Origin of the sequence: Flavobacterium sp. PS2 (assembly GCF_046250155.1) — a bacterium.
Lineage (GTDB): Bacteria > Bacteroidota > Bacteroidia > Flavobacteriales > Flavobacteriaceae > Flavobacterium.
Genome location: NZ_CP176426.1, coordinates 5,075,093 through 5,132,763, shown reverse-complemented (window position 1 = coordinate 5,132,763; position 57,671 = coordinate 5,075,093). Strand labels below are relative to the sequence as shown.

The 57,671-nt window shown below is 32.7% G+C and carries 42 protein-coding genes (2 of these 42 running past the window's edge); 16 read left to right on the top strand and 26 right to left on the bottom strand.

Going from position 1 to position 57,671, the window contains the following annotated elements:
• The 7 genes from ACJ6WR_RS22125 to ACJ6WR_RS22095 all read right to left on the bottom strand — a co-directional run.
• Positions 1-466, bottom strand: the 5' end (the start) of a protein-coding gene (locus tag ACJ6WR_RS22125) for a glycosyltransferase family 4 protein (protein ID WP_409416521.1). 641 nt of this gene lie to the left of the window's left edge; 466 of the gene's 1,107 nt are visible here — the first part of the coding sequence; it begins with the start codon at positions 464-466; the stop codon falls past the left edge of the window.
• Positions 463-1,656: an O-antigen ligase gene (locus ACJ6WR_RS22120; RefSeq protein WP_039114663.1), complete on the bottom strand. Its 1,194-nt coding sequence runs from the start codon at positions 1,654-1,656 to the stop codon at positions 463-465. Before ACJ6WR_RS22120 ends, ACJ6WR_RS22125 begins: the two co-directional genes overlap by 4 nt.
• On the bottom strand, positions 1,653-3,128 hold the full coding sequence (locus ACJ6WR_RS22115; RefSeq protein ID WP_409416520.1) for an oligosaccharide flippase family protein: 1,476 nt from the start codon (positions 3,126-3,128) through the stop codon (positions 1,653-1,655). The genes ACJ6WR_RS22120 and ACJ6WR_RS22115 overlap by 4 nt, the downstream gene beginning before the upstream one ends.
• 6 nt (positions 3,129-3,134) lie before the next feature.
• Positions 3,135-3,758, bottom strand: a complete 624-nt coding sequence (locus ACJ6WR_RS22110; RefSeq protein ID WP_052259491.1) for a DapH/DapD/GlmU-related protein — start codon at positions 3,756-3,758, stop codon at positions 3,135-3,137.
• Positions 3,759-3,761: 3 nt separating this feature from the next.
• Positions 3,762-4,976: a UDP-N-acetyl-D-mannosamine dehydrogenase gene (gene wecC / locus ACJ6WR_RS22105; protein ID WP_409416519.1), complete on the bottom strand. Its 1,215-nt coding sequence runs from the start codon at positions 4,974-4,976 to the stop codon at positions 3,762-3,764.
• 37 nt (positions 4,977-5,013) lie between these two features.
• Positions 5,014-6,141: a non-hydrolyzing UDP-N-acetylglucosamine 2-epimerase gene (gene wecB, locus ACJ6WR_RS22100; protein ID WP_409416518.1), complete on the bottom strand. Its 1,128-nt coding sequence runs from the start codon at positions 6,139-6,141 to the stop codon at positions 5,014-5,016.
• Between the two features lie 73 nt (positions 6,142-6,214).
• Positions 6,215-7,291: an MraY family glycosyltransferase gene (locus ACJ6WR_RS22095; RefSeq protein WP_409416517.1), complete on the bottom strand. Its 1,077-nt coding sequence runs from the start codon at positions 7,289-7,291 to the stop codon at positions 6,215-6,217.
• 750 nt (positions 7,292-8,041) lie between these two features.
• Between ACJ6WR_RS22095 and ACJ6WR_RS22090 the strand changes: the two genes are divergently transcribed.
• Together ACJ6WR_RS22090 and ACJ6WR_RS22085 are read left to right on the top strand one after the other, a co-directional pair.
• On the top strand, positions 8,042-8,341 hold the full coding sequence (locus ACJ6WR_RS22090; RefSeq protein WP_052250077.1) for a helix-turn-helix domain-containing protein: 300 nt from the start codon (positions 8,042-8,044) through the stop codon (positions 8,339-8,341).
• 432 nt (positions 8,342-8,773) lie between these two features.
• Complete coding sequence (locus ACJ6WR_RS22085) at positions 8,774-12,631, top strand: M43 family zinc metalloprotease (RefSeq protein WP_409416516.1); 3,858 nt, start codon at positions 8,774-8,776, stop codon at positions 12,629-12,631.
• A 171-nt stretch (positions 12,632-12,802) separates the two neighbouring features.
• Here ACJ6WR_RS22085 and ACJ6WR_RS22080 read toward each other — a convergent pair whose 3' ends face one another.
• Together ACJ6WR_RS22080 and ACJ6WR_RS22075 are read right to left on the bottom strand one after the other, a co-directional pair.
• Positions 12,803-14,200 carry an MATE family efflux transporter gene (locus ACJ6WR_RS22080; protein ID WP_409416515.1) on the bottom strand — a complete coding sequence of 466 codons (1,398 nt, stop codon included), beginning with the start codon at positions 14,198-14,200 and terminating at the stop codon, positions 12,803-12,805.
• A 222-nt stretch (positions 14,201-14,422) separates the two neighbouring features.
• Positions 14,423-15,031: a nitroreductase gene (locus tag ACJ6WR_RS22075; protein ID WP_039114671.1), complete on the bottom strand. Its 609-nt coding sequence runs from the start codon at positions 15,029-15,031 to the stop codon at positions 14,423-14,425.
• A gap of 434 nt (positions 15,032-15,465) precedes the next feature.
• Between ACJ6WR_RS22075 and ACJ6WR_RS22070 the strand changes: the two genes are divergently transcribed.
• From ACJ6WR_RS22070 to ACJ6WR_RS22055, 4 genes are read left to right on the top strand one after another with little or no spacing between them, the layout of a single operon-like run.
• Positions 15,466-17,307, top strand: a complete 1,842-nt coding sequence (locus ACJ6WR_RS22070) for an IucA/IucC family protein (RefSeq protein WP_409416514.1) — start codon at positions 15,466-15,468, stop codon at positions 17,305-17,307.
• 31 nt (positions 17,308-17,338) lie between these two features.
• Positions 17,339-19,147 carry an IucA/IucC family protein gene (locus ACJ6WR_RS22065; RefSeq protein ID WP_409416513.1) on the top strand — a complete coding sequence of 603 codons (1,809 nt, stop codon included), beginning with the start codon at positions 17,339-17,341 and terminating at the stop codon, positions 19,145-19,147.
• A 14-nt stretch (positions 19,148-19,161) separates the two neighbouring features.
• Positions 19,162-21,555, top strand: coding sequence for a TonB-dependent siderophore receptor (locus ACJ6WR_RS22060; RefSeq protein WP_409416512.1), 2,394 nt, complete (start codon positions 19,162-19,164; stop codon positions 21,553-21,555).
• Between the two features lie 4 nt (positions 21,556-21,559).
• Complete coding sequence (locus ACJ6WR_RS22055; protein ID WP_409416511.1) at positions 21,560-22,714, top strand: DUF1624 domain-containing protein; 1,155 nt, start codon at positions 21,560-21,562, stop codon at positions 22,712-22,714.
• Between the two features lie 357 nt (positions 22,715-23,071).
• On the opposite strand, the gene ACJ6WR_RS22050 is transcribed toward ACJ6WR_RS22055, so the two are convergent.
• The 5 genes from ACJ6WR_RS22050 to ACJ6WR_RS22030 all read right to left on the bottom strand — a co-directional run bounded on the left by ACJ6WR_RS22050 (position 23,072) and on the right by ACJ6WR_RS22030 (position 30,804).
• Entirely contained in the window at positions 23,072-23,671 is a 600-nt protein-coding gene (locus ACJ6WR_RS22050; protein ID WP_409416510.1) for a GNAT family N-acetyltransferase, read from the bottom strand.
• A 153-nt stretch (positions 23,672-23,824) separates the two neighbouring features.
• Positions 23,825-25,156: a lysine N(6)-hydroxylase/L-ornithine N(5)-oxygenase family protein gene (locus ACJ6WR_RS22045; RefSeq protein ID WP_409416509.1), complete on the bottom strand. Its 1,332-nt coding sequence runs from the start codon at positions 25,154-25,156 to the stop codon at positions 23,825-23,827.
• A gap of 8 nt (positions 25,157-25,164) precedes the next feature.
• Positions 25,165-26,583: a pyridoxal phosphate-dependent decarboxylase family protein gene (locus ACJ6WR_RS22040; protein WP_409416508.1), complete on the bottom strand. Its 1,419-nt coding sequence runs from the start codon at positions 26,581-26,583 to the stop codon at positions 25,165-25,167.
• Between the two features lie 288 nt (positions 26,584-26,871).
• Complete coding sequence (locus tag ACJ6WR_RS22035; RefSeq protein WP_039114676.1) at positions 26,872-27,498, bottom strand: response regulator transcription factor; 627 nt, start codon at positions 27,496-27,498, stop codon at positions 26,872-26,874.
• A 909-nt stretch (positions 27,499-28,407) separates the two neighbouring features.
• Positions 28,408-30,804 (bottom strand): TonB-dependent receptor, encoded by a 2,397-nt coding sequence (locus ACJ6WR_RS22030; RefSeq protein ID WP_409416507.1) that lies wholly within the window; start codon positions 30,802-30,804, stop codon positions 28,408-28,410.
• 359 nt (positions 30,805-31,163) lie between these two features.
• Here ACJ6WR_RS22030 and ACJ6WR_RS22025 point away from each other — a divergent pair, with 359 nt between their 5' ends.
• A complete protein-coding gene (locus ACJ6WR_RS22025; protein WP_086894794.1) occupies positions 31,164-31,586 on the top strand; it encodes a hypothetical protein in 423 nt (140 codons plus the stop codon).
• A gap of 4 nt (positions 31,587-31,590) precedes the next feature.
• On the opposite strand, the gene ACJ6WR_RS22020 is transcribed toward ACJ6WR_RS22025, so the two are convergent.
• The 3 genes from ACJ6WR_RS22020 to ACJ6WR_RS22010 all read right to left on the bottom strand — a co-directional run bounded on the left by ACJ6WR_RS22020 (position 31,591) and on the right by ACJ6WR_RS22010 (position 33,827).
• Positions 31,591-31,944 (bottom strand): DUF1622 domain-containing protein, encoded by a 354-nt coding sequence (locus ACJ6WR_RS22020; protein ID WP_039118854.1) that lies wholly within the window; start codon positions 31,942-31,944, stop codon positions 31,591-31,593.
• Between the two features lie 76 nt (positions 31,945-32,020).
• On the bottom strand, positions 32,021-32,551 hold the full coding sequence (locus tag ACJ6WR_RS22015; protein WP_039114684.1) for a hypothetical protein: 531 nt from the start codon (positions 32,549-32,551) through the stop codon (positions 32,021-32,023).
• 415 nt (positions 32,552-32,966) lie between these two features.
• On the bottom strand, positions 32,967-33,827 hold the full coding sequence (locus ACJ6WR_RS22010; protein ID WP_039114686.1) for a helix-turn-helix domain-containing protein: 861 nt from the start codon (positions 33,825-33,827) through the stop codon (positions 32,967-32,969).
• Positions 33,828-33,936: 109 nt separating this feature from the next.
• On the opposite strand from ACJ6WR_RS22010, the gene ACJ6WR_RS22005 reads away from it, so the two are divergent.
• Positions 33,937-34,962 (top strand): LLM class flavin-dependent oxidoreductase, encoded by a 1,026-nt coding sequence (locus ACJ6WR_RS22005; RefSeq protein ID WP_039114739.1) that lies wholly within the window; start codon positions 33,937-33,939, stop codon positions 34,960-34,962.
• Between the two features lie 286 nt (positions 34,963-35,248).
• Here ACJ6WR_RS22005 and ACJ6WR_RS22000 read toward each other — a convergent pair whose 3' ends face one another.
• The 3 genes from ACJ6WR_RS22000 to ACJ6WR_RS21990 form a co-directional block, all read right to left on the bottom strand.
• Positions 35,249-36,379 carry an efflux RND transporter periplasmic adaptor subunit gene (locus ACJ6WR_RS22000; protein WP_039114688.1) on the bottom strand — a complete coding sequence of 377 codons (1,131 nt, stop codon included), beginning with the start codon at positions 36,377-36,379 and terminating at the stop codon, positions 35,249-35,251.
• Positions 36,380-36,383: 4 nt separating this feature from the next.
• A complete protein-coding gene (locus ACJ6WR_RS21995) occupies positions 36,384-40,763 on the bottom strand; it encodes a CusA/CzcA family heavy metal efflux RND transporter (RefSeq protein WP_409416506.1) in 4,380 nt (1,459 codons plus the stop codon).
• Positions 40,764-40,848: 85 nt separating this feature from the next.
• A complete protein-coding gene (locus tag ACJ6WR_RS21990) occupies positions 40,849-41,226 on the bottom strand; it encodes a hypothetical protein (protein ID WP_052259501.1) in 378 nt (125 codons plus the stop codon).
• A 420-nt stretch (positions 41,227-41,646) separates the two neighbouring features.
• On the opposite strand from ACJ6WR_RS21990, the gene ACJ6WR_RS21985 reads away from it, so the two are divergent.
• The 5 genes from ACJ6WR_RS21985 (at position 41,647) to ACJ6WR_RS21965 (ending at position 46,166) form a co-directional block, all read left to right on the top strand.
• Positions 41,647-42,102 carry a hypothetical protein gene (locus ACJ6WR_RS21985; protein WP_039114692.1) on the top strand — a complete coding sequence of 152 codons (456 nt, stop codon included), beginning with the start codon at positions 41,647-41,649 and terminating at the stop codon, positions 42,100-42,102.
• Positions 42,092-43,978 carry a GMC family oxidoreductase gene (locus tag ACJ6WR_RS21980; protein WP_086894788.1) on the top strand — a complete coding sequence of 629 codons (1,887 nt, stop codon included), beginning with the start codon at positions 42,092-42,094 and terminating at the stop codon, positions 43,976-43,978. Before ACJ6WR_RS21985 ends, ACJ6WR_RS21980 begins: the two co-directional genes overlap by 11 nt.
• A 7-nt stretch (positions 43,979-43,985) precedes the next feature.
• Positions 43,986-45,215, top strand: coding sequence for a ferritin-like domain-containing protein (locus ACJ6WR_RS21975; protein WP_409416505.1), 1,230 nt, complete (start codon positions 43,986-43,988; stop codon positions 45,213-45,215).
• Between the two features lie 51 nt (positions 45,216-45,266).
• A complete protein-coding gene (locus ACJ6WR_RS21970; RefSeq protein WP_409416504.1) occupies positions 45,267-45,623 on the top strand; it encodes a putative quinol monooxygenase in 357 nt (118 codons plus the stop codon).
• A gap of 366 nt (positions 45,624-45,989) precedes the next feature.
• A complete protein-coding gene (locus ACJ6WR_RS21965; RefSeq protein ID WP_035625350.1) occupies positions 45,990-46,166 on the top strand; it encodes a histone H1 in 177 nt (58 codons plus the stop codon).
• A gap of 90 nt (positions 46,167-46,256) precedes the next feature.
• On the opposite strand, the gene ACJ6WR_RS21960 is transcribed toward ACJ6WR_RS21965, so the two are convergent.
• The 6 genes from ACJ6WR_RS21960 to ACJ6WR_RS21935 all read right to left on the bottom strand — a co-directional run bounded on the left by ACJ6WR_RS21960 (position 46,257) and on the right by ACJ6WR_RS21935 (position 52,487).
• On the bottom strand, positions 46,257-47,240 hold the full coding sequence (locus ACJ6WR_RS21960; protein ID WP_409416503.1) for an LLM class oxidoreductase: 984 nt from the start codon (positions 47,238-47,240) through the stop codon (positions 46,257-46,259).
• Positions 47,241-47,416: 176 nt separating this feature from the next.
• Entirely contained in the window at positions 47,417-47,752 is a 336-nt protein-coding gene (locus tag ACJ6WR_RS21955) for a transcriptional regulator (protein WP_323490354.1), read from the bottom strand.
• A 214-nt stretch (positions 47,753-47,966) separates the two neighbouring features.
• The gene (locus ACJ6WR_RS21950) at positions 47,967-48,338 is read right to left on the bottom strand and encodes a YegP family protein (RefSeq protein ID WP_409416502.1); all 372 of its coding nucleotides are present in this window, start codon (positions 48,336-48,338) and stop codon (positions 47,967-47,969) included.
• Positions 48,339-48,374: 36 nt separating this feature from the next.
• The gene (locus ACJ6WR_RS21945) at positions 48,375-49,598 is read right to left on the bottom strand and encodes a sensor histidine kinase (RefSeq protein ID WP_409416501.1); all 1,224 of its coding nucleotides are present in this window, start codon (positions 49,596-49,598) and stop codon (positions 48,375-48,377) included.
• Positions 49,599-50,125: 527 nt separating this feature from the next.
• The gene (locus ACJ6WR_RS21940; protein WP_039114701.1) at positions 50,126-50,773 is read right to left on the bottom strand and encodes a response regulator transcription factor; all 648 of its coding nucleotides are present in this window, start codon (positions 50,771-50,773) and stop codon (positions 50,126-50,128) included.
• A gap of 73 nt (positions 50,774-50,846) precedes the next feature.
• Positions 50,847-52,487 (bottom strand): HAMP domain-containing sensor histidine kinase, encoded by a 1,641-nt coding sequence (locus tag ACJ6WR_RS21935; RefSeq protein ID WP_131474497.1) that lies wholly within the window; start codon positions 52,485-52,487, stop codon positions 50,847-50,849.
• An 815-nt stretch (positions 52,488-53,302) separates the two neighbouring features.
• On the opposite strand from ACJ6WR_RS21935, the gene ACJ6WR_RS21930 reads away from it, so the two are divergent.
• The 3 genes from ACJ6WR_RS21930 to ACJ6WR_RS21920 all read left to right on the top strand — a co-directional run.
• Positions 53,303-53,860 carry a GNAT family N-acetyltransferase gene (locus ACJ6WR_RS21930; protein ID WP_039114705.1) on the top strand — a complete coding sequence of 186 codons (558 nt, stop codon included), beginning with the start codon at positions 53,303-53,305 and terminating at the stop codon, positions 53,858-53,860.
• 146 nt (positions 53,861-54,006) lie between these two features.
• Positions 54,007-55,569, top strand: a complete 1,563-nt coding sequence (locus ACJ6WR_RS21925; protein ID WP_039120460.1) for a sensor histidine kinase — start codon at positions 54,007-54,009, stop codon at positions 55,567-55,569.
• 104 nt (positions 55,570-55,673) lie between these two features.
• On the top strand, positions 55,674-57,671 hold the 5' portion of the coding sequence (locus ACJ6WR_RS21920) for a zinc-dependent metalloprotease (protein ID WP_409416500.1). Its footprint extends 600 nt past the window's final position; the window shows 1,998 of its 2,598 coding nt (coding positions 1-1,998); it begins with the start codon at positions 55,674-55,676; its stop codon lies beyond the right edge, outside the window.

Sequence of the window (57,671 nt, the reverse complement as noted above, 5' to 3'; positions counted from 1 at the left end):
ATGACTTTTTAGATTCCCCCGATATTGTAATTGCATTAATTAATTTTTTACTATAAAAAAAACGAATAACATTTCTAAGTGAATAACCTTTAAGGGATATGCATTCTTTGGCTGCATGGCTGTGTATCGTGTGAAAATATTTTGCTTTTTTATAAAAAATTGATGGTAAAAAAGTATATACAATATTTAAATGAGAATGAACAACATCTGGTTTGATTTCATTAATTTTCTTATAAAGAGGTAATAAAACCATTAAATCAAGAACCTTTTTATCAGTTCCTTTCAAATTAATATATTGAATGTTATTATTCAATTGATTTCTATAAAAAGTAGTATGTGATATTGAATCTGACACAATTTGAATTAGAAAAATATCATGTTTTTTTGACAGTTCATTACAAATATCAATAGTAATTCTTTGTGCACCTCCAGAACTTAATGTTGGTATGATTTGTACTATTTTCATATAAACTTATTTTGAGATTTTCTTAAGGTTAAAAGTGATATTATTCCAAAGAGATAAGCTATAGCGAAAGAGTTATATAGAAAAAGTACAAAACCACAAAAAATAATACTAAACAAAATACACATTAAAAACTTTGATTGTAAGTCTTTATTCAATCTGATTTTTGTGTATATTTTGCTAAACATTGATTTTAAAAGAAGAAAATAAAAGGTAAACCCTATTATTCCAAGTTCTGCTAAATTGATCATATACTCAACATGACATACATAAGAATTAGTTTTTCGATAATTCAATAGTCCAATTCCGAAATATGGATTGTCAAGAAAAATGCTCCATCCTTTGATGTAATAAATACCACGATCTCCGAATTTCTCAAAAATAGTTCCTTTAACAATTTTTGCTTCACTCATTCCTGAAAGGTCTTCAGTAGTATTCATTAGCCGTTCACCCAAGGTTGTGTTTTCAGCAATATATTGGAATAAACTATAACAAACAATACCAAGAACAATCATTTTGAATATAAAAGTAAAATCCATTTTTTCTTGTTTTATAGTCCAATATCCAAGTCCTAAAATTAGAAATGCGCCAAAAGCCATCCTTGATCCTGATAATACTATATAAACTGTTGGTATTATTAAAAGAGATATTACTTTAAATAAAGACATTCTATTATTTAATGCATATAATAAAATAGTTGCTACTAATGCTAAAATGATTATTACTATTTCATTCATATTCATCATATTATTATGAAATCTTCCATTTACAAAGTTGGAAGTAAACATAAAAATAGAGCTTGATGCATATAGAGTTATTATCATGACTTTCAAAAAAACATTTACTCTCCTAACTGGGATCAATGTAACTACATATATAATTACAAATGGAATAACTAACCTAGACATTATAAATATCTCAGTATCTATTTTATTAAAATTAGGATTATATAAAAAATAAGAGTTAATAATTTTATAAATGAGAGCTAAAAATGCAATTATTAGGATGGAATTTTCTTTTAATACGTTGTATGCGAACTTATCATTGAATAAATTTAATAACAAAATTGATATAGTTAAAAATACATTTACTCTCCCAGCTCCATCAAAACCACTAAAAATACTTGTTTGTGTAGCTTGCCAAATAAAAATTATAACAATAAAACCAATATTAAGTTTATAAAGCTTTATCATTTAATAATCCTTTTGAGTTTATTTATAAATAACATTTTTTTTTCAAGAAACTCGTCATGTTCAATTATAAACACATCATATTTTATTTGAAATAAAAAAACCAGAATGAGATAAATAATTCCTAGTAATGCAGTAATAATTACGGTAGTCCCAAAATAAATTTTTAATAACAGAAAAGGAACATAAACAAGTATTGATATTGAAAAAATTAAAAATATTTTTTTCCAATCAAAATGATTAAATATTGTGGTATTCAGCACTTTCATTTCGCTACGAATAATTAAAGCAATTGGAATAATTAATCCAATAACTGAACCTGTTACAGCACCTCCTATTGAAAAATTACAAACTAGAATGTAAGTAACAGGCATTGTTACTATTGAACTTATAAAGTAAATCCTAAGTGTTGATTTAGTATTGTTAGTAGCTCTAAGTATCAATCCAGCTCCTAATGCAGTAAGAACTACACAAATTAAATAAATTCTAAAATATGGAGTTGCAGGTAAATATTTTTTTGAAAAAAGCAAACTAATTATACTATCTGCATATAAACAAACAATCAAAACCAATGGAAGAGTATAGGATAATGTTTTTACAATTAAATTTCTATAATTTTCTACTATTTCTGCAATGTTGTTCTCTTTATAAAGATGAGTAATTTTTATAGTGTAAACTTGAGCAAGAGAATCAAATACTTCATTAATTCCAGGTACACCGTAATAAGCAATTATATAGATTGCATATTGTGTACTAGTTAAAACGCTAAGTGATACAATTTTATCAAACCGCAAACTAAATAATTTTAACATTACAGCTAATCCAAAAGGAAAACTATAGACAATTTGCTCTTTTATCAAACTATAGTCAAATTCTATCTGAATTCTCTTAATTTTAATTATTATATAATAGCATAAAAAAGAAAAAGTAATAAAACTAGCCAAAATTACACCTTTTAATACGGAGTCAATATTGTTGTTGTAAAGTGTGAAACTTATGATACAAATAGTCTTCAATATAACCAAAAAAAAAGGATACATTAGACTCATTTTTTTGTCATTATGAAGTATATATAAGGGCTGTATCATTTCGACAGGTATGGAGAAAAGTAAAGCTAATACCAAATAAATAAAGTATTTACTTAACCCACTTTTCTCTAGGATATTTTCATTTATAATCGGAATTTTGAGAATAAATACTATTACCACTGCCATTAATAATAAAATTATTAGTGACTGTAGAATTAGTTTTTTTTGATCTTTACCTTCTTTAATATTGAAAAAATAATACAAACTTGTATGAATCCCCATTGTACTAATACCAACTAAAAATAATAAAACGGTATAAAATTGTCCATATGTACCATAATCTTGCATATTAAGAAATCTTGTTAATATCATTGGCATCAGCATTGTAGCTATTAAGGCTAAACCTTTGCCTGTTATTAGAGAAATTATTTGACTTCTTGATTTCATATGAATTTAGATTTCTTCTTTTAGAAATTTTCTTGGTAATTTATCAATATCAATTTTTACGATTTTCGCAGGATTTCCAGCAACTATTGCATTTTCAGGAACATCTTTTGTTACAACAGAGGACGCTGCTACAATAGAATTGTTACCAATTGTTACACCTTTGCATATACGAGCAAACTCTCCTATCCAACAATTATCTCCAATCATGATAGGAGCCGAATCAGAATGTTTTATTGATCTATATGATGAATCTTCAGATTGTTGACGCATAAATAATCTATCTTCTGGATTTATAGGGTGATTATTATTATCAATTATTCTAACATTATTTGCTATTGCCGTATAACTGCCAATTTCAACGTGATTAGCTGACATTATTATAGAGTTTGTACCGATTTTGCTAAAGCCTCCAAATTTAATTTTACCACCATTGCATGATGTTAGTGAGCCCAAAATCCAAACATTATCATCTAAAACGATATCTGACTTTAAAGAACCTTCTTGTAAATTTATTATGGTTGATCTTCTAAAAATATAATTTTTACCTAGTAATGTCACCTTACTTTTTACTTCATTAGAAGAACGTTTATCAAAAAAAACACTGATTAAATTATTTATATATCTTAACATGACTTAATTTTTTATTACACCACAAAAATCTAAAACCTCTTTGTCCTCAACAATCTCAATTTCTTTAAATTCCTTATGATTAACTAGAAATACAATTATATCTGCTGAACGAGCCGCTTCTTCGTAATTGGTTAATTTAAAAACTTTGTGTTCTGTGATGTTAGGTTCTACTATAAAATATTCTCCATTGTTATCATCTTGCAAAACTTTTTGAACTATATATTTAGCTGGAGATTCTCTTAAATCATCAATATTTGGTTTAAATGCTAATCCCATAAGAGCGATACTAGCTTTTCTTCCGTGTTTTAATTCAAATTTTAGTTTGGTAGATTGAATTTTTTCAGCACACCAAAATGACTTAAAATTGTTAATTTCTCTGGCTGTGTTTATTATTTTAGATTCCAGCGGATATGTTGAAACCAAAAAGTATGGGTCAACAGCGATACAATGTCCTCCAACACCAGACCCAGGTTGTAGAATGTTTACTCTCGGGTGTTTATTAGCAAGAGCAATTAATTCCCATACATTTATGTTTGCTTTATCGCAAATCAATGACAATTCATTAGCGAATGCAATTTGTACATCTCTTGACGAGTTTTCCACTAATTTGCACATTTCTGCAGTTCGTGCATTTGTAGCGTGTAATTTAGATTGTACAAATCTTGAATAAAAGGCAATTGCTTTTTCTGTTGATTTATCATCTATTCCGCCGATTACTCTATCGTTATATACCAATTCATACATAACATTTCCGGGTAATACACGCTCAGGGCAATAAGCAATATCTAAAAAGCCCTCTAATTCAGGTCGTTCACTAAAGATAAAATCTCTCATTTTTTCAGTAGTTCCGATTGGAGAAGTAGATTCTATAATATACAAATCTCCTTTTTTTAAAATCGGGATAATACTTTTTGTAGCTGCTTGAACAAATGAAATATCTGGTTCATTTCTTCCTTTAAAAGGTGTAGGAACAACTATTAAATAGGTTGAAGCTTCTACTGGCGTTGTAGCAGCTTTTAAAAAACCTGCTTTAACAGCATTTTCAACAGCAATATCTAATTGTGGTTCTACAATGTGAATTTTACCCATATTTATAGTATCTACTACTATAGGGTTAATATCGACACCTAGTACACGGATATTTTTAGACGCTATTAATGCTGCTGTTGGTAGACCTATATAGCCTAAACCAATCATTACAACTTCTGGTTGATTCATTGTTATTATTTTTTGTTCGTGAGTTTATCCCGCTATATTATTTCTGTACCTTCAATTCTGCAATAAAATTTACTATTCTATTACTCGCATTACCATCACCATAAGGGTTATGTAAAGAACTCATGCTATCAAAACGATCTTTATCATTTAAAAGATCCAAGGTTTCTTTTATAATCAATTCTTTATCAGTTCCAACTAGTATTACGGTTCCTGCTTCTACCGCTTCCGGACGTTCGGTAATATCTCGCATAACTAGGACTGGTTTACCTAGACTAGGTGCTTCTTCTTGTACACCACCACTATCTGTAATAATTAGTTTAGATCGATTCATCATCCAAATAAAATCCTCATAAGCCAAAGGATTAATAAGTAATACATTAGGAATATCAGATAAAATTCGATTTACAGGTTCTTGTACCTTAGGATTTAAGTGAACTGGATAAACAATTATTCGGTCCAGATTATCCATTGCTATAGCTTTTAAAGCCTCACATATGCGGATAAATCCATCTCCATGATTTTCTCTTCGATGTCCTGTTACAAGAATCATCTCTTTTTCGCCAAGCTTTGTTGATAGTTCCTGAATTAAGCTACTCGGTGCTTGATTTACTTTGTCTATACTTTGCAACAACGCATCAATGACAGTATTTCCAGAAATTATGATTGAATCTTCGGCTATATTTTCGTTTAATAAATTTTGCTTAGACAATTTGGTAGGTGCAAAATGATAATCTGATAAACGTCCTGTTATCTGTCTATTTATTTCTTCTGGAAACGGTGCCCATTTATTATGGGTTCTTAAACCAGCTTCAACATGACATATTTTAGCACCGCTATAAAATGAGGCGATACTTCCTGCCATAGTTGTTGTGGTATCTCCATGTACGAACACATAATCTGGTTGAAAATCTTCTAACACAGATTTCATGTTAATAATTATATCCGATGTTAAGCTATATAAGTCTTGATTTGGTTTCATTAAATCAAGGTCGTAATCTGGAGTAATGTCAAAAAAGTTTAATACTTGATCTAACATTTCTCTATGTTGAGCTGTTACACATACTTTCGTAGTAAATGTTTTTGGATACTTCTTAAATTCTTTAACCAATGGGGCCATTTTAATTGCTTCAGGACGAGTTCCGAATACAATAAGTACTTTTGCCATTTTAATTATTTTAATTATTATGTTATAATTTGAGTTTTAGATATTCTCTAAAGAATACTTTTTATCATACTAATTATCTTGACTTCCTCAATGTTAAAGGCAGATAGACAATAGAAGAAATGATAATAATTAAGAATAAAGCAAGATTGATATTTACGTTCTGTAGTAAAAATGCACTTAGAATTACAATTAAGGATAATGATGTAATAATAATTGTTGCTTTTATATGTGTCAATCCTGAATCTAAAAAGTAATGGTGAATGTGATTACGGTCAGCTTTAAAAGGGCTTTGGCCATTTTTAATTCTAATAATAAAAACTCTTAAAGTATCTGTTAAGGGTAAAGAAAGAAATGCTAAAATAAAAATAGGCCCATTATCTAGTGAAAACGGAATTGCCAAAGTCTCATTTATTGTTAGGAAATTGATAGATTGATACATTATAATAAAACCAATTACCATACTTCCCGTATCACCCATAAAAATTTTTTGAGTTTTGGAAACATTAAATTTAAGAAAGGCAATTAGTGGACCTATCAAAGAAAACGAAATCAGCATTTGCGTGAATTGTCTATTTGCTAAAAAATAAAATCCGAAAAATAAACTAATTATTAAGGCAATTGCGCCAGCCAAACCATCAATACCGTCTATTAGGTTGTAAGCGTTTATAACAACTACAAAAGCAAAAAAGGTAAAAATGATTGAGATAACATATGGAAGTTCATGAATACCAAAAATTCCATAAAAATTGGTTATATATATATCTGAAAACAGAATTAAAATTCCAGCTGCAAAGAATTGCGCTATTAATTTTTTTAAAGGAGAAATGACTAATAAATCGTCCTTGATACCAATAAAGAATAAAATTAAAAGGGAGGCTGTTAAATCTAATAAGGTATCTATTTGTAAATATTTATTTAAAATTGATCCTAAAAATGCAAACGTCAATGTAAAGCCAAAGAAAATCCCTACTCCACCCATAGTTGGTGTATTATATAGGTGAGAACTTCTTTCTTCTGGAATTTTGGATAATTTTTTTACAGAACTTAAATGAATCAATATAGGAAATAGTTTATAAGACGCTAAAAAAGAAAAAAGTACTATTATAAAAGCTCCTAAAAAGTAGTAATTCAGAATATATGTCATTAACATTTGCATAAAACTTATAATAAAATCGTGTTTTTAATTTATTTAGATTTGATGTTTATCAGATATAGATAAACGCAATTTCGATAACAACTAAAAAGACAAAATGGATAGAATATTTAAAATATAGAAAAGGGTCCCCCGTAGCCAGTCACATTTTGGCTATTATTTGGATATATTATTAAGAAAATCAAGCAGATCAAATCACAGGTAAATACTTTAAAATACAGTACTTAAAAAGGAGTCTTTCATGCTGTTTTTAGCACCAATAGATAGTAGCTAATTTTTTACAAAAGTACTTGTAAGCTTAAAAAAAAGGCTGAATTAAAAGTGGCATAATGTCCTAAATAAGGACATCTTATTCGGAAAAAGAGTTGATTAATAGAAAAATTAGATATATACACTAAATCTTATTTAGCATATATTATTTTGAATAAATTTTGCAGTACAAAATCAACTAATTTATTCTTTTTTTTGATTTAGAAGTTATCAAAAAAACGTTTATACAAACAATAAAGACCTCACAAACAACAATATAGATACTGTTCAAAATATTGATATGGTTCATTTTTTTACTAAAATTAAGTTCTCAAACAATTATTTTGAAAAAACTTATTATAATATTTTAATGATTTATTGTGGCTTTTTAATTTTCATTTCCTAATTAATTTTGCGTATAATTTATTAACAATTAAACAGATACATTTTTTTGAATGATTTATTGCTTTAAAATGTATTTACAAAAATTAGTTTCTCATGAATAAAAATATATCAGAAAATATCAGAACTATACGCGAAATGAAAAATCTTACAAGAAAATTTGTAGCTTCTGAGATGGATATGAGTATTAGTGGATATGGTAAAATTGAACGTGGTGAAATTGATTTAACAATTTCTAAATTATCAAAAATAGCTTCCGTTTTTGGAGTTTCATTAAATGATTTATTATTCCTTGATATATCTTATTTTTTTAATAAGAGTTATAACAAATCTTCTAATCATGATTATGTAGATAATAATATAAAAAAGCATGATTTTATATTTGGACAATTATAACCATCGTAATTTAAATAGTCCTTTGATACTACCTACCTATATATACTATAGGTAGAAAAACTTCCTGAGTTTAGATTCTCCTAATATTCCTCTACCCTACTTTAGAAATTCAGTACTTATTGAATTTCGCAACTATCACTTATCTCTCCATTAATACTATCCAAATTGCTTAGAATTTAGTATTCCGAAAATGCTCCTTTGTAAGCCCAAAGCTATAACTGGAATACATCAATGGATATAACATTTTAGAACAAGACACTTTTTTATCAATTACATTAAACTTATTAAATTAAGAGTAAAAAAATACTTAATATAATTTTAAAGTTAATTTATTTGGATTATTTCATATTAAAACAGAATAATATAGTATAATCATATTTTAAACTATTCAGATATCTTTGGTCTCATTATTAACAAACCCCAAAAAAAATTATGAAACCAAAATTATTATTATTTGTGGCGTTTATTTTTGTTCTTAAAATTAGTGCTCAAGGGCTACCCTGCAGAACAAAAGAAGAAAATGACAAAATTTACAAACAGAACCCCAATGCATTAAAAGAACGGCAAAACTTTGATGCGTTTACCAAAAAGTTTAGTGCAGAACGGAAATCCAAGACTTCCAAACTACTACAAACATCCTACGTAATTCCCGTTGTTTTTCATATATACGGAGATGTTCAAAGTGGAAAAACCATTACCTACGAAAAAATAGTAAATCATCTTGCTCAACTTAATGATGATTTCAATGGTCGAAATGCTGATTATGCAACAGTTGATCCATTTTTTCAACCCAGAAGAGGCTCGTTAAATATTGAGTTTAAACTTGCTAAAATTGATCCGAATGGAGGCTGTACCTCGGGAGTCGTCTTTCATTCTACCAAAAACGGGTATGGCAACGGTAGCGGATATGATGATCAGATTGCAGCCGATGCTTGGGATAATACAAAATACATGAATGTATATATCCAAAATGATCTTTACCAAGATGGAGCTCTCAATAACTCAGGAGTAGCTTGGTACCCTGACTCTGGTATGACTGCTGACAATACAGCCCGTGTAGTCTTTAATGGAGCTTATTTATATGATAACTCCTATAGTAAAGAATTTTCGGCTACACTAACACATGAATTTGGGCATTTCCTCAATCTAATACACACATTTGAGGGTGGTTGCACAGGCACAGATCAAGTAGCCGACACTCCTCTTGAAGACGGATTACATACCTTAGCCTGCACTCAAGGAACAAATTGTAACGGCGACAGAGTGAATAATGAAAATTACATGGGTTACAATGGCGCACAAGGATGTTATAAAATGTACACTCAAGGGCAAATAGATCGGATGCTCGCTGCCTTAGAACATCCCGCAAGAAAAACCCTTTGGCAAGAAAGTAATCTCATTGCAACGGGAGTTAATTATACAGGAAGCTTATTAACTGTGAATAAAAGTTCTTTTAAAGAAGCTGTAGTAAATGATGGATCTTTTGACACATCATCGATAATAACACTATCAGGAACAAAATCACTTGCAATTAGTTCTGGAACTATGCTAGCGGGAACACATTTTACTCACACATTCCCAGCAGGAATTACACCAGTACTTACTGTTAACTCCAATTCTCAAATAACAGTTACCTTAACAGGAAAAGCAACAAATCATTTATTAACTAATAATACTAAAGGAGCAATCTCATTTTTGCCAGCAGCATTTACAGGAGGCACAACAGGTTTATCTTGTACAAGTATATATTTCAATTTCAATTTTGTAAATCCCTATGGGATTTTTTTTGTTGATATGCCTGACGTAACTGTTTCATCAGCCCTAACCTGGAAATATTTTGAAATAGAAAAAGGAGATGATCCAGCTTTTGGAGGCTGGAGATTTGCTGCCAATGCGCTAAAAATTGAAACTTATGCTAAAAAATTAGTATGTCAAACCGGAACTAAAAATATTTCGCTATTAGCTCCAAATACTCAAGTAGGTCCTGCAAGCAATTTTACAGCACCAGGAGCTTATCCCAACCAATTAGATTTACGTACTGCAGCTTATACAAACTGGGATGGGAAATCTGGATATGTTGGTTTTGATTATCTTATTGATGGTTTAACTTGCTATGGATGGTTCAAAGTTACCGTTGCAGCAAATGGAGACGGTTATACAATCTCTGAATATGCTTATAATACTCAACCAGGTGCGACAATTAACACAGGAATGACGGCTAAAACTGCTGTTGTGTTATCTGCAAATACACTATATGAGGCTGATGCTAATGATGGTGGCATAACATCAAGCACTGAGATTTCACTGTCGACCAATAATGGAACTTTTACCAAAAGTACAGGAACATTTACCCCTGGAACTGATTACACTATTTCGGGAGTACCAACTGGTTTAACAGCTGTTTTAACATTACAAAGTAACTCTAAAGTAGCGCTTACTTTTACAGGGAAAGCAAATCCACATTTACCTGCCAATGATGCTGCTGTTATAGTTACATTTAAAGACGCTGCAATAACTGGCGGAATTATAACTGTGGATAATCCTGCAAAAACAATAAATATAAAATTCGATGCTCCTTATGGAATTGTTTATGTAGATAATCCTGATTTTATAGTTTCTCCTGCAATCACTTGGAAATATATAGATTTGGGTATTGGTGACAATACCGAATATGGTGCTTGGCAATTTGCTGCCAGTGCATTAAAAATTGAAACTTACGGCAAGAGATTAGTCGGAATAACTGGAACAAGAAATATTGCTAAAATTGCTGCTGGTACATCTATAGGTGCTTCAAGTACTTTTGTTACACCTGGCGCAGCATACCCTGATCAATTAGATTTACGTACAGCAACTTATACAGCTTGGGACAATCAAACTGGTTATGTAGGTTTTGAATACACTAGCAGAGGAAGAACTTGCTACGGTTGGTTCAAGGTAAAAGTTACAGCTAGCGGAGATGGATATACTATCACCGATTATGCTTACAACACTAAACCTTTTGAAGCTATAATAGCTGGAGCTACAAGCGGAACAACAGTTGCAGCGCCTACAAATTTAGTAGCAACTCCAAACTCTACTACGCTTCAAGCTGTATTAACATGGACAGATAATGCTACTAATGAAACTGCTTACTCAGTTGAAAGAGCTTCGGCTGATGGTGTTTATAGCGTTATTGCAACACTTGGAGCTAATGTTGTAACATATACAAATACTGGATTAACAGCTGGAAATACGTATACTTATAAGGTAAGAGCAAATGCTAATACTACATTTTCTGATTATTCTAATGTTGCAACGGCTGTTATAGCAGCTACTTCACCATATTGTAGTGCACAAGGAGCAAATCAATATGAATATATTAAAGATGTTGTAATAGGAAGTTATACAAATTCATCTGGTGCGAATGCTTCCGGATATGGAAACTACACTTCTCAGAATATTACATTAACTCCAAACGCAAGTACACCAGTTAGTTTAACTCCAGGTTTTTCTAGTTCTAATTATACTGAATCTTGGGGAATTTGGATAGATTACAATAAAAATAACACATTTGAAGCTTCAGAGAAAGTAATCACTGGACTTTCGTCGAATGGTACAGTTACTGGTAATTTTACGGTGCCAAATGATGCTACTGGAACAACCAGAATGCGTATTGTAATGAAATATAATTCGAACCCAACTGCTGTATGCGGAAGTATTGGCGATGGAGAAGTTGAAGATTATACGGTAACTTTTGGACCATCAAATCCAAATCCTGTAACTCTGGCAACTCCTACAAATATAACTAATTCGGGAATTTACGCTCAAGGTTTTTATGCTTCATGGACACAAGTCGCAAATGCAACAAGCTATGAAGTACAATTATACAAAGCTGCAACTGGATGGGCAACCCAAGGAACATCGACTACGTATTATTTGTGGGTTCCAAAACAAGGAACTGAAACAGCTTATAGATTTAGAGTAAGAGCAGTTAATGCGGCCGGAACAAGCGATTGGAGTAGTTATCTTGACATAACTCTTCCTCTTGCCGGAGCTGAAGCTAATGATTCACTAGCAGGAAATAAATCCTTTTCGATGTATCCAAATCCTGCTTCAGATGTAGTTAATTTCTCTTTTGAAAATGTAAATAGTGCTACTGCAATAATTACCATTTACAACAATAACGGCGTTGTAATAGATACTGTACGCAATGCATCTAGTTATACTATCAAGAATTTGCCAACAGGTATTTATCATGTTATACTTACCGATGGGGCTTATAAACAAAGTAAAAAATTATTGGTAAAATAAAATTTGCTAATACTTTATAAGTAATCATAAAACTGAAACCGCTGAAAATTATTTCTCAGCGGTTTTTTTATATGTTGTAAATATCTACAAGAAAATGAATCATAAATAATAGCAAGCCTTCCTTTTTATAGTTCCCGTCAAATTGATTGGTTTAATGATAATTCAAATCTTTTACAACTTCACCGTTTTCCATTTGCCGGTTCTAAAAACTAAAACACTGCTAGTTGCCAATACAATTTCCGAAATTAGGATGGCAATAAATATTCCTTTTGGTCCCCATTCGTAATAAGTACCCAGTAAATATGATAATGGAAGCTGGATAATGTAAAACATTAGGATATAAAGTACGGTCACCGTGTTTACACTTCCGGCTGCATTTAATGCACGAGAGATTACCATGGTATAACCGAAGAAAAAGTAAGCAATAGCCATATACTGCAAATAAGTACTTGCATAAGAAAGGATTTGCTCATCATGGGTAAAAAATCCTGCCAGAGTTTTGGCATAGATCAATAAAAAAATGGCAATTAGCCCCAGAAAACACATATTAAACGCTCCTGTTTTCCATACCGAAGCTTCTGCCCTTTCCGGCTGTCTTGCACCAAGGTTTTGACCGGTTAATACACCAGCTGCATTAGCAATTCCATAGGCAGGTAAAACACTAAACATAATAATCCGATTGGCAATTATATAGCCGGCTAGTACATTTTCACCAAGTTTGGCAACAATCACAATCATTAAAAATCTACTTGAAGAAGGCACCAGGTTCTGAATCATTCCGGCAGTTGCAAGTTTTAGGATTCGTTTCATCAGGGCTGGAACCATCAACATCTGTCGTTTTCCTATAATAATTGTGCTATTATTTTTAAACAAATACCATAACTGGTAACCAACACTAAAGACATTTGCAATCACCATAGCCACTGCAGCTCCCAATAAACCCAGTTTCGGAAATGGACCCAATCCGAAGATTAGTACCGCGCACAGCAAACCATTTAAAACATTCGAAAATGCGAGGGTTCGCATAGCCATCGAGGCATCTCCGGAACCTCTAAACACTCCGTTAATCAAAATACGCATGATCATAAAAATGAGTCCTGCAAACATAGTTTTAGAAAAAGTGTTGCCGTAGCTCACCAAATGATCTGATCCACCTGCAAAACGCATAATCTCCTGGTTAAAAATTACGGCTAAAACGCTGCATATCACAGAAAGGAAAATCCCCAAATAAATGACCTGCATTGCGGTCTGTCCTGCTCTACGAGGTTTTTGTTCTCCTACCCTTCTTGAAATCATTGCTGTTGCCGCAATACTCAAACCCATCGCTACTGACTGAATAAGAATCACTACAGAGTTAGTAATCCCTACGACTGTAATGGCATTTTCACCCAGACTGCTTACAAAAAGAAGATCGACTAAAACAAAAAGAGACTCCATACTGAGCTCTAACATGGTAGGTACAGATAATAAAAAGGTCGCCCTGTTTACATTTCCTGTGGTAAAATTCTTTTCAGTTCCTTGCAATGCAATCCTGAATAAAGTAAATATTGAACGTATTTTTACTAGCACAATTATTTGGTTTAAAAGAGAAATATTAAGATTTTTTTGGAGAATGGCAGCGGTACTAAAATACCCGGATCAATCCTCTCTGGTGGGGTGATTATCTGCCTTTATTTTTTCGTAAGTGAAGAGCTAAACAGCATCTTTATTATCACAGCTGCAGATTCTTCTTTTAAAATTTAGCTTAACTTTTGTTTCGCATGGTTTTCAGGATAATTTCAAACCTCTTTATTAAATATGCCAGGAAACTTTTTTATCTATAGCGGTTCTCCTTTTGGTTACAGAAAGTGCCGACTCCTCAGGGAAACCTATAAAAAATAGTCCTAAAGATTGCTCATTGGCCTCGAGACCAAAGGTTTTTACATACTCTATTGCAGCACCACTTGAATCCCAATAGGAACCCAACTGATAAGAAGTTGCACTAATAGCCATATTTTGCACTGCGCAGGAAACGGCAGCCAGTTCTTCCCACTCAGGAATGTTCACTTTGGTGCTTTTAGAAAGAATCACTCCGATCAGACACGCCGCTTTAAGTGGATATTTTTTAAGATAATTATACTTTGCCGCTTTTTTTTCGACATCAGTAATATCCTCATACAGATACTTGTAATAGCCTGCCATATAATTTCCATATTTTTCAAGTTGACTTCCTTCAAGCACTATAAATCTCCAGGGTTCTGTCATTTTATGAGTAGGCGCCCATGTTGCATTGATTAGAATTTCCTGCAATACTGTATCTGAAAGACTTCCTCCTACATAAGAATCAGCATAAATACTTTTTCTAAATCTAATTAGCTGAGTTGCAACTTCAGATGAAGAACTTATGATACTTGTTTCCATAAACTTTAATAAAGATTTAGTGATAATTTAGATAAAATTAAGTACGAAAAATATGCAAAATAAATTTTGTTATTTAAAATTATTATAAATAGCTTTGCTGAACTAAATTATTATTTATAATTAGAATAAATAAGAACAAAGCAAATGTATATAGTAATTCTCATAAAAACAACATAAATCTTGTTATCACATCAAAAAAAACCTATGTAATCTACTATAGAACTAGGCAGGCTAACAAAAACAAAATTTTACAATACTAAATAATTGTCCCATAATTATGAAAAATACAACCACTTACTTCCTACTCTTAACGGAAAAGATCATTATCAAAATTTTAACAGATTAAAGCAATTAAGTATACCCCTTAAAAACGCTTATCTGATAAAAGAAAACACTTTGAAAAAGTAATCATATCCATTAAACCAAAAAACCCAATGAAAGAAAAATCCCGAATCGTAAGACATGAGAATGGTCAATTAAATCCTCAACTAGTCACATCACATCTTCAACCTGAAATATGGGAAAAAGTAAACAGAATACAGCTAAGAAAAATGCTATGTGAATATTCACATGAATTATTACTTAGTCCTCAACTGCAGAGTACTAACGGAATCTGGGGGCTTTACAGCCTTAGTGCACAAGATGGAATAACAGAATATCAATTTCATGCACAAATACTTGCATTAGACCATTGGCATATTGACACAGTCTCTATTACTAAAAAAGTAAACGGAAATCCTGAACCTCTTGATGCTATCGCTTTTCTTCTTGAATTTACTGAGGAATTAGGCTTTACTGATCTAAATCTGCCTACTTACCTTGAAGAAGTAATCAGCTGTCTCTATGGTAGTGCTTATATGTACACTAATAGTGAGCTTTCAGCTAAAGATCTAACTGAAGCAAGTTACGCTGATGTAGAACATGCCATGACTGCCGGGCACCCTTGTTTTGTAGCCAATAGTGCCAGAATAGGCTTTGATGCAGTAGATTATCAGAATTATAGCCCTGAAGCAGCAACACCGCTTTCACTGGTTTGGGTAGCAGGCCATAAAAATTACACCGAATTTACGAGTATTCCTCCTCTTAGTTACCAACAAGTAATGGAGCAGGAATTAGATGCAGGCTTAAAAGCATCATTTGATTCGATTCTTACAGAAAAAGAACTTCAACCAGAAGATTATATTTATTTCCCTATTCATCCATGGCAATGGCACAATAAACTGATTTATTTATTTGCCCCGGATATTGCTGCATCAAAATTGGTTTGTTTAGGTGATAGTAAAGATTTATATATGCCCCAACAATCGGTACGCACATTTTTTAACGTAAGTGATGTTAAAAGATTTTATGTTAAATCAGCTCTTTCTATTCTTAATATGGGCTTTATGAGAGGGCTTTCGCCTTATTATATGCGAACAAACCCACCGATTAGCGAATGGGTTGCGAACCTTGTAGAAAATGATCCCTATCTTCAGAAAAAGGGTTTTACCACCTTAAAAGAAATCGCTACAGTTGGTTACACCAATGCGTACATCGAAGAAGCTATAAAAGTAGATTCTCCTTATAAAAAAATGTTGTCTACATTATGGAGAGAAAGTCCGATGGACAAAATAGCAAATGGTGAACGTCTTATGACTATGGCAGCACTGCTTCACATAGATACAAACGGAAACTCATTGCTGGCGGAATTAATTAAATCTTCCCCTTTGGATGTAAAAGGATGGCTTCAAAGCTATTTGCAATCTTACCTTAGCCCGCTTTTACATTGCTTTTATTACCATGATATGCGTTTTATGCCACACGGCGAAAATTTAATTCTGGTATTCCGTGACAATGTTCCGGTTAGGGCAATTATGAAAGACATTGGTGAAGAAGTAGCTATTGTAAATCAGGAAAAAGAATTACCAGAAACAATCAAACGAATCATTATCAATGTCCCTGAAGATCTAAAAATCCTATCAATTTTTACTCAGATATTTGATTCTTTCTTCAGATATCTAAATCATGTACTGGTAGAACATGTAAATCTGCCTGAAGAAGATTTTTGGAGTCTTGTAGCGGAATGCGTAACAGAATACCAATCAGAATATCCTGAACTGGAGGATAAATTCAGAAAGTATGATTTATTTGATTCAGAGATCATTAAAACGTGTTCAAATAGATTACAAATGCAAAACAGCACAAAAATGCTTGACGCCACCAATCCTTTCAAGAATCAACAATTTGCCGGTACTCTGAAAAATCCACTTTTCATTTATCAGACAAAATTAATCTAGCTCTTCTTTAAAACTATAATACGCTAAAACCATGAATATAGATACGCAAATCTCTCCAATACAAGCATCCAGCCATTTAGAAAAAACAGTTTGGGACAAAGTAACTCGTTTGCACCTTAGAAAAACACTTGCCGAATTTTCTCATGAACGACTTGTTATTCCGAAGCTAATCGGAAATAAAGACGGCTGGGAAATCTATCAACTGACGAGTGCAGACGAAAAAAACGTCTATCAGTTTAATGCCAAAATTTTAGCTTTAAACCATTGGTATATTGATACTCCATCCATTGAAAAATTTACTGAAGGCGAAACTGTTACACTAGACGCATTAAGTTTTATCATTGAATTTAAGGCAGAACTTGGAATTCCTGAGGAGTCGTTACCTGTTTACCTGGAAGAAGTATGCAGCACATTGGCCGGAAGTGCTTACCTTAATTATTATGGCAAACCCAATTCAAAAGAACTATTGGATGCTGGCTATCAGCAAACTGAATCTACCATGACAGGTCACCCTCGATTCATTGCTAATAATGGAAGAATCGGTTTTACTTCTAGCGATCACAGGGAATATGCTCCGGAAGCTGCCGCACCGTTTTCTTTGGTATGGCTTGCCGGTCATCGCTCGACTGCTGTGTTTACTGCCGTCCTGCCTTTAGATTATGAAAAAGTAATGCTACAGGAACTTGGTGAAGAAACGTTAAAAAACTTTAACGATCAGCTTCTTGAAAAAGCGTTAAATCCTAATGATTATTTTTATATGCCGGTGCATCCATGGCAATGGTTTAATAAATTATCCAATATATTTTCAGCCGATATTGCAACTAACAGACTGGTTTGTTTGGGATACAATGCCGATAAATACCAGCCGCAACAATCGATACGAACATTCTATAATATTACCCATCCTGAAAAATTCTATGTTAAAACGGCTTTATCTGTTCTCAACATGGGTTATGTACGTGGGCTATCTCCTAAATTTATGTTGTCTAACCCACCAATCAATGAGTGGATTTACAACCTGGTAAAGGATGATAATTACTTACAATCGAAGGGATTTATCATTCTGAGAGAAATCGCCAGTTTGAGTTTTGCTCATCAATATTATGAAACAGCAGTTCCAGGTGATACTCCTTACAAGAAAATGTTCGCCTGTTTATGGAGAGAAAGTCCAGCCGATAAGGTTTCTGAGAATCAGCGTTTAATTACAATGGCAGCATTACTTCATATTGATAATGAAGGCAAAGCTTACCTTCCTGAATTAATACAGGCATCTGGTTTAACAACTTCAAATTGGTTAAGACAGTACTTTAGCTGTTATTTGAGTCCTTTACTTCATTGCTTTTACAAATGGGACATGGTTTTTATGCCTCATGGCGAAAACTTAATCCTGATTCTGGAAGATCATAAGGTTGTTAATGCTATTATGAAAGATATTGGTGAAGAGGTTTCACTACTTAACTGTAGTTTAGAGATTCCTGAAGAAGCTTTGAGGCTTGCTGTTGACGTTCCTGACGATCGTAAAACGTTGCCTTTATTTACACAGGTATTCGATTCTATATTCCGATTTATAGCTGCAATACTTGTAGAACATGCTGATTTTCCAGAAGACGAGTTTTGGAAGCTTGTAGCAGAGTGCATCTTAGATTACCAATCTGCACATCCTGAATTCAGCGAATCTTTCCAAAAATTTGACCTGTTTGTTAATGAGTTCAGCCCTGATGCTCTAAACAAATTGCAACTGAATAATAACAGACAGTTGAGAAATCGTGCCAATCCATTTCAAAACCTTCCTTATATCGGTATTGTAAAAAATCCGGTAACACCATTTTACATTAATTAATAAATAATAATTTCGTGAATTATTTTACATCATTAAACAAGTACATACCCTCGCTGCTTATTACTGCTGCATTCTTATTATTGTCTTTACAAACTCAGGCACAACAAACCCAATCGGGTGTCATCAAAGGTCAGGTTATGACAGAAGATGGAAAGAAGGTACTGTACGGCACTGTTAACCTAAATGGAAAATACAGTGTAAAAATAGACAAGGATGGTTGGTATACGTTTGATAAGCTTACATCAAAAAAGAATACGCTTACGGTCAATATCACGGGATTAGCCCCACAAACAAAAACAGTTACCGTAGAAACAGGGGAAGAAATTTTATTGGATTTTAACCTTACCGCTAATGCCGAAATTCTTAATGAGGTTTTTATTGTAGGAAACAAATATAAAATTACTTCAAAAAAGAAAAGTGAGTATGTGTCGAGACTTCCAATTTCAAACCTTGAAAATTCACAAGTTTATAGTGTAGTTGACAAAGAACTAATCAAAGAGCAGATGGCTTTAACAGTCGAAGAATCTTTTAGAAATGTTCCGGGAGCTGCACCTGCAAAAACGGGGGCTGGAATGCCCTCTTTTTTCTCGAGAGGTTTTCAAACCAGTGAAAATTTCCGTAACGGAATGGCAACTTATCTGCGCACAGGTGTAGATCTTGCTGCTGTAGAACGTGTAGAGACCTATAAAGGTCCAAGTTCTACACTTTTCGGAGCGCAGATGACCTCATTTGGAGGAATTGTTAATTACATTACCAAAAAACCATACGATCATTTTGGAGGCGAAATTGGCTATACCATGGGAAGTTGGGACCTGAACCGTATGACATTAGATATCAATACCCCGGTTAAGGATGCCGAAGGTTTACTGGTTCGATTAAACGTGGCTCGTCAGACCGAAAATACCTTTCAGGATCAGGGTAACTCTGCTACTTTACTTATTGCACCAAGCATTACTTATCAAGTATCAGACCGCTTGAAATTTACGCTGAATGCTGATTTTCAAAGTGTACAAGGAATTGCTCCGGGCGGATGGATTACTTCTCCTACGTTGGGTCTAAGTAGCTTTAAAGATCTTAATCTAGACTACCGCATATCACTTAATGACAACTCTCTCGTAAGTAAACAGGCTTCTACCAATGTATTGCTTGATGCTGAATACAAAATTTCTGACCAATGGACCTCTCAGTCCAGATATGCTTACGGTGGTGGTACTTATGATGATCTTTATATTTTTGATTTTATCTGGCAAAATAAATCATCTGTTGATCGCGTATTAAGAGCATTTACGGATGAAAAAACAGTGCGAAAAAACTTCCAGCAAAATTTTACCGGAGATTTTAAAATCGGGAACCTCAGAAACAGACTTGTTGTAGGTTTTGATTATTTATCCAGTTACAGATCAACCCGATATGATGGATTAGGATATGGTGGTAAAGTATTTGAACCGGCAAACCTCGATAATCTAGGTGCAACGCCAGTGATTCGAATAGAGGACGTTGAATCGGTTTTAGCAAAAAGAAACACGGGACAAAACCAGACAAAAGAATCTACCTATAGTGTTTATGCCTCAGATGTTCTAAATATAACAGATCAGCTTTTAGTTATGGCTAGTTTACGTGTAGATCGTTATATTGGTGATGGAACAACAAATACAAAATCCCGCACAACTGTAGGTGACTACAATCAAACCGCACTTTCTCCTAAATTTGGTCTTGTATATCAAATTATTGAAGATAAAGTAGCGGTTTTCGGTAATTATATGAATGGATTTAAAAACATAGGTAGCAAACTTCAGCCAAATGGAGAAGTTTCTGTTTTTAAACCCCAAGAGGCTGCACAACTGGAAGGTGGTGTTAAACTTGATTTATCAGACAAAATCAATGCAACTGTAAGCTATTACCAGATTGATGTAACAAACAGTTTAAGAAATGATGTGACAACTCAGGGAACCTTCGTTGTCCAAGACGGAACACAAAAAAGTAAAGGGCTTGAAATAGAAATTATCGGAAGACCTTTTTCAGGTTTCAACTATGTAGCCAGTTATGGATATAATGATAACGAGTTTACCAAGTCAGCCGAAAATGTAATGGGCAAAAGAGCCGCTGGTACTCCAAAAAATGTGGTTAATCTTTGGGCAAGTTACACTATTGTCAATGGTAAAGCTCAGGGACTGGGATTGGGAATTGGAAATTCTTATGTTTCTGATGCTTTTATTGACAATACAAATACGTTTACTCTTTCCTCTTATAATCTTCTTGATGCTACCCTGTTTTACAACCGTCCGAAATATCGAATTGGTATTAAAGCCAATAACATTCTGGACAAACAATATTGGGTGAGCGACGGTTATTATGCACGTCCACAAAAGCCAAGTAATTTTATGATCAACTTTACTTATAAATTTTAATTAGATGGAGCATATCGATCAGCGCGCTTTCAAATCCCAAAGAATACTATTGGGAGTAGTAATGACTTTTGCGATTCTGGATCATACCCGACTGTTTTTTCATTACTGGAACACCAATCCGGCAGATTTAGATCATACCACTTTCACTTTGTTCTTTACCCGATTTATATCACATTATTTTGCTCCCGCAGTTTTCTTTATAGCTGGTATTGAATTATTTCACTGGATGGGTAAGAGAACCAAAAACCAAAATGTATGGCAGTTATTCAAACTTGGCAGTGTACTGATCCTTATTGAAATTTTCGTAAACAATTTTTTGTATACGTTTGATCCCTATTACCGTACGATTGGTGTCTTTATCATTGGTTCATTAGGTTTATGCCTGTACTGTATGGCGGGGTTACAATACTTCAACAGAAAATTGATCTTATCGATCGCTTTAACTATTATAATAGCTCATCATTTACTGGATTCTTTGCAAATGAAAGGGGATTCTATAAATGCTATCTTCTGGTATTTGTTACATCAACAAAAATTTATACCTCATGGTCAGAGTTTATATATCGTAAATTATACACTACTCCCTTGGTTTGGTGTTCTTTTACTGGGTTATTTTTTTGGATTCTTTTGTAGGTCAGAAAGTTCGCCAGTAATTCGAAAAAAAGTACTGCTGTACAGTGGTTTTACTCTTATTGGATTATTTTTCTTATTACGTGGCCTAAATGGTTACGGAGAATCTATCCCGTGGAAAGCAGGAAATTCAAACCTAATCAGCCTACTGTCGTTTTTCAATCTTACTAAATATCCAGCTTCATTGGATTTTCTGGCGATCACATTAGGTCCGATTTTCTTGTTCTTAGCTTATGCAGAAAACTGGAAAGGCAAAGTTGTCAGTTTCTTTTTTACTTTAGGACAGATTCCTTTGTTTACCTATCTGTTCAGTACCCTTATCATTCATTTAGCAGCTATGATTTGGTTATGTTTTAATGGAAAATCATTACAAACGATGGTAATAACGACTGCTTCTTATGGCAAAGATAGTCCATTACTTAATTATGGCTACTCTCTGGCTACGGTCTATATTTTGTGGATTATATTCGTTCTGATCTGTTATTTCATAATAAAAAAAATAAAACCGATGCAACAAGATTTACTATAAAAATTGTAAATAGTGCATTCAAGGAAATAAAAAATGCAGAGAACATATTGACTATGATCTCTGCATTTTTTTATTCAGGTTAAATTTACCAGGTCATAAAAAACAAAAACAAAGTACAAATTTTGATTCCTTGTTTTATTAAGTATCTAAAATAATGCACTAGAAAGTATATTTAGGAGGTTTTATAGTGAATAAATACAAATAAGAAACTTCCATTCTTAACTGCAAAAAAATAAGCGGATCCACCCCTGAACCCGCTTATCATTCTATTTAACAAAAAAAAACATTTACTTTCACCTTAATCACTTTAAATTAAAGCTACAGTACTTTTTATTGGATAATTCCAATCTATTATATCTAAACCGATTGCAAAGCTTTATAATAATCCTCACGTGTACAAAACTCAAGATGTGCTTTTTTATGAGGCAAATCAATTTCGGTCTGGAATACAAATCCAGCTTTTCTATTCAATGCATGAATTTTATGATTGCGTGCATCAGGTTCAACAACAACACGTTGATTTTTGGCATCACAAAAAATAAAATCCAGTATTACGGTAAAAATTGTCCAAGTAAACTTGTTTACGGGTATCTCTAAGGGTGCTACTAAAATATGCATCCCTTTATCCCCTTTTTCTACCTTATAATACGCTCCAATACTATCTGTTTCGGGATTGTAACATTCTAATAAAAAGGAAATGTCACCGTTAAAAATTCCCATGTAAACATCAGTTTTCTCTAGAATTTCGCGGTATGAATCGTACACTTCCTGCAAAGAAAATCCATTCATTCCCCAATAAACCGCATAATCACGATTCACCCAGTCATGAAGTAAAGGCATATCAGTTTCTAAGTCTATTGGACGCAATTCAAAAACGCCCATACCAGGAATTGTTTTGACAAAAACAATATCAGAAACAGCTTTATCTTCTATATCAATTATTTTATTATTCATCATCTCTTATCGAGTTAAACTTATTATTATTTTTAATGGGAGTCACATAATCTGATTTTGTATTTTCCTCAAAATGGTAAAACAACAACCAAGATTATCTCAGCCGATTACGGTCTTGTTATTGAATACCTTCTAGCCGTTGAACCGGAGCAGTGTTTACAGAATCTCTTCAAAAACATTTGACTCTACAACTTCAGCTACAGCAACTCCAAACTCCTGAAAAGCAATTTTTGTTTCAACTGCATAATGCTCAACACCCGTAATTTCTTTGATAATATAAGAATTTCGGTAACAAACCATTCCTAAGTCGGGTGTAACAAATCCGTGTGTGTGTAATTCCGCATTCTGAACAAAAACTTCTCCTCCATTTTTATCGATACTATAATTTCGATTGGCAGCAAAACGTCCTTTATCGTCCCATTGGATTCTGTCAGTAATTCCTTCGAGGAAAGGAGGCAATTTATAACCATAACCTGTTGCCAGAACTAATGCGTCGGTAACATGACGGTATTTTTTATCTTGTTCGACCTGATGCAATTCCAATTCAAAAGATTGTTTACTTTCGTCAAAATCTGCTTTTACACAAGCGGAATTTGTTCTTAAATTCACATCAATTTCCCCAATCACTTTTTTAGCATAAATAGTGTCAAAAATAGTTTCAATCAGGTCTTTATTAATTCCTTTGTAAAGCAATTTCTGCTCTTTTAACAGATAATCTCTCTTCTCAGCGGGAAGACTGTAAAAGTAATCCACATATTCAGGAGAGGTCATTTCTAAAGTTAGTTTGCTGTAATCCATTGGAAAGAAACGGGACGAGCGTGTAATCCAGTTCAACTGATATCCGTACACATCAATTTCCTGTAATAAATCATTAAAAACTTCGGCAGCACTTTGTCCGCTTCCCAAAACGGTAATCGACTTTTGTTTTTGTAATGCTGCTTTATTCTGCACGTAGGCAGACGAATGAATTGCTTTACCTTTAAGAGTTTGACAGGATTTAGGAATATGTGGTGCAGTTCCCGTACCTAAAATGATCTTTTTAGTCTTGTAAAAAGTAACCTTACTTGTTTTGGTGCAAACTGTACTCACAATATAAACAGACTCATTATCATCATATTCAATCATCGAAACTTCTGTATTAAAAAATACATTTGGGAGTTTCTTAATTGCCCATTGACAGTATTGGTTATATTCGTTTCTTAACAATAAAAAGTTTTCACGAATGTAGAACGAGTACATTTTGCCCTGCTCTTTTATATAATTCAAAAAACTAAACGGGCTAGTTGGATCTGCAAGTGTTACTAAATCAGCCAAAAAAGGAATCTGAAGAGTGGTGTCCTGCAATAACATTCCGGGATGCCAGTTGAAAGATTCATTTTTATCAAAGAACAAACCATCTAGATTTTCAATTGGCGCTGTAAGACATGCCAGACTCAAATTAAAAGGTCCAACACCAACAGCTATAAAGTCGTATATTTTATTTTCCATAAGGGGTATTAATTTATCAATGTATATTCCTGACCGTGAAAAACGATTAAATTTATAATTTCTTCAATATCGGCCTGAGTTGTAAGAGGGTTAAGTAGCGTGAATTTCAGAAATACTTCATTATAGACTTTTGTACTCGTTATAATGGCTTTTCCTTCATTAAAAATGGCTTTACGGATGTAACTGTTTAAGCTGCAAAAAGATCCTTCATCTGTTTTCCAAGGTTTATAGCGGAACACAATTGTGCTTATTTCAGGATTATGAATTACTTCAAAGTCATCTCTCCTTCTTAAGAAATCTGCGGTAAAGAAAGCATTATCAATCGCTTTGTCCATGTAGGTGCTTAGTCCCTTTGTTCCAATTATCCTTAGGGTAAACCATAATTTTAAGGCATCAAATCTGCGGGTGGTCTGTATTGATTTCTTCACCATGTTTGGAATTCCCTCGTCTTCCTGCTCTTTTGAGTTCAGGTAATCTGCATGGTATTTTATATAATCTACATACGATTTGTCTCTCATAAAAAAACCACTTGAACTTACTGGCTGATAAAAGGTTTTGTGATAATCTATAGTAACAGAATCTGAAAGCCCAATGCCTTCCAATTTATTGTTATGCTTCTCACTGATCAATAATCCACCGCCATAAGCCGCATCAACGTGAAACCATAATTTATTCTCTTTTGCTATTGCAGCAATTTGGGTTAAGGGATCAATTGAACCAAAATCTGTAGTGCCTGCTGTACCCACAATTGCTATTGGAATATTTCCTAAATCTTTCTGTTGCTGAATTACTTTTTTCAAAGCCAGAACATTCATTTTAAAATCAGTATCAACAGCCACAGGAACAACTGCATTTTGGCCTAATCCTAATAAACTTAAATTCTTCTTTAAGCTAAAATGACTCACTTCAGAACATAAAACTCTAAATTTTGATGCATCCGCAGGAAGCCCATCCATTTTAGGGTCCATATTGTAATTCTTTTTCACAAAATGATCTCGCGCTAAAAGTAATCCCATCAAATTCGACTGTGTACCTCCGCTTGTGAAAATTCCATCTGCTCGTTCCGGATAACCCAATTTTTCAATCGTCCAGTCTATCAGCTTCAATTCGATAAAAGTGCCTCCGGTACTTTGATCCCAGGTATCCATTGACGAGTTTAAAGAAGAGATAAACGCTTCTGCAACAAGTGTAGGTATCAAAATTGGGCAGTTTAAATGAGCTATGTACTTTGGGTCATGAAAATGAATACAATCATTCAGGTAAATGTCTTTAAGCTCGTCTAAAACATATTCTAAACTGTTTCCCTGATTCTTTTCTTCAAGTACTATTGCATCAATTTTTTCTTTAATCGAAGAAATACTTGCGCCTGTAAAAGGAGTATCTCTGCTTTCTAAATGATTTGCAATTAGTTTAATTGTTTTTTTCATACTCTTCTTGTAAAGAGAAATGGCTTTTTTATTATTAGAAAAAATGTGCTTGACATGTTTTTTTTCTAAAACCTCTTTTAATTCAATTGTGCTTATCTGTTCACGTGCTTCCATTGACTTATTTTATTTAGATTCATTCTAAAGAATAGTTTTTAACAAAAGTATATCCCATAAAAACTAAAGTCAATACTACACGAATAGTAAATAAAATTATACAAAAGAGGTAGTAGCAATACTACATATGTAGTATAAAATAGACAAAAAAAACACTATTTACCTAGTCTTTAATTATATTATTTTTCTGTCAATTGCATATAAAATAAGCTCTGGGGTGGTATGTCTGCCAGTTTTTTTCATAATATTTTTCCGATGAGTTCTAAATGTATGAATACTTATAAAAAGGTCAGAAGCAATGCTTTTCCCATCATTACCTTTAGCAATCTGCTTTAAAATTTCAGACTCTCTAAAAGTTAGTTTCTCTTTTAAATCAGATGCTGGTGAAATAAGCACATCTACAAGAAGATTTAGTATTTTCGGACACAAGTAACGTTCACCGTTTTCGATTTTATACAAAGCATCAAAAATAGTTTGCTCCTGACAGTCCTTTGAAATAAATCCATCAATATTTTCTTTCAGAAAACTGCTGATCGTTTGTTTATTCTTAAAGTATGATAAAATGATAATTTTACAATTTGGAGAATTCAGCCGTAGCTGCTTAAAGTCATCATCATAAAATAAAAAAATATTATTCGGATCGATAATTAAATACTCAACTATATTTTTCTCCAGATGAGTAATCAACTCATCTTTAGAACCTACCACGGTTAAATTTGATTTCTTCACAAACTTTTTCAAGGTCTGTTTCAATCCTATTATATGCAAGTTTTCAGAATCTGCAATCAGGAAATTTTTCATTATTTAGGTTGTTTAGATTTGGTCTAAACAAAAATAACAAATAAATATCACATTATTGTATTAATTTTTCGCACTTATACAAATACAAAGAAAGAAACTAAGTACAAAAAAGAAACCTTAATGACAAGTTTGAGGAATTGTACGCGGATAAAACAGATTCGCTAAAGCGAAAACACAATCCCGAAGCGTAATGTCATTGAGGTTAAGGAAAAAAAGAAAAAAGATTTAAGATTTTTGATTAACGATTTTTGTTTTCAGATGCCTTATAGCACGCGGATAAAACGGATTCGCTAGAGCGAAAACACAGATAAAACGGATTTCTCGATATTGCTTTTAAAAATCAGCTTTTATCTGTGTCTTTACTTTTGTAAATCCGTGTCATCGGCGTTCTATTTGTAGCCAATTCTAGAACAGACGAATTAAATTCTATCTAACTCTTTGTGTATAGTACGCAGATAAAACAGATTCGCTAAAGCGAAAACACAATCCCGAAGCGTCGGGATTGATTTCAGATGTGTTATAGTATGCAGATAAAACAGATTCGCTAAAGCGAAAACACAGATAAAACGGATTTCTCGATATTGCTTTTAAAAATCAGCTTTTATCTGCGTCTTTACTTTTGTAAATCCGCGTCATCTGCGTTCCCTTTTAGACAATCTTTGTCAAAAATACATGGCTTAAAAAACTTAACTTAATGACATTGCCCGAAGCTTCGGTTCGTATTTCTCTATATTACTAATAAAATCTGTTTTTATCTGCGTCTTTACTTTTGTAAATCCGCGTCATCCGCGTTCCCTTTTAGACAATCTTTGTAAAGTTTCTTAGAGCCTTTGTCGCTCAGAATCTTAAAAAAAAAGGTTCCTGATAAAAATACCAGGAACCTTTTTTTATATTACTTAATAGATTGTCTTAGAAACTGTAACCAACAGCTAGATTAAATCTTGATCCATTTCCTCTTGTATAATTGGCATTTGTACCATAAAATTGAGAAGTTGTAGTATAATAGTCTGTGTTAAGTAGGTTTTCAATACCTAATTTCACTCTAATTTGATCCGTTACTTTATAAGCTGTAGCCAAGTTCCATAAGTTGAATGAATGAATCGGACCTTCACCAATTGCATAAGCTCCTTTGGCATTTGGTTTAAAATAATCGCGATCTCCAACATACATCCAATATATTTCTACATTTAATCTTTCGTTTCCAAATTTTGCGTAACCAGTCATTTTAACTGGAGGTATCCTGTTTGATTTTAAATAAATATCATTCTCTCCATAAAAATGACCATCACCATCTTTATCGCCTCTACCTTGTACATAGGCGTAATTTCCTCCTATAGTAAGTTGTTTTAATACTTGATAATCTGCCTGAATCTCATAACCCCATACACGCTCTGGTAAACGTTCTGCAAGTAAGAAGCCATCAACTTGTATCAAGTTTGTTCCTAGTTTAGAAGTACTGTAATAATAAGCTGCACTTAGATTAAACTTCCCTAATTGGCTACTAAAACCACCTTCATAGTTATTAACGATAATTGGTTCAGTTTCTAATTTTGAAATAGCATCTTGTTTTGCTGCAGTAAGCACTCTACCTAAATCAAATACAGAGAAAGCTTGAGAAAAACTGATGAAAGGGTTGAAAAACTTAAACTTAGAATATCTTATACCTGTATTAAAAACAAATGCATCATAATTAAGTTCGCCACCTTTTACGGCAACACTTCCCGCACCGTTTGCTCCTGTAGCAAGAGTGTTATAATCATCAATATTTATTTTGATATTTTCGATACGCAAACCAGCTTTTACTGTCCAATCCTCAAATAATTGAGTCGATAATTGTGCGTAAGGAGCTAGATTAACCATATCAATGTTTGGAACCCATACTCTACCATCGACTAATTTTTGATTTGTTTTATCGTTTAGTAAATCAAAACCATAAGTAACATCTCCCGTAAAATTTGACGAAACTGTAAATGGTGTGTTCAAATAAACTCTTAATCCTTTTTTGGTAGATGCTGTTTGTGATTGTCCAGATCCGTAGAAAAAGGCAGAATTAGAGAAAATAGTCAAGAAATCCTGAAAATATAAATTAGCCGTTAAACTAGTATTACCAAAAATCTCTTTGTTTGAATATTGAAGATTTGCATTGTGATTGTAACGTGTACCTTCATCGGCACCAGGTCTGTTTCCTAATACACCAATTGCTGGGCTAACTCCATAAACTCCATTTTTAAGTACAAAATCAGAATCTTGATTTGAACTGAAGTAATTGTACATTAATTCAATTCTTTGCTTATCTGTAAGATCATATCCTAATTTGGTAAACAGATTATATGTTTTGGTTTCACCTAATCCATATTCTGGAGATATAACTTCTCCTTCTCCATCACGAAAAACACCAGTCTTTTCATATACACCACCTATGATATAATTGAAATTTTTAATTTTTCCATAAAACTGTTGTAAAAGTCTATATCCTACAACGCTATCCCCTTTAATGTTTCCAGTAGTACCAGCTTCACTATATCCTGCAAATTTCTTTTGTGTCTTGCCCGATTTTGTAATATAGTTAATCAAACCTCCATCGGCTCCATTACCATAAATAGCTGTTGCTCCTTTTATAACTTCAATACGTTCGATTACCGAAGGATCAATAGAGCGTAATTCTCTACCAGCCGATTTTAATGGTGTCGATTGCGGAATCCCATCGATAAGAACCAAAGGATTTCTTCCTCTAAGCGTTTGCCCGTAATTCCCAGTGTTATTAGTCGCAGAACCTAAACCTGGAACTGCAAAAGCAAGAACATTAGCAATATTTGGACTTACTATTGATAAGTTTTCGATACTCTTAGCATTAATTACCGTTACAGATGATGGCGTTTTAGATAAAGTTTCTACTTTTCTGCTAGCCGAAACAATTATTTCATCCAGCTCAGATCCATTATCTCCAAAATTTGCGCCTAATGCCTGATCTTTATTTGATACTTTTAATATTAAATTAAGTGTTGTGGTTTGATTTTTAGAGACACTAATCTCTTGTTCTATTGTTTCGTAACCTTTTAAGGATACCTGTAAAGTATAGATATTAGCGATTATTTTGTCAAATTTAAAGCTACCATCACTACCAGTCGAAGTGTTATATTTTGATGCTTTAAGGATGATACTTACTCCTGTTAAGGGTTTGCCATTTGAAGTTGTTATTTTTCCTTTAATTTTCCCTGGACTTTGTTGCGCGAAAGATGTTAAGACCGAAAATAAAAAACAAATTATAAATATAAACTGTGATATTCTTAAGTTGAGATACTTCATTAAGTTTTAAATTTGATTGGTTACCTGTTTTTAATAGTTCTAAATAAAAACAGCGCAAATGTAAATATTAATAATCCTTTAACAAAAATTATTTAGATTAATTCTATATAATTTCTGTTAAAAAATCACCTCAATTGGCTTCAATATCAAATGCCTAAATATTTATAGAATGCATTAGAAATAGTAATATTTTGAAATAATAGAAATCCTAGTAACACTCACCTATCACAGTCATTAATATCAATTTGGTTTTAAATATTCATTTTTGTAATTTCATTTTTTATAACCTTAAATTATGCATCTACAAGTATTGCATTTCTTTTTAGAAGAGAGCAAAATTTGTTATCGGAATTAATTAAATGAAAACACCTTATCAAATTTCAGATTTTATAGAACAAGCAGACGAAAATGGTTACGTAGCGCTTAAAGTTTTTTGTAATAAAGTTTTTAGACTAAATGACGATGCGATTTCTGGATTTTTTGATTCAGAATATAGATTTTATGAATCCCCTAGGTCTCAGGCGGCTCGAAAAGATATACGAAATAACATCTCTTTTATCGAGATTATTAAGAAAAGAAGAGCTACTGGAGAAACTTATACCGTAAGAAAAGTTAATGGTGGAATATATAAAGACGATTTGGAATATTTTATTGCACAAGCCAAAATTGCAATACTAGAAAATGATCAACTATTTGACAAGGTCTACGAGCAATATGCTTTACAAAGAAATGAAAAAGTAAGAATAAATCTGGAAAAATACGGATCTCAAAAAGAGGAATGATTCATTACTCCTCTATCTCTTTGCTTTTCTGCCATGGAAATTTCCCTTCGATTTCTACCTCGAGTGATAAACTCAAAAATGTTCTAATTAATACAATAACTCCTAACGAAAGGACACGATCCATTGTTGGTTCGGTTACAACTGTGCCAATAATATCTCCTGCAACAAGGATTTCTAGACCTAATAAGATTCCTTTACCAAGTTCTTGCCTTAATATTTTATAGGAACGTGGAGTTGTTCCCTGAAGTGAAAAAATGAACTTACCCATCGCTAGCACAATCCCTATAATTATGGTGATAATACCAGTTATTTCAATTCCTTTCGCTACATATTCTATGTATATTTTTACTACTTCCATTTTATCTTATTTTCAATAAATTAGCATAGACTAATGTAAGTAAATTAACCCACATTAATCTATATTAATATATCTTTTATAAAATAGGATTGGAATGAACTAGCATTGCTTTTCTAAAATAAACTTGCTCTTGATTGCTATTCTTGCTATTATCTTCTTCATAATCGAATACTTGATATTCCAGAGATTCCAATAATTCAATCAAAATAACATCATCTTTAAAAGCTTTAATCCATATTAAATCATATTTTCTTTGATTAGCAACTTTTTCAGCACGCTTGAGTAGTACCATTAAATCATCTTTTCCAAAATAAACAATATGGTCAATACCAACAGGTTTATTCGCACCAAGATTTTGATTAGATAGTCTGGATGAGTTAAGCTTCATAAAACCTAAAGGTGTTTCGTTATCATAAACCATCATTATTTCGACCGAAAAATCATTTTGTATTTTAAAGAGTTTAGGAATAGACAAGTTTTCTTCGACATACTTCTCCCCTAATGCTGTTGATTCTCCAAATAAATTGGAATAGAAATTAATTGCCTGATTTTCTATCCAACCAGCATTATCATTTATTATAACTACAAATTTTGCAACTTTTGACATAATTTATTTTTTATTTACACATTGTCAGTAAAATTATCATGGTACAAAGTTGCGTTGATTTGTTTCATCAATAAAGAGCCAAATGTCTTATATGTTGGTCATAAAGTCGTTTTTAGAGAAGCTTAACCATAAAGAAATTTACCGCAGAGAACGCAAGGGAAAAACGCAAAGTTCACAAAGTTTTTAATCTGTAGGTTAAAAAGTTTAACCATTAAGATATTAAGATTCATTAAGGATTAAGCTTAATTTTTCTTTTTTTCTTAATGGTGAAAATTATTTTTGATGGTTGTGTTAAGCTTAACTGCAGAGCACACAAAGTAGTAATGACCAAGCTTTGCGAACTTTGCGTAAAACTTTGCGTCCTTTGCGGTTAATTTTTTGTTTTTAATTTCTCTGCGGTAAAATCAACAAGTTATTATCCATTATTTTTACGGTATTCCAAAGGAGAAAAACCAGCAGAATTCTTAAAAAATTTTCCGAAAACAGATTGATTGGAAAAGTTCAGCATTTCACTTATCTGATTAATGGTTAGTGCTTTGTTTTGCAGTAATACTTTAGCTTCAAGCACTATAAAATCATCAATCCAATTGCTAGCTGTTTTCCCACTATTCTTTTTTATAACTTCAGATAAATATTTGCGTGTAACATTTAAACTATCAGCATAATATCCTACGGAACGTTCTCTTAAAAATTCTTTGGCAAGGATTTCTTTGAATTTTTCAAACAATGGATTTTGATCGTAGTTATCGGTAATAGTTTGTTTTATAGCATCAAGTTCGAATACTAATATATAGAGATAACTTCTTAAAATTGAAGATTGATTGTTGTTATCTCCGTTAAGTGTATCACTAATTAAATCAAATATTTTCCCAAATTTAATTTTAGCACCTTTCTCAAGGCTAAATACATGCATCTGACTATTATCGAAAAAATCATATTGATTCAGGAAGAAAACATTTGCCTGATTTTTAAGGAAGAATTGCGGTTTAAAAAAGATGATATCCATTAAAATTTCATCGCTGTTTTTGGTAAAACTTCTTATTACCGAAGGTCCTAATGTGATTATTGCTGGTGCGTGAATTACAATTTTTGTAAGCCTTGTTTGCATTATAATACTTCCTTTTTTAAGAAATTCTATCGCATAACTTTCTGCTCGATAAGGTTCGTCGATGTAAGGATGATCATTTATTTGTACATAAAAATAATCGTTTTTGTTTTCCTCAGTTGTAAACAAGCTTGTATGATGCTCAAGTGAGTATGTTATAATTTTGTTCATTAATGAGAAATTGGAAGCTAATTTATAGCCAAATATAATTAATGCTGGACGAATACTTAAATGTAGCCACAATAAAAAGAAAACAAAATTTATTATCTTTACTACTATGATGGAAATAGGTATAGATAGTTTTGCCTCTGCAATGTACGGGGACAATAATACGCTAAGTAGCGTAGATGCAATGGAGCAATTATTACAAAGAATTGAACTAGCTGATCAGGTAGGTCTTGACATATTTGGTATTGGCGAGCATCACAAAAAAGAATTCTTAGATTCTGCTACAGCAGTTATTTTGGCAGCAGCTGCAGCAAAAACAAGCAATATTCGGTTATCAAGTGCCGTGAGTGTTTTAAGTGCTGCTGATCCTGTGCGTGTATATCAAAGTTTTGCTACTCTGGATTTAATTTCCAAAGGACGTGCTGAAATTGTCGTTGGGCGTGGATCATCAATAGAAGCTTATCCCTTATTTGGGTTTAATCTTAATGATTATGACCAACTTTTTAAAGAGAAACTAGAACTTTTGCTGCAAATACGAGATAATGAATTTGTTACTTGGTCAGGAAAATTTCGTCCTGCTCTAAATAACCTTCCTGTTTATCCACGTGCATTACAAGAAAAATTACCTATTTGGCTAGGCGTTGGCGGAACTCCTGAATCTTTTGTGAGAGCAGGAACTCTGGGATTACCATTAATGGTTGCTGTTATTGGAGGTCAAACACATCGTTTTCGTCCGTTAATTGATTTATATAGAGAAGCTGGTAAAGCAGCAGGATTTACTGCCAAAGAATTAAAAGTAGGCTTGCATTCGCCAGGTTATGTAGGTAGTACGAATGAAAAAGCAATTGCCGATTATTATCCGGGTTATGCCGAACTTTGGACTAAACTAGGAAAAGAACGTGGCTGGCCACCTGTTACAAAAGCACAGTTTGATAGTCTTATCGACGAAAAAGGAGTTTTGGTTGTAGGGAATCCAGAACAAGTAGCTGAGAAGATTTTAAGACATAGTGAATCTCTTGGCGGTGTTTCAAGATTTACATTCCAAATGGATAATGCAGGACTTACACATTCCCAATTAATGAATGCTATAGAATTAATTGGAACAAAAGTTATCCCATTAATTAGAAAAGCAGAATAAATTTTATTTTGCGTCTTAATAAAATTAACACATAGAAAAATAGATTTTTTTAGTTACCAATAAAGCGTTTCACTTAGTTGAAACACACATAGTTAGCTATGTGAAAAAAATATGATTTTCTATAAGGTGCTTAGATATTCATTTTAAATCTATGTTTCTATCTATTAAAAATCATTTTGCGATATATATTGTGTTAGACACACTGCGGTGCGTCTCTACCTAGATACATTAAACAGGAAAGGTAGCCTAGTGACTACCTTTTTCTGTTTAGCAAATGTTTGGACTTTTACTCTCCGCTATTCATAAATGTCATTAAAAGTGTGTACGCATTCTTAGTCACAACTTTTGATGATGCATTTATTAAAGAAGATTTAATTTGGCGAAAGCCTTCATTAGTCGTTCCTGGTTCTACCGGAATCATTTTATAATTATTATTTCCTGTAGAAGAAAAAACAAAGAATTTGCCTTGCCATCTTACAACAGCATCTTCTGGAACGGTAAGTGCTTTTTCGTTTTCAAATTCTGCTTCAGCATTAATAAAAAGACCAGGAAGTAATGAGCTATCGTATTTATTTACTTTACAGATAACTTCGGCAGCACGATCTCCGTTAAGACTTTGATTTATATAAGCAATTTTAGCTGTATATTTCTTTGAAGGATTACTATTGGTAAAAGCTGTAACCGATTGTCCTACAGAAAGTAAGTGTACATCTTTCTCAAAAGCATTCATAACAAGAACGATATCACTGGTTTCCATTAATTCAAACAACATATCCGTTGGAGATATGTATTTCCCCACGTTTACATTAACCTTAGTTACCAGACCATTTATAGGTGAAACAATAGATACCGTTTTACTGATATTTGAGGCTGTAAGTGTTCTTACATTAATCCCTAATAAAGTTAGTTTCTGTGCCAATGATGCCATATTTATACGCTGGGTTTGCATTTCGGTAGCAGTTTGTTCGTATAATTTATCGCTACTTGCTTTCTTGGCATTAAGTTCTTTTTGTCTGTTATATTCGCTTTGCGATAATTGAAACTTTTCTTTTGCAGTAAGATAATCCTGTTGGAGTTGTATGTATTGCATATCTTCTACTACTGCTAATAATTGCCCTTTTTTAACATGCATTCCAGACATTAAACTTGTTTGTTTAATATATCCTCCTAACGGAATACTGATGCTTACAACACTTTTGGGCGGTACAGTAACTGTTCCCTGAAGCGTTAATATTTCTTTTACGTTTTTTTCTTGTGGGTTCCCTACAATCAATCCAGCATTTTTTACCTGATCGTTAGTTAATTGAATGCTGTTTTCTTGCTTATTGACTTCGGCATTATTTTGTTCTTCTTTTTTATCGCTTTTGCAGGATACTATAAGCAACATGCCTAAAATTGCGGTTATATATGTTCTCATTATATTATAAATTATTAATGGTTTGCAGATTAATTATGGCTTTATTATAGTCATTAATCCTGTCTAGATATTCACTTTTTATTGTAATTGCTTGGTTTACCACCAATACCCATTGTAGATAATCAATATCTCCATTTTCTAACTGACTATTGGCAGCATCAATTATTGTCGATGCATTTTTAAGCCCATCAATCTCATAATAATTAAGACTTTCTTTATACTTCTCTACCTCACTTATAGCATTCGAAATATCCGTTTTTACTTCAATTTTTGCTGCTTCTGCCATTGTTTTATACGTTTCGTATTCTGTTTTAGCAGCTTTATTTCGTGCTGATTGACTTGTATAAAACAACGGAATAGATAATCCCAGATTTACATAACTAAATCTATGGCTGCTATCATAATATACTTCTTGCCCAGCATCATTGGTTTGAGCACCTATTATACTCAAATTATTATATCCCAATGTAATATCTGGTAACATCTTAGCTTGTTCTGTTTTCCATTTCCATTTTGCAGTTTCGGCAATATGATTGGACAGTTTTATTTGTGGCAACTCTGCCGAATTTGATTTTTCGTTTAACGAAACATTAAATTCATTCTTGATATTAGTTGCTGTTGGAACATGAATTATACTATCCTGAAGAACAGCATTAAAAGATCGTATTGTTATATCTATATCTCTGTTTACCATTGTAAGCTGGTTGGTATAGAATTGTCTTGCCGATTGAGAAGCGCTTTTTTCAAGCACATTTGTTTCTCCGGCTCTATAACGCAAATCCGATTTCTGTTCCATTAACCTGTAAATAGAATCGGCATAAGCCAATAGTTCTTTTTTACTATTTAGCCAGATATAGGAATAAAAGAGATTCCTCACATTCGATTTTATTTGTTGTGCCGTTAACTGAGATTCAGCCTTGGCAGCATTATACCCTTCTTTTAAAGCCTTTTTCTGATTGCTATAAACGGTTGGGAAAGCAAATGTTTGGCTAATGCCGAAACGAGTGTCGTTAAGACCACTGTTAAACTGCCCATAATCTGCATCCAAAGCTGTTTTCGGGATATCAAAAGCCGATTTTTGGAGTTGTTCTTTTGATTTTTCGTTCAGTTGTGCCGATTTCACTCTTTTGTTATTCTGAATCGCAATAGACAATGATTCATCAAGAGATATCGGTCGTTGTTGTGCCTGAACCGAAGCTGTAATTAATAAAGCAACAAGTAATAATGTCAATTTATCGATTTTATGTTTCTTCATTTTTTTGGTAAATACTTTGGTATGATATGTCATTAAATAAATAGACGGAAGCACGAACAACGTAAGTAAAGTTGCCGTTATTAATCCTCCTATAACTACTGTCGCAAGTGGTCGTTGAACCTCTGCACCTGCACCATTACTTAAAGCCATTGGCAAGAAGCCTAACGATGCTACAGCGGCTGTCATTAATACGGGACGCAACCTGTTTTTTGTTCCTGTAATGATAATTTGGAACGGATCAGTGATTTCACCCAGCTTCTGTATTCGGTTAAACTCCGATATCAAAACAATTCCATTAAGTACGGCTACTCCAAATAATGCAATGAAACCAACACCGGCAGATATACTAAAAGGCATATCGCGCAATGCAAGTCCAAATACCCCACCAATTGCCGATAAAGGAATTGCTGTAAATATTATAATTCCTTCTTTTAGAGATCTAAACGCAAAATATAGCAATGCCAGAATCATAAATAATGCAGCTGGTACAGCAACTCCAAGACGAGATTTTGCTTGTTGTAAGTTTTCAAAAGTTCCTCCGTAAGTAATGTAATACCCTGGATCAAATTTTATCTGGGCATTTACCTTTTTCTGTAATTCTTCTACAATCGATTCTACATCCCGACCTCTAACATTAAAGCCAACAATGATTCTTCTTTTAGCGTCTTCTCGTTGTATTTGGTTTGGACCTTCAACTTCTTTTACCGATGCTACTTGGTAAAGCGGAATTTGCATTCCTGATGGTGTTGCGATTAATAGATTACGTACATCAGATATATCTTTTCGCCCGCTCGCTTCTACCCTAACAACCATATCAAATCGTTTTTCACCTTCATAAATACTACCAGCAACTGCACCTGCAAAAGCTGCATTTACGGTTTGGTTAATGTCAGAAACATAGATTCCGTATTTAGCCATTTCGGCCCAATCATAATCTATAACGATTTGTGGCATTCCTGTAACTTTCTCCACATATAGATCTGTCGCCCCTTCTACAGTTTTACCAATATTGCCTAATTTCTCGGCATATTCAGCAAGTTTATCAAGATCTTCTCCATAAATTTTACATACAACATCTTGTTTTGCACCAGTCATAAGTTCGTTAAAACGCATTTGAACAGGAAATTGAAAACCAGTCGTAACTCCGGGAGCAACTTGTTTTACTGTTTCGGTCATTTTATCTGCCAGTTCTGGGAAAGATGAAGCACTTGTCCACTCCGATTTATCTTTTAAAACAATAATCATATCCCCACCTTCTATAGGCATTGGATCCGTAGGAATTTCGGCACTACCAATTCTCGATACTACTTTTTCAACCTCGGGATAATTGCTTTTAAGAGCAGCCGAAATTTTCTGAATTGTTTCTGTAGTTGTCGATAGATTTGTTCCTAGTAGTAAACGTGTTTCTACGGCAAAATCTCCTTCTTCTAGTTGTGGTATAAACTCACCGCCCATTCGTGTAAACAAAAGCATGGCAATACCAAATAAAACAAATGCCGAGATAACAATAGATTTTCTTACTCGTAAAGCTTTAGTTAACCAGTTTTCGTAATATGATTCTAACCTTGCCATAATTCGGTCAGAAAGATTAGGTTTATGGTTTACTTTTTTACTTATAAATAAAGAACTAACCATTGGCACATAGGTAAGCGATAAGATAAATGCTCCTAAAATGGCAAAAGCAACGGTTTGTGCCATTGGTTTAAACATTTTACCTTCTATTCCTTCTAATGATAATATAGGAAGATATACTATAAGGATAATTATTTGTCCAAATACTGCTGCATTCATCATACGCCCTGCCGAACTAGCAACTTCTTTGTCCATTTCTGGTTGCGAGACACTATCGACATTTTTATACTTTTTAGTGCTGTGCATATGGTGTAATATGGCCTCGACTATAATTACAGCACCATCGACTATTAAACCAAAATCAAGAGCGCCAAGACTCATTAAATTTCCGCTTACGCCAAAGGTATTCATCATGATAATAGCAAATAACATTGCTAATGGTATCACCGATGCTACAATAAATCCTGCACGCAGATTACCTAAAAACAGCACCAATACCAAAACAACAATCAATGCGCCTTCAATAAGATTTTTTTGAACTGTACCAATAGCGTTATCAACCATTTTGGTACGGTCTAGAAAAGGTTCTATTTTTAAACCTTCTGGCAAAATCTTTTCAATTTCGGCAACACGTTTTTTTACATCTACAATAACATTATTTGCGTTTTCGCCTTTAAGCATCATAACAATTCCACCTACAGATTCTCCCAGATCATCTGTGGTTAAAGCTCCATAACGTATCGCCGAAGACATTTTTACATCGGCAATATCTTTTATAAGAATTGGTGTTCCTGCTTGGGTATTTTTTACAATAATATTCTGGATATCACTTATATTCTTGGTAAGACCAACGCTACGGATATATAGTACTGTTGGACCTTTCTCGATATAAGCTCCTCCTGTATTCTCATTATTACTACTTAAGGCTGTAAAAACCTCTTTAATAGTAAGACTTTGGGCTTTTAATCGTGCAGGGTTTACGGCAATTTCATATTGTTTTAATTTTCCTCCAAAAGTAGCTACATCGGCAATTCCGGGAGTTCCTAAAAGTTGTCTTCGAATTGTCCAATCTTGGATTGTTCGCAAATCCTCAAGAGAATACTTGGCTTCGTAACCTGGTTGTGGTTTTACAACATATTGGTATATTTCGCCCAATCCTGTTGTTGCAGGAGCCATTTCGGGTTTACTGGCATTTTTGTCTATTTCTACTTTTTGCAAACGTTCGGCAACCTGCTGACGCGCCCAATACACATCTGTATCATCATCAAAAACAATTGTTATTAACGAAAGTCCGAAACGCGAAATACTGCGGCTTTCTTTAAGCTGCGGAATATTACTTATCGCCTGTTCTATCGGGAATGTTATAAGACGCTCTACATCTTCGGCTCCTAAGGATGGAGCGGTTGTAATAATTTGTACCTGATTGTTTGTGATGTCTGGTACAGCATCTATTGGTAAACGACTAACTTCATACACGCCATAAATAATCCATAGCAATGTAAAGACGCCAATTACCAGTTTATTCTTAACTGAGAATTGTATTATCTTATTAAGCATAATTTGATTTAATTTTTAGATATAATAATGCTATAGCTGAGACATATAAATGTCTTAACTACAATAAAAAATTTGAAAAATTAAATTATGCTATAGGAGGTCTAAATACCGAAAATAAGGCAGGGTTAGAATACAGGTTGGATGTATAAGGAATAATAGCAGACTCTTTAAGTCCAGTATTAAAAGGTATATAAATGGTATGTTTATCTGTAGGTATAAATACAAGCTGTAATGAATAACCACTTATATTTTTAAAAGGAAGTTGCATATCGCGATCACCATCATTATCGTTTAGATCATCGCCCCAATAATGCATGGCCAAAAAATCAATAAAACTTACATTTCCTATTTGCTGATGTTCCTTAAAGTGCTCAAGTAATACAGGCAATTTATAAAATTGCTGAAAAAAGCCAATGTTAGACGCTATTAAGAAGATGAATATGTAAGGAATAACTTTTCGCACTTCACAAATTTACTTTTTATGGCAAAACAATCCCAATTTTAAATTGGGTCTAAGCCATTTTTATTGATTTAAAGAGAGAAGCAAAATGCAATTTATTTTATTTCATTAATACGAGCAAAACATTAAACTATTTTCAATTAATAAGCACTTTTCGTTTATTATAAATAAATATAAGATAAAACCTAACAACCTGTTAATAAGACAACTCTTAAGGCTAATTATTGCTGCATCAATAAAGTAGCTATATAAAAAAAACAGGTAAAAACACGTATTGCTACACTATCTCCTTTATATACTTTAGCTAGACAAACGTATTGATTGTCAGTTATTTATAATCATTCTACGTAAATAAAAATCAAAAAAATAATGTAATAGAAACCTAAATTATTAATTAACACCTAAATCCCCCAAACCAATCTTATGGAACCTATCCCCTATTCTAAACTTTTTTTAGAAGCTTCGGCATTACTTACTGGTTTTAGTAAAACAGAACTTAAGTCTACTGGAATGCAGGAAAGTTATTATAATACCATTCTTAAAAATATAAATAAAGAAGACGTTGATTACTTCTTTATCGATTTTAACAAACTACTCATCGATTCTAAACAGAATCCAAAAGTTATCGAACATGCACTGGCTACACAGTTTATGCCTACATCTTCTTATGGCAATCTAGCTCAAAGTATTATTGTTCTTTGGTATACAGGAAATTGGAACGGGAATGTAGTATCATCAGCTTCATACATACAAGGCTTAATGTGGGATGCGATACATGCACACCCGCCTGGAGCTAAACAACCTGGGTATGGTTCATGGTCAGATCTTCCTCTTTCAGTTAAACAATCAACTGCTAAAAAAGTTTCAAATGGAAAATAATAGTTATGATGTGGTAATTGTTGGATCTGGAATAGCTGGATCAATAGTGGCAAAATTGCTCACCAATGCAGGAAAAAAAGTATTGATGCTCGAAGCTGGATTAACAGCAGGTATAGCTATGGATCAGGAAGCTAATTACAAAAATTATCAAGACTATCTTACTACTTTTTATAATGCTTCCGCAAAAGTACCAAACTCACCTTATCCCGATGTAAAAGATGCACAATCTATAAATGTATTAGACTTACAGGTGATGCAAAAAAACAAGCCGTCTACTAATGGGTATTTAGTACAAATGGGACCATTACCTTTTGCAAGCGATTGTACCCGTGCTCCTGGTGGTACGACCTTACACTGGTTAGGTACAACACTCCGAATGTTACCTAATGATTTTAAAATGAAATCAAAATACGGTGTTGCTGTAGATTGGCCTATTAAATATGAAGATATGAACCGTTACTACGAAATGGCCGAAAATGAAATTGGTGTTTCTGGAGATGTAAAGGATCAAAACTATCCTATTGAGCAAAAAAGTATCTATAATAAGGATTACGTACTTCCTATGAAAGGTATCCCGATAAGTTATCTCGATAAAGTAATGACTGATGTAATAGACAAAAACAGTAAAATTATACTTAATGATAAAGCATACAAACTGTATTGCATTAGTACGCCACAAGGTCGGAATTCTATTCCTAATACAGATTATGATATTGATGGAGTAGCTTGGAATCCGGGTACAAAGAAACTGGATATAACCCGAAACAAATCAAAAGTAGATTATAATCCTGTGGGGTCAAACTGGGATCCTTATACTGGGCAACGTTGCGAAGGTAATGCAAGCTGCGTTCCTATTTGTCCTGTACAAGCTAAGTATAACGCATTAAAAACGCTTAGAAAGTGTGATATGGGAAATCTTTCCATCAAAACACAAGCTGTAGCTTCCCGATTATTAATAAACGAAACTTCTAACTGGATAAACGGTGTTGAATATAAAAAATATGTAAACGGTAACTCTAGTAAATACGAAACATTTACTGCCAAAGGAACAATATATGTAATGGCTGCTAGTGCTATAGAAAACGCCAAATTACTACTTGCTTCTGGTGCTGCCAATAGTAGTGATCAGGTAGGTCGTAACTTAATGGATCACATGACGGTATTACGATGGGGACTTGCCAAAGAACCTATTTATCCGTATCGTGGTCCGGGATCTACTACCAATATTCCAACATTTCGTGATGGAGAATTTCGTAAAGACCATGCCGCATGGATATTACCATTGGATAACTGGGGTTGGGCATGGCCTACATTTTCTCCGGGATCAGATGTAAGTGAGGCTGTTAGCGAAGGTGTATTTGGTAAAAAACTACGTGATAGAATCGAAGATCGCGTTACCCGACAATTCTTTACTCACTTTGAATGTGAACAAGCTCCCGACCCAAACAATCGTGTAACAATTGATCCGGTATACAAGGATAATATCGATAATTACAGACCCGTTATTCACTACAACGCAACGGAGTATATGCTAAAAGCTTTTGAAGCATCAGGAATTGTTTCTGAGCAATTGTTTGATCAATGTGGTATTAAAGATTTTACAGAGTACAAACCCGGAGAAGACCCTGATTATGTAACCTATAAAGGCAAAGGATACAGTTTTGCAGGTGCTGGACATATTGTAGGAACTCACCGCATGGGATTTACTAAGCAAGACTCAGTAGTAGATACAGATATGCGTACCTGGGATCATGAAAACCTTTTTCTTGTGGGCTGTGGCAATATGCCTACTCTAGGCACCTCCAACCCTACTCTAACAATGTCTGCCCTGACTTTTAAAGCCGCAGAAGCTATTCTTAAACAACTTGAACAATAATTAAATCATGGAAAATAATTTCTTTCAAAAAAATAATCCGAAGCGTCAGAAACTAATCAAGCCTCTCACTCATTTGGACACACCACAAGAAATCGCAAACTCGATTGCTCTGCAAGGTGACGCTTTGCAAATTAAAGATCTTCCTGTTCAGCTAAAAATGTCTCAGGATGATGTCATGAACTATATCAAGGATATAAAACATCTTCAGCGATGTCTTAGGACTGCGTTACAACTAGAACTTTCGACAATACCGCCTTATTTATGCGGTCTTTACACCATAAAAGAGGGTAGCAATGTCGAGGCTGCTGCGCTAATACGAAGCGTAGTTGTAGAGGAAATGTTGCACATGATATTAGTATCTAATATTCTTAATGCGATCACTGATCCTAAAAGTATAAAAAAAGGTGAAAAACTTTTTAATGTAAAAGATATCATCCCTACCTACCCTACCTTTTTGCCCGGAGATATTCGACCAGTTGTTCCCGAAGGAGCACCAGCGTTTAAAGTACACTTGCTTAAATTTTCTAAAGAAGCATTAGAAGAATTTTCTACAATCGAAAGACCATCGGATCCTAATGCACCAATTACAAAGAATTTTGATAGTATAGGGCAATTTTATGAAGCCATACGATATGGTTTAGAACGCCTGAACCGAGAATCGGAAGGCAAAATATTTAAAGGAGATCCTAAACGTCAGATAACTCCTGAGCATTATTATGGTAGTGGTGGTAAGATTACAAAAGTTACAAACTATCAAGAGGCTGAAGAAGCCATTGATGAAATCGTTGGTCAAGGTGAAGGTATAGACGGAACTATTGCTACAGATCATGTAATGTTTGGAGAAGATATTGAATATGCACATTACTTTAAGTTTCAGGAAATAAGTTATGGGCGTATGTATAGTGCCAATGACACTAATTTTCAGATGCCAGTAAGAAGCGTACCTACAGGCCGCCCGTTTACCGTAAGTTGGTCATCGGTTTATAATATGAAAGCAAATCCTAAAATGAAAGATTATAAGGATAATCCCGAACTATTACAAAAAGCCATCGATTTTAATAAAGTATACGTAACGCTGCTCAATAATATAAATGATGCTGTAAGCGGTCATCCCGATTTACTAATTAAAGGTATTGCGGTAATGTATGACCTTAAATATAAAGCACTGGAATTATTAAATATTCCACTAGCAAATGGAGAATGTGCAGGACCAACATTTGAATATGTAGAAGTATAATCTCTTTAAACTAACATTTTAATTCATCTATAAACTAAATACAAACCAATTATGTATTATCCCCTAATCGCAAAATGGACCATTTTACCCGGAAATGAAGTTAAAGCAACTGCAGCTTTAAAAAAACTTGCTCAGGATGTAAATGAAAAAGAACCCGAAACATTATTGTATATGGTACATATTCCTAATTTTAATGAAAAAAGTTTACCCACGCCTCCTGCTGGCGAAGTTGTATTCTGGGAAATCTACGAAAATCAAGATGCTTTTTTTAAACATGTAGAAGGACCAATATTTAAAGAATTTGTAAAGACATACGGCAACTTATTCTTAAATGATTTCAATGAACGAGTATTTATGATTACAGAAATCTTGACCCAGATTGAGGGATTTAGCCGAAAAGCTTTTTAAACTCATAATCTGCCAATGAGATTAATCCCTTTTGAGTATGCTGTAGAGGTGCCGTAAAGTCTGGAATTGTTGCAGGAATAGAAATGAACGTAAAAAAATCATTTAGCAAAAAACATTCAAATGTGCTGTACAGCCTATTGGCTGACATAATTAGATGATTCCTGACCTTTTTTTGTAAAAAAAATCACCCTATTAATTGAAAAAAACCTTCGTTTTTAGTGTAATTTTAAGCTAATATTATGTTTTAAAGTCCCTAAAACATTAGGATTGTGTGCTTTGAAAAAAAATAATGATTTTAACAGCAAATTATTTAGTACTTACGAACAAAATTTTACTTTTGCGCCTTAATTAAATAAAAGCATTATCATGAACGACTTATTCGCCAAAATCACGACAGAATTCGAAACATTCAAAAATGAATATGAGTCTTTAATGGACAAAGGTGTGAAAGCAGCTGGACCAAGAGCTCGTAAATCAACTTTAGAATTAGAGAAATTATTAAAAGAATTTAGAAAAGTTTCTGTAGAAGAATCTAAAAAATAAATTTATTCTCAAGTTAAAAAGCCCTCCTGAATTTGTTTCTGGAGGGCTTTCTTTTTTTACTACAACACTGAAATTATATTCTATTAATATTTAACTATTTAGTGATGGAAAGTGAGGCAGAACTTCCTCTGCCAGTTCATCAATAATTTCAGGTATTGGTCGTTTACTGAACTGAATACCTAATGCTGCATGATTTACACCAACTTCTTGCCATTCTGATAATAAATCGATAAGTCCTAATCTCCCTGTTTTTAGTACAAATCCTCCTCTTAGTGGTGTTCTGGGGAAATATGGATCTTCATCCAACTCAATCCATTCGTTGGTCATATGTGGTTTGAATTGCTGGTTCGGAATAAGTTCTCTCCAAGCATTTATTTTTTCGCCCAAGCGAATCGTATCATTTTTGTGAGCTGTAGCTCCTGGATATGTAATCCAGCCATCGCTATTATTTGCTATCCATTCTAATGATTGCTGACTTGATCCAGTAACAAGAGCCGGAATGGATTTTGCCACAGGTTTAGGAAGCAGATCTACACCATTTAGATAAGTTAATTCAGAATTTATTTTAGGGAATGATTCTTGGCTTATTTGACGGAATTCTTGTAATATTTGCCTAAAACGTTCCCCACGTTTTTCAAAAGGCAGTCTGAATGCAGGAAATTCGGCAGCACGATCACCAGAACCAACTCCGAGGATTAATCTGTTATTTGATAATTGATCCAAAGATGCAGTAATTTTAGCTAAAGCGATTGGGTGCCAAAAAGGCAATACGATACTTCCTGTACCTAAAGCTACATTTTTGGTTTGTCCCGCAAGGTATGAGAGATAGGTAAATGCATCATATACCTGACCAGCATCGCCAAAACTAGGATCAAACAATGGGATATCTCGTACCCAGATAGCACCAAAATTCTTTTCGTCAATTTGTTTGATATAGCTAGTGTGATTATTAAAGATTGTAAGATCTCCAGCATAAAGATCTAGTGGCAAAAAAAGACCTATTGTTAATTTGTTTGGAGCATAAATGCGGTTGAATGCTTTGTGATTTTCGAAAGTTCTTATTGAATTTTCCATATTAATGTAATTTTAATGTTTGTGAGCTTTGCAATATTATTTTCAATATTTTCATATTATTAGATATCTAGAATTATAGATATTATGTAGTTTAAAAAAAAGAACTTATAAGTTCTTTCCTCTGTTATTTTAAATCAACATCTTAAATATTCTTTTTGTTATTATAAAAACAAAAATTATAAGGCTTGTTTAATGTAATCTCCTAATTCCTGGATTTTTTCTTCATTACGTTTGTAATAAGTCCATTGCCCTTCTCTCACTGATTTTAGTAAGCCGGCACTAACCATTGACGATAGATATGATGAGGTTGTAGATTGAGAAATACCTGCTTTTTTTTGTATAACGCTCATACATACCCCATAATCCTTTACCTCTGGTTCTATATCCTCAATTGCAAAATGGGCATGGGGATCCTTTAACCATGATAAAATGAGTATACGATGCTCATTAGACAACATTTTAAACAATTCAATCATATCTAGATATCTGTAATTATCGATACAAAGGAACAAATAAATACTTTTACTATCAAAAAAATTAACGTAAAATCTATATTCTATTTTATTCCTGTAACAATTTAGACTCCGTTTTATCTGTTTTGCTAACTTTTTATTAGTCATTAAATCAAAGCGAGATTTATAATATTATAAACCAAAAGCCCTCAAAAATTAAATTCTGGAGGACTTTCTTTTTTACTACAAGTAACTATGTTTATTCTATTTTAAATCAGCACGCTATCGATTCAGAATTTACATTTTTTTCTGATAATTTTGATTGATCTTCTGTAATTGCATGAAGTGCTTTTTCTTTTAAAAATTCAATTCCCTGATCGCGCGAAATTCTATCATCGTACATTTTACTCATTCCGATAATTTTTCCGTTAAAGGCCTTTAAGTTGAAATAAACCTTATTATCAGAAATTGTTTTTTTGTAAAACTTTGTGCTGTCTTGTGAATTTGTTTTTACAGATTCAATTCCTTTCTCGCACATAAATTTTCTTGTGTATCCGCTGCTTCTTAAAAGTATCTCTCCTTCTTTATTTATAAATTCAAACTGAAACTCATCATTTGTATTTTTTGTAATTACAAATTTCTCCATTTTTAAAACTATTATCTATTATATATTCTATTCTTTTTAATCATTGAATGTCACTGTAAACGTACTTCCCACCCCAACTTCACTTGCGACGTTTACAGCTCCATTCATTGATTCAATCTGGTTTTTTGTTATATACAAACCTATTCCGTGTGCATCTTCATGTTTATGGAATGTTTTATACATGTCAAACAACAAATCCCCGTGTTTTTTTAAATCTATTCCCAAACCATTATCAGTTATAGTAAATGTTTTTTTGCCATTTTCTATAAAGAAATTAAACTCAATTATTAAAGCTCTTTCCGGATCAGCATACTTAATAGCATTGGTGCAAAAATTCAATAAGACGCTTTCCAGATAAGCCGGATTAAAATTAATTGTAGCTTCTTCCGGGATGTTATTTATAATTGTACCAAAATTTTTGTATTTGTATGCACTTACTATATCAAGTACTTTCTTTAAATATGAATTTAAGTTTAATGGTTTTACAATAATATTTTGGTTATTCTGAATATTTACAATTTGAGATAAATCGGCAATCGTATTATTCAAATCATTCGATACCGTTCTTAAATAACTAAATGCTTCACTGTTTTCGATGCCTTTATTTTCAGCATCGATCATATCCAAAAGCAATTTTAAATTCCCTGCATGCGAGTTTAAATTGTGTGCCACTATATGAGAAAAGTTCAATAACTGGCTATTCTTTTCACTGTATAGCTTCATTGTTTTCACCAATTCCAATTCCTTTTCTTTCTGGGCAGTAATATCAGTATGAGTTCCTATTACTCTTAATGGCTTTCCTTTATAGTCACGCTCTATAACTTCTCCTCTATCTAAAATCCATTTGTATTTTCCGCTAGAGGTTAACACCCTATGAAAATTTTCATAAAACGGAGTCTTATTATCAAAATGCTCATTTATAGTAGCGTAATATTCTTCTAGATCATCTGGATGTACAATTTCATCCCAACGTTCTGGATTATCAAAAATATCAGTAGAATTTATTTCGAGGATTTTAAAAGATTGCGACGAATAATAAACAGTATTCGTTTTTAAATCCCAATCCCAAACACCCGTGTTTGAAGCTTCCAGAGCAAATTGAAATCTTTCTTCCAGTACTTTGAATTTCAATTCCTGAGCTCTCAACTCTTTTATATTCGAAACCTTACTATAAAACATACGGTTTCCGTCCTCACGAAATTTTGAAGGGAAGCTATTCATAGCTCTATAACCATCCTTATTGTAAATATCAAACATCATATCTCTTCGCTACTAAATTCATCGACAATAAAACAAAAAGAAATTATCTCTTAATGTCCTTCACAAAGATACTAGCAATGAAATCAATAGTTTATAGTACATCGTACCACTTTATATAGAACTTGTACTACATGATTATGGGCATTAAACACAAAGGCTCGCAAAACTATTGATGAAGCTTTGCGAACCTTTCTCTAATTGCGGTTAATTCAGCATACTAAAAAACAGATTATAGATGCAGATTACGCAGACGCACTGCGGTGCGTCTCTACACCAATTGAAACACATACAAAATACAATCCATCCGTTTACACACGATACTTTGCGCTCTTTGCGGTTAACTCTAAGCTAGATCATAGTTTTTTTACCGCAAAGCACACAAATTTTTTATAAGTAAGATTCTATAAAATCGCGGAGTTCGCTAAGCTTTGTATTCTTTGTTTTTTAAGACAAAAAAAGCGGAGCTTAAATGGCTCCGCTTTTTAAAATATTTGTACTTAATAAAAGAATAGTACTTATGCTTCTATTTATTTCTCATCATAATAGAGATGAAAAAGCTTTATTAGTTCGGCTAGATTATCTACTTCCAGTTTTTCGAAAATCCTGTTTTTATAAGTACTCACAGTGGTTTTCTTGATCTTTAAAATTTCCAGAATTTCCAGATTACCGTATCCTTTAACAAATAAACGGGCTACTTCCATTTCTCTATTCGATAATACTTCTAACGGATTCGTTGGTTTTTTAGTAATATAAGAATCCAATATTCTGTCTTTAATATTCTGGGTCATGTATTTCCCTGAAGAAATCATTGTATTTATCGCCAATTTCATTTCGTCTTCAGAACTTTCTTTGGTTAAATATCCCGATGCCCCAGCATTTAAATATCGCATGGCATAAATATTCTCCTCTAGAGCCGAGAATATTAATATTTTGACCTCTGGCTGAATTGCCTTAATTTCTGCCAATATATTCAAGCTATTACCATCTGGGAAGTTTACATCCAAAATCAATAAATCTATTTTAACCTCTTTTAATATTTTAAAAGTATCGTTAAAAGTAGCTGCCTTATAAACCATAGCGTTCAAGAATAGTTCTTTAACAATTAAAGTCACCCCTTGACGTACTACGACATGGTCGTCGGCAATTAAAAAACTATAACTATTTGATGAATTCATTGTTTATAAATTAAATTATTATAAACCCGTTTATACTTCTAAAATACGAAAACTGTATTTATTCTGTTTTATTTTAAACTGGGCTTAATATCAAATTAAATACAACTTTTGTGCCTTTTCCTTCTTCGCTTTCAATTTTGATTTCTCCATCAAACAATTCGACTATTTCTTTACATAAATTAAGACCTAAACCTACTCCTAAATCATTGATTTTGTTAGATACAGCTCCTTGGTAATATAATTCGAAAATATTTTTTAAATCATGCTCTGGAATACCTGCTCCATTATCCTGAATCTCTATTTTTAAATTATACTCATAATCCGAACTATTATCAAGATCAATCCCTATAGATATGAGTCCGTTTTCGGTAAACTTATTTGCATTACCCACGATGTTGTAAAAAAGCTGATGAATTTTTGTAGCATCAGAGTACACTTCGTAATCGGAATTTAAATTAGAGTTTAACTTAATCTTATTTCCTTTGCTTTCTACCAGTGAAGACAAAGAATCTATAATTTGATTTATTTCTGATTTTAAATGAAAGTTTTTATTCTTTAGCTTAAGCTCGTGATTTTCTTCTTTTGAATATTCTAAAATCTGATTTGATAATAAAATCAAAGAATTAGTCGTAAACTGAATCGATTTGAATGTGTTCTTTATTTCAACATCTTTTATAGAAGAACTGATCTTCTTACTATACATAGAAATTATACTTAAAGGTGATCTTATCTCATGGCTAATCATTCCCATGATTCTATTCTTAAAGTTTAAACTCTGGCGTATTTGGTTCTGTGCAATTGTTAATCTTTTTTCATACTCAAAAGCCATTCTGGTAAAACTAAAAAGTATGATTGAAACGATAAGCATCACAATTATTAATATCAATAATGTATAATTCCTAACCGTTATATTTGATTTGTACTGATCCTGTAATTTTTTCTGAGAATCGGCCTGTAGCGTATTAATAGGATTTGTATAGTTAGGTAATATCGTAGCGCTTAAATTTAATAATTTGCTATTAAGCTCAGTCAATTTTAAATCTTGATCTCTTAAACTTGAAAATGATTTCTTTAAATTATTAAACTGGTTTTCATAATATTTATTAGTCGTTACAAATACATTTTTTATTTGATCCTCGATACTACCAGAAATAAGTTTATCATTGTATTTCATAGTTACAACAATCTTTAATTGTTCTTTCTGAATATCCATTTTACCAGCGAGCGCATCTCCTAATCTCGAGAAAAGTCCTTTTTTGGATACGCTATCAATTTTCATATAAGAATCCGTTTTAATACTATCCAGGATTTTCTTGTATTCAAACTTTTTAAAGTCTAATAAACTCGCTGCTTCTTTGTTATTTGGATTCGTTTGAAGCGCAATAATGGAGTCAATGGTAGATCGCAAAGCCAGAACATCCGATTCGGACTTGCTTTTCTCCATTAACAATTGTTTAAATTCCTGATTATTTGCAGTAACAGCGCTTAGTTTATCAACCAATTCACCTGTCTTATTTATTGATTCAGCGTATTCTTTTAAAGAGGCTTCGTCTTTATTACTTATATAATTATTATAGTGTTTTTGGGAATTAATAAACGAATCGTTAACCTCATTCGTAAGTTGTTTTACACTGCCTAAATAGTTTATCGAATCAAAAATCTTCGATACTTTGGCTTCATTAGTCGATTCGTTATACCATATTATAACTGCCATGATTTGTAAAAGGATTACAAATGCCAGCAAAGTATAATGAATTACTTTTCTATGTTCGAATTTTAGTTTTGTAAAACCAAATGTATTTTTTGTCAAGTTCTCTTTAGTCAAAATTTATACTGTATTAAGGTTAAAAAATGAACTAATAAAAATATTAACTCATAATAACTGCTTTGATATAGGTTCTGAAGTAGTATATGTACTACATTTTTTAAATAGTTATTGTTTTTAAAATATTAAAATCTGTGTTACCAATTAAAGATAAAATAGGTTTAATTGGTGTCAATGTTTTTTTTGAAAAAAAATTAATACTAAACTAAAACAAGAACACGCATTTAAAAGAGATTTGGGGAAGTCTTTTAACTAAATATAAAAACCAATATGTTCATACAATTTACATATTTTAATTATTTTTTAGAAATATATTTTCTTTTTTTATGAAAGAATATTTTGCAAAAATAACTTGCTAGAATTTATCAATATGTAGAACATCGGATAGTCATACTCTAGAACTTGTTCTACAAGTTAGCGCTTTTTATTATACAAATATAAGTTTTAATATAAATGTGAATCGCAAAAATCGAGTTTGTTGCCTTTATATAATCAAACTTAAAGATTCTTAAATCACTTACAGAGTTGTAAAAACGACTATTAGTTTAGATTTTTTGTACAATTCTGTTGATTGAATTTTATTACATAATCACCAATAAAAGTCGATTTTGATGAAAAATCCAAAATAAAACTTAATATATGTGTCTGATTTTGGTATATATGCAAGATTAAGGTATTTTTGCAAAAACGAAAATGAAAAGGTGATGATTATAAGAAAAGCAACAATAAAGGATTCCGAAAGTATTGCAACCTATTTACTATTAGCAATGGAGGATATCGTTTATAAATTTATTGGTGAAGAAAACTACAATAAAGCAAAAGACTTTTTGCTACACTTTATAGCAAAGGAAAATAATCAATACTCTTATCAAAATTGTTTTGTTGCTGTAGATGACAACGAGATTGTTGCTGCTGTAAATATATATGATGGTGCAAAATTAAACCTATTAAGAGAACCTATCGTACAATACGTTAGAACTCATTACAACAAAAATTTTAATCCTGAAGACGAAACTCAAAAAGGAGAATATTATATTGACACGTTAGGAGTTGATCCTAAGTGCCAGGGAAAAGGTATTGGATCTAAAATTTTACAGTTTTTGATTGATGAATATGTAAATAAAAATCAACAAACTTTAGGATTACTTGTAGACGAAGCAAATCCTCATGCTAAAAAATTATACTTAAAATTAGGTTTTAAACCTGTTGGGAACAAAACCCTGATTGGAAAGAAAATGGAGCACCTCCAGATAAAAGGCTAAACAATAGATAGATTTAGCTGATATATTGATAAATACGTTTTATAAACCCCTAATAAGACGAAGAAGAAAAGAATTATCTTTGCGAAAAATTAATAATACCACATTATAATAAGGACTTTTATATTCCTTGTTTTTAAAGAATACCATTGAATTTTAAATTAAAAAATAGCCTTTCTGGGCGTAACTTCTTTATTTTAGGAATTGTTTTCGTAGTCGTTACATTACTTTCTATTTATATACTAAGTAGTTTAATAACACAAATATCCGAAAAATCAAATTCTACCAACGCGCTACGTAGCTTTATAAAAAAGCAAGAAGTTCTAGCGCTGGAGTTTTCACGTTTTCTTGAAATCGAGAAAGAAATAAAGCAGATTATTAAAATTAGCACTCCTAATAATTTATCAAATAATTTAAACGTTTTAAGTACTATACATGCCAATCAGAATCTTGTAAAAAACAATTGGTTCCAGATAAACAATGGAAAAATAGAATTTAGAACCTCTAATAAGAACGCTGATTTAAGAGCGGATATCAGTGATTTCATTGCTAAAAACGGTGATAAAGATAAATTTAATTGTATCCTTAAAGATGGACAAAACATTTTTTGGCGTATTTATTTTAAAGCTAATGCAGCAAATGGCGAAGTAGTACGCTATGGTTATGATATTGATTTAAAAGCATTGCGATTCTATTTTTCAACCGTAGATCAATTGGCAGAAAATTATGCTTTTGTATTTGATAAAGAAGGAACTATACTTTATCACCCCGAAATTAAATTTATAAAGCAGAATGTTTTTAAAATAACCGATGTAGTACCATCAGATACAATCTTTGTTCCTAAGATAGATTTCACAAAAAAAATAGGCCTTTCCGAATATTTAAAATTAGACATTGTTAGATACACAAAACGTTTAAATGTAGCAGGTACAAATTGGTACGTTTGTGTCAATTTCCCAGAAAACATTGCAAATGAAGATGTAGATGCTATAAAAAAATATGCGTCATTAATTTACTTTATAACTACAGCAATCTTACTTATATTCTTTTATTTATTTGCGCTTTTTACCCGCAAAAGCTTTCAGGAAAAAGAAGACCTAGCCAAAGAAAAAAATAAATTAAGTTTAGAAAATGAAAAGATAAAGAAAGAAAAAGCATTGATTCAGTTGCACCAATTAAAGGAGCAAATTAATCCTCATTTTTTATTTAATTCCCTGAACTCCCTTTATATGCTTATTGAAAGTAATACTGGCGTAGCGCGCAAGTTTACTTTAAATCTTTCTAAAATTTATCGGTATTTAATAAATCCACCTGAGCAAAATATTGTTACACTAAAAGAAGAACTTCTATTTATAGAAAAGTATATCTTTTTGCAACAAACCAGATATAAAGACGAATTTAACTTTACAATAACAATCGAAGACAATAGTGTTTTATCAAAAAAAGTACCCTACTTAGCTTTTCAGATTGCGATAGAAAACGCTATCAAACACAACATTGCTTCAGATGAAAATCCGTTAAATATAACAATTACCATCCAGGAAAATAAGGTGGTCATTACCAATAATCTAAACGAAAAACAAAACTTCGGGAAGGAGTCTAAGTTTGGTCATAAGTACTTACAAAGTATTTACAACTACTATTCTAAAACCGATTTTGAGACGTTTAAAAGAGACGGTTTTTTTGTCTGTATTTTACCCTTAATTGAATAAAAAAAGCATTCACTCCCGAAAAAAAGCCACTCACTCCATTTTGTTTTTTTTAACGTAATGGATGCAATATTTTAGGCGAAAAATTAACCTAAACTTAACTTCAAATGAGGGAAAAGGCATTATTGAAATATTTAAAAAACACATTTATTCTACTATTATTAATTAGTAGTACTACAATTATTGCGCAGAAAAAAGATAAAAAAAGTAAAGAAAACAAAACTGAACAAGCAAAGGATTCTACAAGCAACAAAAAAGGAAAAAAATATGATGATCTTTTAAAAGGCGCAACCGTTAAAAAAGGATTATTTAACATTATACAAGCTAAAACTGATCTTTATCTAGAAATAAATGATTCTCTTTTTCAGAGAGAATTTCTTGTGGTAAATAAGATTTCTAATGTCCCAATGCAAGTTAATGAGGCTGGGTTAAATAAAGGAATGAACTATGAAAACAAGATAATTACTTTTCATAAAGATCTTGTTGCCAAAAAGGTATGGGTAAAATCATCTGTTCCTAGTGTTTCATCTCCTGTAGGTGATGCAATAACGGCATCTGTAAATAATAACTTCTCTGAGTCTATTATAGAAGTTTTTGATATCGAGACAAAAAACAATGATTCGACTTCGATTGTAATCAAAGCAAATAAAGTTTTTGACGGAAAACAAAAAAGTTTCAATGATGTTTTAAGCAACATCGGCTTTGGTGGATCTGTAAAATCAGAACTATCATATATTGAATATGCAAAATCGTTCCCAAAAAATATAGTTGTTAAGTCACAACTTACTACTTCTGTAAGCGAAGGTGGTGGTCCTGCCCTATCGGTTACAATTGGGGTAACTAGTAACATTATATTATTAGACAAAGTTCCTATGCAACCTCGTTTTTCGGATAGACGTGTAGGATATTTTACCGAAAAGCACTGGTATTTTAGCGATGATCAGCATGCAATGCGTGAGAAAGAATTAATAACACGATGGAGATTAGAGCCTAAAAAAGAAGATATCGAGAAGTACCGTAAAGGAGAATTGGTAGAACCAAAAAAACAAATCGTTTACTATATCGACCCTTCAACACCTAAACAATGGCGTTCATATATTATAGAAGGAGTTCGTGACTGGCAAGTAGCTTTTGAAAAAGCAGGTTTTAAAAATGCTGTTATTGCAAAAGAACCTACTGCTGAAGATACTGATTTTGATATCGACGATGTACGATACTCAGTTATTACTTATGTAGCTTCTCCAAAATCGAATGCGATGGGACCTGCAGTTGTAGACCCTAGAAGTGGTGAAATAATCGAATCGGACATTATATGGTGGCATAACGTTATGACATCTTTACACAGCTGGATGCGTATACAAACAGGTATAATTGATCCTAAAGCCAGAGGAAATAAATTTAGCGACGAACATATGGGAGAAGCTATCCGTTTTGTATCCTCTCATGAAGTAGGACATACTTTTGGATTAAAACACAATATGGGTTCTTCGTTTGCTTATGATGTAGAATCGTTACGTTCTAAAGATTTTACAGCAAAAATGGGTGGAACTGCTCCATCAATCATGGATTATGCTCGTTACAATTATATTGCTCAACCAGAAGATCACGTAGAGGCTATTACACCAAAAATTGGTGAGTATGATAAATACGCTATCGAATGGGGATACAGATGGTACGGTGACGAAAAAGAAGAGCACACGGCTTTAAATGGTCTTATCTCTAAACATCAAAATGATCCTCTTTATTTTTATGGAGAACAACAAGACGAAATAATTGACCCACGTTCTCAATCAGAAGATTTAGGAAATGATGCAATGAAAGCGAGTGAGTATGGTCTTAAAAACTTAAAACGTGTTGTAAATAATATCCTTGACTGGACGTATGATAAAGATGAATCTTACTACGAGACTGGTAAACTTTATATTGGTACTATTGGTCAATGGCAACTTTATAACAGACATGTATTAAGCAATCTTGGAGGTATTTATCTTAATACAACTGTACATGGTGATAACAAAGCTAGTTATGTAGCTGTTCCTGCTACTATCCAAAAAAGAGCTGTAGCGTATTTATTAAAAAACAGTATTGCAATTCCTGAATGGTTG

Excerpts from the sequence above, each read along its gene's own strand:
- ACJ6WR_RS22120 (WP_039114663.1), bottom strand. The coding sequence starts at position 1,656 with ATGATAAAGCTTTATAAACTTAATATTGGTTTTATTGTTATAATTTTT.
- ACJ6WR_RS22115 (WP_409416520.1), bottom strand. The coding sequence starts at position 3,128 with ATGAAATCAAGAAGTCAAATAATTTCTCTAATAACAGGCAAAGGTTTA.
- ACJ6WR_RS22110 (WP_052259491.1), bottom strand. The coding sequence starts at position 3,758 with ATGTTAAGATATATAAATAATTTAATCAGTGTTTTTTTTGATAAACGT.
- wecC (WP_409416519.1), bottom strand. The coding sequence starts at position 4,976 with ATGAATCAACCAGAAGTTGTAATGATTGGTTTAGGCTATATAGGTCTA.
- wecB (WP_409416518.1), bottom strand. The coding sequence starts at position 6,141 with ATGGCAAAAGTACTTATTGTATTCGGAACTCGTCCTGAAGCAATTAAA.
- ACJ6WR_RS22095 (WP_409416517.1), bottom strand. The coding sequence starts at position 7,291 with ATGTTAATGACATATATTCTGAATTACTACTTTTTAGGAGCTTTTATA.
- ACJ6WR_RS22090 (WP_052250077.1), top strand. The coding sequence starts at position 8,042 with ATGAATAAAAATATATCAGAAAATATCAGAACTATACGCGAAATGAAA.
- ACJ6WR_RS22085 (WP_409416516.1), top strand. The coding sequence starts at position 8,774 with ATGAAACCAAAATTATTATTATTTGTGGCGTTTATTTTTGTTCTTAAA.
- ACJ6WR_RS22075 (WP_039114671.1), bottom strand. The coding sequence starts at position 15,031 with ATGGAAACAAGTATCATAAGTTCTTCATCTGAAGTTGCAACTCAGCTA.
- ACJ6WR_RS22070 (WP_409416514.1), top strand. The coding sequence starts at position 15,466 with ATGAAAGAAAAATCCCGAATCGTAAGACATGAGAATGGTCAATTAAAT.
- ACJ6WR_RS22065 (WP_409416513.1), top strand. The coding sequence starts at position 17,339 with ATGAATATAGATACGCAAATCTCTCCAATACAAGCATCCAGCCATTTA.
- ACJ6WR_RS22055 (WP_409416511.1), top strand. The coding sequence starts at position 21,560 with ATGGAGCATATCGATCAGCGCGCTTTCAAATCCCAAAGAATACTATTG.
- ACJ6WR_RS22050 (WP_409416510.1), bottom strand. The coding sequence starts at position 23,671 with ATGATGAATAATAAAATAATTGATATAGAAGATAAAGCTGTTTCTGAT.
- ACJ6WR_RS22045 (WP_409416509.1), bottom strand. The coding sequence starts at position 25,156 with ATGGAAAATAAAATATACGACTTTATAGCTGTTGGTGTTGGACCTTTT.
- ACJ6WR_RS22040 (WP_409416508.1), bottom strand. The coding sequence starts at position 26,583 with ATGAAAAAAACAATTAAACTAATTGCAAATCATTTAGAAAGCAGAGAT.
- ACJ6WR_RS22035 (WP_039114676.1), bottom strand. The coding sequence starts at position 27,498 with ATGAAAAATTTCCTGATTGCAGATTCTGAAAACTTGCATATAATAGGA.
- ACJ6WR_RS22030 (WP_409416507.1), bottom strand. The coding sequence starts at position 30,804 with ATGAAGTATCTCAACTTAAGAATATCACAGTTTATATTTATAATTTGT.
- ACJ6WR_RS22025 (WP_086894794.1), top strand. The coding sequence starts at position 31,164 with ATGAAAACACCTTATCAAATTTCAGATTTTATAGAACAAGCAGACGAA.
- ACJ6WR_RS22020 (WP_039118854.1), bottom strand. The coding sequence starts at position 31,944 with ATGGAAGTAGTAAAAATATACATAGAATATGTAGCGAAAGGAATTGAA.
- ACJ6WR_RS22015 (WP_039114684.1), bottom strand. The coding sequence starts at position 32,551 with ATGTCAAAAGTTGCAAAATTTGTAGTTATAATAAATGATAATGCTGGT.
- ACJ6WR_RS22010 (WP_039114686.1), bottom strand. The coding sequence starts at position 33,827 with ATGAACAAAATTATAACATACTCACTTGAGCATCATACAAGCTTGTTT.
- ACJ6WR_RS22005 (WP_039114739.1), top strand. The coding sequence starts at position 33,937 with ATGGAAATAGGTATAGATAGTTTTGCCTCTGCAATGTACGGGGACAAT.
- ACJ6WR_RS22000 (WP_039114688.1), bottom strand. The coding sequence starts at position 36,379 with ATGAGAACATATATAACCGCAATTTTAGGCATGTTGCTTATAGTATCC.
- ACJ6WR_RS21995 (WP_409416506.1), bottom strand. The coding sequence starts at position 40,763 with ATGCTTAATAAGATAATACAATTCTCAGTTAAGAATAAACTGGTAATT.
- ACJ6WR_RS21985 (WP_039114692.1), top strand. The coding sequence starts at position 41,647 with ATGGAACCTATCCCCTATTCTAAACTTTTTTTAGAAGCTTCGGCATTA.
- ACJ6WR_RS21980 (WP_086894788.1), top strand. The coding sequence starts at position 42,092 with ATGGAAAATAATAGTTATGATGTGGTAATTGTTGGATCTGGAATAGCT.
- ACJ6WR_RS21975 (WP_409416505.1), top strand. The coding sequence starts at position 43,986 with ATGGAAAATAATTTCTTTCAAAAAAATAATCCGAAGCGTCAGAAACTA.
- ACJ6WR_RS21970 (WP_409416504.1), top strand. The coding sequence starts at position 45,267 with ATGTATTATCCCCTAATCGCAAAATGGACCATTTTACCCGGAAATGAA.
- ACJ6WR_RS21965 (WP_035625350.1), top strand. The coding sequence starts at position 45,990 with ATGAACGACTTATTCGCCAAAATCACGACAGAATTCGAAACATTCAAA.
- ACJ6WR_RS21960 (WP_409416503.1), bottom strand. The coding sequence starts at position 47,240 with ATGGAAAATTCAATAAGAACTTTCGAAAATCACAAAGCATTCAACCGC.
- ACJ6WR_RS21950 (WP_409416502.1), bottom strand. The coding sequence starts at position 48,338 with ATGGAGAAATTTGTAATTACAAAAAATACAAATGATGAGTTTCAGTTT.
- ACJ6WR_RS21945 (WP_409416501.1), bottom strand. The coding sequence starts at position 49,598 with ATGATGTTTGATATTTACAATAAGGATGGTTATAGAGCTATGAATAGC.
- ACJ6WR_RS21940 (WP_039114701.1), bottom strand. The coding sequence starts at position 50,773 with ATGAATTCATCAAATAGTTATAGTTTTTTAATTGCCGACGACCATGTC.
- ACJ6WR_RS21935 (WP_131474497.1), bottom strand. The coding sequence starts at position 52,487 with ATGGCAGTTATAATATGGTATAACGAATCGACTAATGAAGCCAAAGTA.
- ACJ6WR_RS21930 (WP_039114705.1), top strand. The coding sequence starts at position 53,303 with ATGATTATAAGAAAAGCAACAATAAAGGATTCCGAAAGTATTGCAACC.